Source organism: Thiomonas sp. FB-Cd, from assembly GCF_000733775.1.
Lineage (GTDB): Bacteria > Pseudomonadota > Gammaproteobacteria > Burkholderiales > Burkholderiaceae_C > Thiomonas_A.
Map to the genome: position 1 here is coordinate 739,539 of NZ_JPOE01000002.1, position 56,275 is coordinate 795,813.

Annotated in this window: 54 protein-coding genes and 1 pseudogene (2 of these 55 only partly in view); 23 read left to right on the top strand and 32 right to left on the bottom strand. The window is 62.5% G+C overall.

Translation table 11 applies throughout. The features are described from left to right. The 7 genes from CD04_RS0103625 to CD04_RS0103655 form a co-directional block, all read right to left on the bottom strand. Positions 1-610, bottom strand: the 5' portion of a protein-coding gene (locus tag CD04_RS0103625; protein ID WP_031404429.1) for a phosphotransferase. Its footprint begins 449 nt before the window's first position; only the first 610 of its 1,059 coding nucleotides appear in the window; it begins with the start codon at positions 608-610; its stop codon lies beyond the left edge, outside the window. Positions 611-624: 14 nt separating this feature from the next. Further along, positions 625-1,626 (bottom strand): NADP-dependent oxidoreductase, encoded by a 1,002-nt coding sequence (locus CD04_RS0103630; RefSeq protein WP_031404430.1) that lies wholly within the window; start codon positions 1,624-1,626, stop codon positions 625-627. Then, on the bottom strand, positions 1,619-2,611 hold the full coding sequence (locus CD04_RS0103635; protein ID WP_081857786.1) for a patatin-like phospholipase family protein: 993 nt from the start codon (positions 2,609-2,611) through the stop codon (positions 1,619-1,621). Before CD04_RS0103635 ends, CD04_RS0103630 begins: the two co-directional genes overlap by 8 nt. Before the next feature lie 24 nt (positions 2,612-2,635). Beyond that, a complete protein-coding gene (locus CD04_RS0103640; protein ID WP_031404432.1) occupies positions 2,636-3,415 on the bottom strand; it encodes an SDR family oxidoreductase in 780 nt (259 codons plus the stop codon). 12 nt (positions 3,416-3,427) lie between these two features. Then, a complete protein-coding gene (locus tag CD04_RS0103645; RefSeq protein ID WP_031404433.1) occupies positions 3,428-5,260 on the bottom strand; it encodes an acyl-CoA dehydrogenase in 1,833 nt (610 codons plus the stop codon). Positions 5,261-5,392: 132 nt separating this feature from the next. Next, positions 5,393-6,574, bottom strand: a complete 1,182-nt coding sequence (locus tag CD04_RS0103650; RefSeq protein WP_031404434.1) for an acetyl-CoA C-acyltransferase — start codon at positions 6,572-6,574, stop codon at positions 5,393-5,395. 46 nt (positions 6,575-6,620) lie between these two features. Further along, positions 6,621-8,714 (bottom strand): 3-hydroxyacyl-CoA dehydrogenase NAD-binding domain-containing protein, encoded by a 2,094-nt coding sequence (locus tag CD04_RS0103655; RefSeq protein WP_031404435.1) that lies wholly within the window; start codon positions 8,712-8,714, stop codon positions 6,621-6,623. Between the two features lie 137 nt (positions 8,715-8,851). Between CD04_RS0103655 and CD04_RS0103660 the strand changes: the two genes are divergently transcribed. Continuing rightward, the gene (locus CD04_RS0103660; protein ID WP_038167952.1) at positions 8,852-9,577 is read left to right on the top strand and encodes a 2-phosphosulfolactate phosphatase; all 726 of its coding nucleotides are present in this window, start codon (positions 8,852-8,854) and stop codon (positions 9,575-9,577) included. Between the two features lie 15 nt (positions 9,578-9,592). After that, a complete protein-coding gene (locus CD04_RS0103665; RefSeq protein ID WP_051848909.1) occupies positions 9,593-10,480 on the top strand; it encodes an alpha/beta fold hydrolase in 888 nt (295 codons plus the stop codon). A 9-nt stretch (positions 10,481-10,489) separates the two neighbouring features. Here the strand turns inward: CD04_RS0103665 and CD04_RS0103670 are convergent, their stop codons facing one another. Further along, positions 10,490-11,308 carry an IclR family transcriptional regulator gene (locus CD04_RS0103670; RefSeq protein ID WP_051849210.1) on the bottom strand — a complete coding sequence of 273 codons (819 nt, stop codon included), beginning with the start codon at positions 11,306-11,308 and terminating at the stop codon, positions 10,490-10,492. A 177-nt stretch (positions 11,309-11,485) separates the two neighbouring features. Between CD04_RS0103670 and CD04_RS0103675 the strand changes: the two genes are divergently transcribed. The 14 genes and pseudogenes from CD04_RS0103675 (at position 11,486) to CD04_RS0103735 (ending at position 21,224) form a co-directional block, all read left to right on the top strand. Then, positions 11,486-11,665, top strand: coding sequence for a hypothetical protein (locus tag CD04_RS0103675; RefSeq protein ID WP_031404439.1), 180 nt, complete (start codon positions 11,486-11,488; stop codon positions 11,663-11,665). Continuing rightward, positions 11,662-12,864: an acyl-CoA dehydrogenase family protein gene (locus tag CD04_RS0103680; protein WP_031404440.1), complete on the top strand. Its 1,203-nt coding sequence runs from the start codon at positions 11,662-11,664 to the stop codon at positions 12,862-12,864. The genes CD04_RS0103675 and CD04_RS0103680 overlap by 4 nt, the downstream gene beginning before the upstream one ends. 72 nt (positions 12,865-12,936) lie before the next feature. Further along, a complete protein-coding gene (locus tag CD04_RS0103685; RefSeq protein ID WP_031404441.1) occupies positions 12,937-14,058 on the top strand; it encodes an acyl-CoA dehydrogenase family protein in 1,122 nt (373 codons plus the stop codon). 19 nt (positions 14,059-14,077) lie between these two features. Next, positions 14,078-15,196, top strand: coding sequence for a zinc-binding dehydrogenase (locus tag CD04_RS0103690; RefSeq protein WP_031404442.1), 1,119 nt, complete (start codon positions 14,078-14,080; stop codon positions 15,194-15,196). A 34-nt stretch (positions 15,197-15,230) separates the two neighbouring features. Next, positions 15,231-16,094, top strand: coding sequence for an SDR family NAD(P)-dependent oxidoreductase (locus CD04_RS0103695; protein ID WP_031404443.1), 864 nt, complete (start codon positions 15,231-15,233; stop codon positions 16,092-16,094). Further along, on the top strand, positions 16,091-17,074 hold the full coding sequence (locus CD04_RS0103700) for an NADPH:quinone oxidoreductase family protein (protein WP_031404444.1): 984 nt from the start codon (positions 16,091-16,093) through the stop codon (positions 17,072-17,074). The genes CD04_RS0103695 and CD04_RS0103700 overlap by 4 nt, the downstream gene beginning before the upstream one ends. A gap of 134 nt (positions 17,075-17,208) precedes the next feature. After that, positions 17,209-17,556, top strand: coding sequence for a transposase (locus tag CD04_RS24380; RefSeq protein ID WP_031404445.1), 348 nt, complete (start codon positions 17,209-17,211; stop codon positions 17,554-17,556). A 78-nt stretch (positions 17,557-17,634) separates the two neighbouring features. Continuing rightward, a pseudogene (locus tag CD04_RS24385) lies at positions 17,635-18,168 on the top strand (RNA-guided endonuclease InsQ/TnpB family protein); the annotation flags it as partial. Positions 18,169-18,308: 140 nt separating this feature from the next. After that, positions 18,309-18,503, top strand: a complete 195-nt coding sequence (locus tag CD04_RS24390; RefSeq protein WP_231480458.1) for a transposase — start codon at positions 18,309-18,311, stop codon at positions 18,501-18,503. A 164-nt stretch (positions 18,504-18,667) separates the two neighbouring features. Then, entirely contained in the window at positions 18,668-18,886 is a 219-nt protein-coding gene (locus CD04_RS0103715) for a hypothetical protein (RefSeq protein WP_156030074.1), read from the top strand. A gap of 22 nt (positions 18,887-18,908) precedes the next feature. Then, on the top strand, positions 18,909-19,484 hold the full coding sequence (tadA, locus tag CD04_RS0103720; protein WP_031404448.1) for a tRNA adenosine(34) deaminase TadA: 576 nt from the start codon (positions 18,909-18,911) through the stop codon (positions 19,482-19,484). 83 nt (positions 19,485-19,567) lie between these two features. Further along, positions 19,568-20,515 carry an LD-carboxypeptidase gene (locus CD04_RS0103725; RefSeq protein WP_031404449.1) on the top strand — a complete coding sequence of 316 codons (948 nt, stop codon included), beginning with the start codon at positions 19,568-19,570 and terminating at the stop codon, positions 20,513-20,515. A gap of 134 nt (positions 20,516-20,649) precedes the next feature. Further along, entirely contained in the window at positions 20,650-20,829 is a 180-nt protein-coding gene (locus CD04_RS21375; protein ID WP_156030076.1) for a hypothetical protein, read from the top strand. Then, entirely contained in the window at positions 20,826-21,224 is a 399-nt protein-coding gene (locus tag CD04_RS0103735; protein ID WP_031404451.1) for a hemerythrin domain-containing protein, read from the top strand. Before CD04_RS21375 ends, CD04_RS0103735 begins: the two co-directional genes overlap by 4 nt. Before the next feature lie 111 nt (positions 21,225-21,335). Here the strand turns inward: CD04_RS0103735 and CD04_RS0103740 are convergent, their stop codons facing one another. From CD04_RS0103740 to CD04_RS0103805, 14 genes are all read right to left on the bottom strand, one after another. Then, a complete protein-coding gene (locus CD04_RS0103740; protein WP_031404452.1) occupies positions 21,336-21,911 on the bottom strand; it encodes a nitroreductase family protein in 576 nt (191 codons plus the stop codon). A 181-nt stretch (positions 21,912-22,092) separates the two neighbouring features. Next, positions 22,093-22,746, bottom strand: coding sequence for a peptidylprolyl isomerase (locus tag CD04_RS21380; RefSeq protein WP_231480459.1), 654 nt, complete (start codon positions 22,744-22,746; stop codon positions 22,093-22,095). A gap of 24 nt (positions 22,747-22,770) precedes the next feature. After that, complete coding sequence (gene narI, locus CD04_RS0103750; protein ID WP_031404454.1) at positions 22,771-23,460, bottom strand: respiratory nitrate reductase subunit gamma; 690 nt, start codon at positions 23,458-23,460, stop codon at positions 22,771-22,773. Continuing rightward, positions 23,450-24,226 (bottom strand): nitrate reductase molybdenum cofactor assembly chaperone, encoded by a 777-nt coding sequence (gene narJ, locus CD04_RS0103755; RefSeq protein ID WP_031404455.1) that lies wholly within the window; start codon positions 24,224-24,226, stop codon positions 23,450-23,452. Before narJ ends, narI begins: the two co-directional genes overlap by 11 nt. Positions 24,227-24,228: 2 nt before the next feature. Then, positions 24,229-25,752 (bottom strand): nitrate reductase subunit beta, encoded by a 1,524-nt coding sequence (gene narH / locus CD04_RS0103760; RefSeq protein WP_031404456.1) that lies wholly within the window; start codon positions 25,750-25,752, stop codon positions 24,229-24,231. A gap of 24 nt (positions 25,753-25,776) precedes the next feature. Then, positions 25,777-29,589 carry a nitrate reductase subunit alpha gene (locus CD04_RS0103765; RefSeq protein WP_031404457.1) on the bottom strand — a complete coding sequence of 1,271 codons (3,813 nt, stop codon included), beginning with the start codon at positions 29,587-29,589 and terminating at the stop codon, positions 25,777-25,779. A 43-nt stretch (positions 29,590-29,632) separates the two neighbouring features. Further along, a complete protein-coding gene (locus CD04_RS0103770) occupies positions 29,633-31,042 on the bottom strand; it encodes a NarK family nitrate/nitrite MFS transporter (RefSeq protein WP_031404458.1) in 1,410 nt (469 codons plus the stop codon). 569 nt (positions 31,043-31,611) lie between these two features. Next, on the bottom strand, positions 31,612-32,958 hold the full coding sequence (locus tag CD04_RS0103775; RefSeq protein WP_051848912.1) for a nitrate/nitrite transporter: 1,347 nt from the start codon (positions 32,956-32,958) through the stop codon (positions 31,612-31,614). A gap of 227 nt (positions 32,959-33,185) precedes the next feature. Then, on the bottom strand, positions 33,186-33,854 hold the full coding sequence (locus tag CD04_RS0103780) for a response regulator (protein WP_031404460.1): 669 nt from the start codon (positions 33,852-33,854) through the stop codon (positions 33,186-33,188). Continuing rightward, positions 33,829-35,766, bottom strand: a complete 1,938-nt coding sequence (locus CD04_RS0103785) for a type IV pili methyl-accepting chemotaxis transducer N-terminal domain-containing protein (RefSeq protein WP_031404461.1) — start codon at positions 35,764-35,766, stop codon at positions 33,829-33,831. The genes CD04_RS0103780 and CD04_RS0103785 overlap by 26 nt, the downstream gene beginning before the upstream one ends. A 266-nt stretch (positions 35,767-36,032) precedes the next feature. Continuing rightward, the gene (locus tag CD04_RS22440; RefSeq protein ID WP_051848913.1) at positions 36,033-36,737 is read right to left on the bottom strand and encodes a TetR/AcrR family transcriptional regulator; all 705 of its coding nucleotides are present in this window, start codon (positions 36,735-36,737) and stop codon (positions 36,033-36,035) included. A gap of 23 nt (positions 36,738-36,760) precedes the next feature. Further along, positions 36,761-37,132: a hypothetical protein gene (locus tag CD04_RS0103795; RefSeq protein ID WP_156030078.1), complete on the bottom strand. Its 372-nt coding sequence runs from the start codon at positions 37,130-37,132 to the stop codon at positions 36,761-36,763. A 252-nt stretch (positions 37,133-37,384) separates the two neighbouring features. Beyond that, complete coding sequence (locus CD04_RS0103800) at positions 37,385-38,056, bottom strand: SOS response-associated peptidase (protein ID WP_031404464.1); 672 nt, start codon at positions 38,054-38,056, stop codon at positions 37,385-37,387. A 402-nt stretch (positions 38,057-38,458) separates the two neighbouring features. Beyond that, positions 38,459-39,490, bottom strand: a complete 1,032-nt coding sequence (locus tag CD04_RS0103805; protein ID WP_031404465.1) for an IS110 family transposase — start codon at positions 39,488-39,490, stop codon at positions 38,459-38,461. A gap of 324 nt (positions 39,491-39,814) precedes the next feature. On the opposite strand from CD04_RS0103805, the gene CD04_RS0103810 reads away from it, so the two are divergent. Further along, positions 39,815-40,954, top strand: a complete 1,140-nt coding sequence (locus CD04_RS0103810; RefSeq protein WP_031404466.1) for an RNA-guided endonuclease TnpB family protein — start codon at positions 39,815-39,817, stop codon at positions 40,952-40,954. 100 nt (positions 40,955-41,054) lie between these two features. Beyond that, entirely contained in the window at positions 41,055-42,092 is a 1,038-nt protein-coding gene (locus CD04_RS0103815; RefSeq protein WP_031404467.1) for an IS630 family transposase, read from the top strand. Between the two features lie 130 nt (positions 42,093-42,222). On the opposite strand, the gene CD04_RS0103820 is transcribed toward CD04_RS0103815, so the two are convergent. Continuing rightward, the gene (locus CD04_RS0103820; protein WP_051848915.1) at positions 42,223-43,656 is read right to left on the bottom strand and encodes an IS200/IS605 family accessory protein TnpB-related protein; all 1,434 of its coding nucleotides are present in this window, start codon (positions 43,654-43,656) and stop codon (positions 42,223-42,225) included. A gap of 47 nt (positions 43,657-43,703) precedes the next feature. On the opposite strand from CD04_RS0103820, the gene tnpA reads away from it, so the two are divergent. Further along, on the top strand, positions 43,704-44,144 hold the full coding sequence (tnpA, locus tag CD04_RS0103825; protein WP_031404469.1) for an IS200/IS605 family transposase: 441 nt from the start codon (positions 43,704-43,706) through the stop codon (positions 44,142-44,144). Positions 44,145-44,268: 124 nt separating this feature from the next. Here the strand turns inward: tnpA and CD04_RS0103830 are convergent, their stop codons facing one another. Genes CD04_RS0103830 through CD04_RS0103840 form a run of 3 tightly spaced genes read right to left on the bottom strand, consistent with a single transcriptional unit; the run spans position 44,269 to position 46,291 of the window. After that, positions 44,269-44,973: a glutathione S-transferase family protein gene (locus tag CD04_RS0103830; protein WP_031404470.1), complete on the bottom strand. Its 705-nt coding sequence runs from the start codon at positions 44,971-44,973 to the stop codon at positions 44,269-44,271. Further along, a complete protein-coding gene (locus tag CD04_RS0103835) occupies positions 44,970-45,677 on the bottom strand; it encodes a glutathione binding-like protein (protein ID WP_031404471.1) in 708 nt (235 codons plus the stop codon). The genes CD04_RS0103830 and CD04_RS0103835 overlap by 4 nt, the downstream gene beginning before the upstream one ends. Continuing rightward, on the bottom strand, positions 45,674-46,291 hold the full coding sequence (locus CD04_RS0103840) for a TetR/AcrR family transcriptional regulator (protein ID WP_031404472.1): 618 nt from the start codon (positions 46,289-46,291) through the stop codon (positions 45,674-45,676). The genes CD04_RS0103835 and CD04_RS0103840 overlap by 4 nt, the downstream gene beginning before the upstream one ends. A gap of 103 nt (positions 46,292-46,394) precedes the next feature. Between CD04_RS0103840 and CD04_RS0103845 the strand changes: the two genes are divergently transcribed. Then, entirely contained in the window at positions 46,395-47,063 is a 669-nt protein-coding gene (locus tag CD04_RS0103845) for a DsbA family protein (protein WP_031404473.1), read from the top strand. 13 nt (positions 47,064-47,076) lie between these two features. Here CD04_RS0103845 and guaA read toward each other — a convergent pair whose 3' ends face one another. Next, complete coding sequence (gene guaA / locus CD04_RS0103850; protein WP_031404474.1) at positions 47,077-48,669, bottom strand: glutamine-hydrolyzing GMP synthase; 1,593 nt, start codon at positions 48,667-48,669, stop codon at positions 47,077-47,079. A 63-nt stretch (positions 48,670-48,732) separates the two neighbouring features. Next, positions 48,733-50,208, bottom strand: a complete 1,476-nt coding sequence (guaB, locus tag CD04_RS0103855; protein ID WP_031404475.1) for an IMP dehydrogenase — start codon at positions 50,206-50,208, stop codon at positions 48,733-48,735. Between the two features lie 167 nt (positions 50,209-50,375). On the opposite strand from guaB, the gene CD04_RS0103865 reads away from it, so the two are divergent. Next, positions 50,376-50,915 carry a DUF4124 domain-containing protein gene (locus CD04_RS0103865; protein ID WP_231480461.1) on the top strand — a complete coding sequence of 180 codons (540 nt, stop codon included), beginning with the start codon at positions 50,376-50,378 and terminating at the stop codon, positions 50,913-50,915. On the opposite strand, the gene CD04_RS0103870 is transcribed toward CD04_RS0103865, so the two are convergent. Then, positions 50,912-51,904 carry an asparaginase gene (locus CD04_RS0103870; RefSeq protein WP_231480462.1) on the bottom strand — a complete coding sequence of 331 codons (993 nt, stop codon included), beginning with the start codon at positions 51,902-51,904 and terminating at the stop codon, positions 50,912-50,914. The genes CD04_RS0103865 and CD04_RS0103870 overlap by 4 nt on opposite strands. A gap of 60 nt (positions 51,905-51,964) precedes the next feature. Between CD04_RS0103870 and lexA the strand changes: the two genes are divergently transcribed. Then, on the top strand, positions 51,965-52,630 hold the full coding sequence (lexA, locus tag CD04_RS0103875; RefSeq protein ID WP_031404478.1) for a transcriptional repressor LexA: 666 nt from the start codon (positions 51,965-51,967) through the stop codon (positions 52,628-52,630). 15 nt (positions 52,631-52,645) lie between these two features. On the opposite strand, the gene rraA is transcribed toward lexA, so the two are convergent. Continuing rightward, positions 52,646-53,179 (bottom strand): ribonuclease E activity regulator RraA, encoded by a 534-nt coding sequence (gene rraA / locus CD04_RS0103880; protein WP_031404479.1) that lies wholly within the window; start codon positions 53,177-53,179, stop codon positions 52,646-52,648. A gap of 545 nt (positions 53,180-53,724) precedes the next feature. Here rraA and CD04_RS0103885 point away from each other — a divergent pair. Next, complete coding sequence (locus tag CD04_RS0103885) at positions 53,725-54,600, top strand: cytochrome c oxidase assembly protein (protein ID WP_031404480.1); 876 nt, start codon at positions 53,725-53,727, stop codon at positions 54,598-54,600. A gap of 30 nt (positions 54,601-54,630) precedes the next feature. Here the strand turns inward: CD04_RS0103885 and CD04_RS0103890 are convergent, their stop codons facing one another. Both CD04_RS0103890 and clpB read right to left on the bottom strand, forming a co-directional pair. After that, entirely contained in the window at positions 54,631-55,221 is a 591-nt protein-coding gene (locus tag CD04_RS0103890; RefSeq protein WP_038167474.1) for an SCO family protein, read from the bottom strand. A gap of 189 nt (positions 55,222-55,410) precedes the next feature. Continuing rightward, positions 55,411-56,275 carry the 3' end of an ATP-dependent chaperone ClpB gene (gene clpB, locus CD04_RS0103895; protein WP_031404482.1) on the bottom strand. It continues 1,733 nt past the right edge of the window, so the window shows 865 of its 2,598 coding nt (coding positions 1,734-2,598); the start codon falls outside the window, past its right edge — the gene reads right to left on this strand; its stop codon occupies positions 55,411-55,413.

Below are 56,275 nucleotides of genomic sequence, written 5' to 3' on the forward strand. Positions count from 1 at the left end.
CACCGGGCGGGATGTGCGCGGGCAACCATGCGATCAACCGATCCATGGCGTCGATGGGCTCGGTTTCACTGGCGCGGTATTGTTGGGACCAGCGTGCAACCTGTCGGGCGATGTATTGGCCTGGCTTGCCGTAGTCGGCCAGGCCAAGCGCGGCGTAGTCCACACTGTGCAAGGCAGCAATCACCCGGTTCATTTCGTCAAAAATGGCAGCGCGCTCTGCGGGTTGCATCCCTGGCAGCAAGGGGTCCCAGAAAATGCGCCCATCGACGAAGTCCATGACGTAAAACGCCGTGCCAATCACGGACTCGTCAAGGCAAAGCACATGCATGCCGGGCACGGGTACGCCGCTGTCGGCCAGGGCCCGCATGATGCGGTATTCGCGGTCGACGGCATGGGCAGAAGGCAGAAGCTTGCCCGGCGGCTTGCGTCGCAGCACGTACCGTCTGCCGTTCGCCGCCGTAAGCATATAGGTGGGATTGGACTGACCACCCTTGAACTGTTCGACGCGCAGCGGTCCCTGTGCATCGGGAAGATGTGCACGCAGGTAGTCGCTCAGCGCTGCAGCGTCGAAAGCCAGAGCAGGTGCCACTTCGCGCGTGTCAGCTTGCATGGCGCATCCCTTGTTCAGATCAGTTTCACCAACTGTTTGCCGAAGTTTTGACCCTTGAGCATACCGATGAACGCCGCTGGTGCCTGCTCCAGTCCCTGCGCGACGGACTCGCGCCAGTGAAGCTTGCCGCTGGCCACCAAGCCGGCGAGTTCACGCAACGCGGCAGGCCACTGCTCCATGTGTTCGGAGACGATGAATCCCTGCATCTTCAGGCGGCTGACCAAAACGGCGCGGATGTTCTTCACGCAGTAGGGATCGGTGGTGTTGTAGTCGGCAATCAGACCGCACAGCGCGATGCGGGCGAAGGCATTCGTGCGGGCCAGGAGCGCATCAAAGATCTCTCCGCCCACGTTTTCGAACAGGCAATCCAACCCGCCGGGCAATGCCGCTTTCAGATCGTCTTTGAGGTTGCCTGCCTTGTAGTCCACACAGGCGTCAAAGCCGAGTTCCTCGACCACATAGCGGCACTTCTCTGCGCCTCCGGCGACGCCCACAGCGCGGCAGCCTTTGGCTTTGGCCAGTTGACCGACGACACTTCCCACGGCGCCGGAAGCGGCTGTGACCACCACTGTTTCACCGGCCTTGGGCTCGCAAATCGCATTCAGACCGTACCAGGCTGTCACGCCGGGCATGCCCACTGGGCCAAGATAGGCGGATAGTGGCACATGGGTCGTGTCGACCTTTTGCAGGGCGCGTGCGGGGCTGGCGCCGTACAGCTGCCAGCCCAACATGCCGACAACCTTGTCCCCTGGCTGGAATTGGGGATCGCGCGAGGCCACAACCTCACCTGCGGTGCCCCCCACCATCACACCACCCAGGGCGACAGGTTCGGCATAAGACTTGGCGTCCGACATGCGCCCGCGCATATAGGGATCGAGCGAGAGCCAATGATTGCGGACCAGAACCTCGCCCTCACCAGGCTCGGGGACCGGGCCGCTCTCGAGCCGAAAGTGGCTCTCGTCAACCCAGCCCGTGGGCCTGCCAGCAAGGACGATTTGCAGATTGTGATCAGCCATGTGTGTTCTCCATGAAAGTGGCCATGCCATGCGCGTGCAGACGAGCCAGAAGTTGCCGCGCATCATGGCGACCGAGCTCGTAAGCAGCGCGGATGCCGTGCGGGTTGGTGTAGTCCCAGCCTCGGACCGGCACCCGGTGCGATGGCTGAACATAGATACGCTGCGGTGATTGCGGCAAAGGCCGCGCGTACCGGCGGGTGAGCAGTACCAGGGTAATCCCCTGTCGGGGCCCAACGGGAAGCGCGTCAACCGGCACGTTGTCGACCATGCCTCCATCAAGCACCGGTCGTCCATGCAGGCGCAGCGCCGGCGTGAACGGGGGCGTGCAGCTCGAAGCAAGGAGCAGGTCTGCCAAGTCCTCAGGGGTCGGGCAGTCCTGCGCCACCAGAACTTCAGGTACAAAGCCCAGGAGCCGGCCTGCGCGCGGATGCAGCAGCTTGCGAACCTTCTTGTCGAACTGGTAGGCGAAAATTCCGGTCAGCACGCCGCTGCGAGGACCGAGCCAGCGTGGCAGGCGGGAGACCTGCACGTAGATGCGCGGCTGGCTGCGTAATGCATCAAGCGTCTGAGCGTCAAAGATGGAAAGCAATGCTTCGCGATACATTTGGGCATGCGGGAACGCACGCTGGCCCCGCAACAGGCGACCGAGGTAAAAATTGCGCGGGTTACGCGCCGTCATGCGGCCATAATGGTCGAGCGTCTGCGCGGTCTTGCCGGCCAGCAGCATGCAGGCCGTGGCTGCACCCGCTGACACCCCGGCAACCTGCGTGGGCATCAGCCCCTCCGGTTGAAGTACATCCCACATGCCGGCTTGCCACCAGCAACGGTTCCCACCTCCTGCCAGCACAACACTGGTGATCGATGACAGCAGCTCGCGCACGGACGGCACGCTGCCCGGCGCGTTTCGCGGTACGTCGCGAGGCGGCTCGGCGCGCCCTTGCGTGTGCAAAGCGTCGCGTGCATTCAGGAGGGTGTCGCCTTGCATCACCCGGGCTCGTTGACTGGGGCCTCAGACAATGCTTGCACCACCATCCACGGCCAGGCACTGGCCGGTGACGTGGCGCGATGCATCGCTAGCAAAAAAGGCGACCGCGCCCATCAAGTCGTCTTCACCGCCGATGCGAGCCAGCGGGGTTTTCTGGATGACATGGTCGCGCATCGTTTCCAGCAGCCCGGCTGTCATCTTGGATGGGAAAAAACCGGGGAGGATGGCATTGACGCGGATCCCATGCTGTCCCCACTCGGCCGCAAGTGCGCGCGTGAAGTTGATCACCGCTCCCTTGGACGTGTTGTAGGCGATGGTGCGCATCGGCAGCGGGTTGCCCCTCAATCCCGCAATCGATGCGATGTTCACGATGCTGCCCCGGCTTTGGGGAATCATGCTCCGCTTGGCAACCTCGCGCGTCAAGAAGAACACCGCGTCGACGTTCAGATGCATGACCTTGTCCCAAGCTTCGTCGGGATAATCCTCCGCCGCGGCGCCCCAGGTGGCACCCGCATTGTTGACCAGGATGTCGATGGCGCCCACTGTGTCTTGCACTTTCTGCACAAGTGGTGCGATGGCCGCGCGCTGCAGCAAGTCGGCAGGGAAAACATCCGCGTCGAGCCCCAGCGCGCGAAGATGCTCACGGGCCTGGTGCAGTTCATCGGGTTTGCGCGCGACCAAGGCCAGCTTGGCGCCCATTTCACCCAACGCCCGGGCCATCTGCAGTCCGAGGCCGCGCGACCCTCCGGTCACAAGCGCGCAGCGCCCGGTGAGGTCAAAGAGTCGTTGCGCGGTCGCGGTCATGGGTGCTCCTTGTCAGAACCACGCGTCCTGCATCTCGCGGCAGGTCGGGTCGCGTCGGGCTGCGACCTGCAGCCACGCCTGGATTTTCGGCAGCTCGTAGGCATAGAAGTAGCGACATGCCTGGAGCTTCCCGTCGCGCAGATCCGACTTGCCCGTATTGTCGGCCAGGTGCGCAAGTGCCGATTGGGCCACATCGAGCCAGATCCACGCCAGCACCACGTGGCCGAATGCTTGCAGGTACGGCGTGGCATTGGCCAGCGTGGCCGCCGGATCCCCGCCCTCCCAGGCTCGATGGGTGGCCTCCACAAGCTGTTGCAGCGCTGCATTGAGCGCGCCGGCATGCATGTGCAGGCACGGCACCGGTTCGGCACGTGCAATCGTGGCGTGCATGCGTGCAGCCAGGAGCGCAAGCCCTGCGCCGTCCTCCATCACCACCTTGCGACCGAGCAGGTCCAGTGCCTGAATACCATGGGTCCCCTCGTGGATCATATTCAGGCGATTGTCGCGCCAGTACTGCTCCACGGGAAAGTCGCGTGTGTACCCGTAGCCGCCGTGCACCTGGATCGCCAGGCTATTGGCCTCCAGACACCATTCGGAGGGCCAGCTCTTGGCAATGGGGGTGAGCACTTCCAGGAGCAGTCCAGCGTCGCGCGCCGCTGCCGCTTCGCCCGTGCGGTGCTCGTCGACGAGCCGGGCGCAGTACAGTTCCAGGGCCAGGGCGCCCTCGGCATAGGCCTTCTGCGCCAACAGCATGCGCTTGACATCGGCATGGGCGATGATCGCCACGGGCGGCTGCCCCGGATCCTTGCCGGCGGGCCCCAACGGGCGCCCCTGAGGGCGCTGACGCGCATAGGCGAGCGCCGCTTCGTAGCCCGCCATGCCCAACATGCTCGCTGCCATCCCCACGCCGATGCGCGCCTCGTTCATCATGTGGAACATGCAGCGCAACCCATCGCCGGCGGCTCCGACCCGCCAGCCGATAGCCCCGGCGGCACCCTGCACGGGATGATGGCCATCGCCGAAATTCAACAGGGTGTTGGGGGTGCCGCGCCATCCGCATTTGTGATTCAAACCAGCCAAGTTCACATCATTGCGCTCACCCGTGAGCCGCCCTTCGGCGTCGACCAATTTCTTGGGTACGATGAACAGCGAAATCCCCCGCGCGCCCGGAACGTGCTTGCCATCCGCGCCGGGTATCTTGGCCAGAACCAAATGCACGATGTTCTCGGTCAAATCGTGCTCACCGGCTGAGATCCACATCTTGTTGCCGAAAAGCCGATAGCGCGGACCGAGCGGGTCCGTTTCGAAGCCTTCACCGTCGGGTAACGCGCGCGTCGCGATGTCCGAGAGGCTCGACCCCGCTTGCGGCTCGGACAGGCACATCGTCCCGGACCACTGTCCGCAAAACTCCCGGTGTGCGAACACGCGCTGCTGCGCAGGAGTGCCGTGCACCATGAGCAAATTGGCGTTACCCACGGTCAGCAGGCCCGCCCCAATGCTGACTGAAGCCCGGGCAAAGAAAGCATTGGCAGCGGCCTCCACCGTGTAGGGCAATTGCATGCCACCAAGCGCATCATCCTGCGCGGCTGCGAGCATGCCCGATTCCGCATAGGCCTTCCAGGCGTCATGCGTGGCTTTGGGCAGCACCACGCGATCGCCTTCCTGACGGGGCTCCTCCATGTCGACCAGTCGGTTGAAGGGGGCGTACTTGTCGCGAGCGATGCGTTCGCACGTATCGAGCACCTGGGCGAAGGTCTCGAGGCTGTGCTCCCCGTAGCGTGGACGCTCAGTCAATGCAGCCACGTCCAGCCAGTCGTACAGGAGGAAATCAACGGTCGGACGCATCAGGGTTGCATCGAATTGAATTGCGAGCCCCAGAGCATCGAATATGAGGGGTTCGCAAGGGCGTCGGGGCCCGGTTGCAAGAGCTGAGCGGGACCTCCGGCATCGCAATTCCCATGCATGGTCATTGCGCCCTTAGAGCACTTCAAAGAGCCCTGCCGCGCCTTGGCCGCCCCCGATGCACATGGTGACAACGACATATTTGACACCGCGGCGCTTTCCCTCGATCAGCGCATGGCCCACAAGGCGCGCACCCGATACGCCGTAGGGATGGCCGACGGCGATCGCACCGCCGTTGACATTGAGGCGCTCGTCCGGGATGCCGAGCTTGTCACGGCAGTAGATGACTTGCACGGCGAACGCTTCATTGAGTTCCCACAGTCCGATGTCGTCAACTTTGAGCCCGGCGCGCTGCAGCAGGCGTGGTACCGCGAACACGGGGCCGATGCCCATTTCGTCTGGCTCGCAGCCGGCCACGGCAAAGCCGCGGAACGCGCCAAGGGGCTCGACGCCGCGCTGTTCAGCGAGCCGCGCGTTCATGACAACGCACGCCGAGGCGCCGTCGGAAAACTGGCTGGCGTTGCCGGCAGCAATGACGCCGCCAGGCATGGCGGGGCGAATCTTCGACACGCCTTCATAGCTCGTGTCTGCGCGAATGCCCTCGTCCGTGGCCAGCGTGACCTCGCGGGTGACCATCTGGCCAGTGACCTTGTCAGCAGCAGCGGTACGAACGGTGATGGGCACGATCTCATCAGCGAACCTGCCCGCCGCCAGCGCTTGCGCGGCTCGTTGCTGGCTGCGCGCGCCATACTCGTCCTGCTGTTGGCGTGAAATCGCGTAGCGCTTGGCTACGGCCTCTGCGGTCTGCACCATGTTCCAGTAGATGGTCGGCTTGTGCTCCACCAGCCAGGCATCACGCAACATGTGTTTGTTGGCGCGGTCATTCTGCACGCAGGAAATGGACTCGACGCCACCTGCGACCATCACTGGCACCTGATCCACGATGACCCTGTGTGAGGCCATCGCGATTGCCTGCAGGCCTGAGGAGCAGAAACGATTCACGGTGACGCCACCGGCCGTGACCGGAAGCCCCGCACGCAGCGCGATCTGTCTCGCAATATTGTTGCCAGTCGGGCCCTCCGGGTACGCGCAGCCCATGATGCAATCTTCCACCTCATCGGGCGCAATGCCGGCGCGTTGTACCGCGGCTTGCACGACGTGCCCGCCCAGTGTGGCGCCATGGGTCAGATTGAGGGCGCCTCGCCACGATTTGGCGAGCCCCGTACGCGCGGTGGAGACGATGACGGCTTCGCTCATGGGGAGTTCCAGTTGAATAAGGGGGACGCATGTACGGGATGCGCGCTCACGCGTCGTTGAAGGACTTGCCTTGCGAGGCTCGTTCAGCCAATAGCGGCGCGGGTTGCCAGAAGTCGGCGTCTGCGCCCGGTTGGGCGGCGAACTCGCGCATGCGTCGTGCCACCATGTACAAGCCGACCGTGTCGGCGTAAAACATCGGACCGCCGCGCCAGGCGGGGAACCCGTAGCCTGCCAGGTAGACCATGTCAATATCGCTCGCACGCTGGGCGTAGCCTTCATGCAAGATGCGTGCACCCTCGTTGACCAGGGCATAGACGCAGCGTTCCACGATCTCGGCGTCGCTGATGGTGCGCGGGCTGATCCCGATCTCCTGGCGATACGCTGTGATCAGCGCGTCGACCTCGGGATCGGGAAGCGCATCGCGCCGGCCTGGTTCATAGCGATACCAGCCGGCACCAGTCTTCTGTCCATAGCGCCCGCGCTCACAAAGGCGGTCAGCCAGGCGCGAGTATTTGACATGCGGTCTTTCCACGTAGCGGCGCTTGCGGATGGCCCATCCGATGTCGTTTCCAGCAAGATCCCCCATGCGGAACGGACCCATGGCCATGCCCCAGGCTTCAAGCGCGCGGTCCACCTGTTGGGGGCTTGCGCCCTCCTCGACCAGGAAGTTCGCCATGCGCCCGTAATGTTCCAGCATGCGGTTGCCGATGAAACCATCGCACACACCCGATACCACGGCGGTCTTGCGTATGGTCTTGGCCAATTGCATGACTGTGGCCAAGACATCCCGGGCGGTCGACTTGCCGCGCACGACCTCCAGCAGTTTCATCACATTGGCAGGGCTGAAAAAATGCAAGCCGACTACGTCCTGCGGGCGTTGCGTGAAGGCGGCGATGGCGTCGAGGTCAAGCGTCGACGTGTTGGACGCGAGGATGGCACCGGGCTTGGCCACGGCATCAAGGCGTTGAAAGACCTCACGCTTGACGTCCATGTTCTCAAAGACGGCCTCGATGACCAGGTCGCAGGTGGCCAGGCTGGAAAAATCCAGCGTGGGATGCAGCAGGCCCATGCGCGTCTCAACAGCTTCGCTTGTAAGCTTGCCCTTGCGGGCCGAGTTCTCGTAGTTCTTGCGGATGGTGGCCACGCCGCGGTCGAGTGCCTCCTGCGCCATCTCGACAAGGGTCACGGGAATGCCGGCATTCAAAAAATTCATGCTGATGCCCCCACCCATCGTCCCAGCGCCGATCACACCCACTTGGGCGATGGTGCGGGTGGGCGTGTCGGCCGGGACGTCGGCGATCTTCGAAGCAGCACGCTCGGCGAAGAAGGCATGGCGCAAGGATTGGCATTCCGGCGTGGCCATCAACATGACGAACAGGCGCCGCTCCTGCAGCATGCCCACATCGAAAGCCTTGAGCGACCCGGCCACGGCTTCGACGCACTGCAAACGGGCTGGCTCGCGGGGAAACTGGGCCTGCACCGTGGTGCGCGCGGACTGGATATACGCCTCGGCGTCCGGATGATCGACTGGCCGATCGCGCGTGCGCGGCAGAGGATGAGCCGAGGCAGCGAGCTTGCGCGCAACGTCGACACCGGCCTGTACGACGTTGTCCTCAACCACGGCGTCAAATAGCGAAGTTTGCGCCAATCGTCTGGCCGCCACGGGTTCGCCGGACACAATCATGTTCATCGCCGTTTCCAGCCCGACCGCGCGCGGCAGACGTTGCGTGCCACCGGCTCCGGGCACCAAACCAATCTTGACCTCGGGCAATGCCACCCGAGCCTCGGCCAGCGCCACACGGCCGTGGCAGCCGAGCGCAAATTCCAGTCCCCCGCCCATGCAGGTGCCGCCGATCGCCGCTACCACGGGCTTGGTGCATGCCTCGGCAACCCCGATCACGTCCAGCAAATGCGGCGAGGCCATCGATTCTGCCTTGCCGAATTCGCGGATGTCAGCACCGCCAGAAAACACGGTCCCAGCGCCTGTGACCACAATGCCTGCCACCGTCGGATCTGCCGCTGCGGTATCGATCGCTTCCACAAGCTGGCGCCTTTGCTGCCAGCCAAAGCCATTGACTGGCGGATTGTCGAGGGTAAGAACGACGATGTCGCCGTGGCGGGATGCGTCGACGCTGGCCATGCTGTCTCCAGGGATGTGAACGGGCTTTGCAAGCTCTGCGGATGCGGAATTCCGCTATGCAGAATTGTGTTTTGATTATGATGGATGCTAGCCTGCTCCCGATTGCTTGTAAAGGCGCTGACGAACACGGATCCACGATGCAGAAAATCCACGTGTTGCTCACCAAGGAAGAACTCGACGACCAGCGTTTGGACGGTCGGGTCGTCATTGTGCTGGACGTGCTCTTTGCCACCACATCGGCGCTGGCCGCGCTGCAAGCAGGTGCCAGCTCGGTGATCCCTGCGCTGGACGCGGACCATGCGCGCCGCTTGGCTTCGGAGCTTGCTGTCGGAAGCGCCATCCTGAGTGGTGAACTGGATGCCGAGACCCTGCCAGGCTTTGCCCATCCGACTCCCCTGGCGCTGCTGCGCCATGAGCTGCAAGGTCGCGATCTCGTTTACAGCACCACCAATGGCACGGTTGCGCTGCGCAAAGCATTGCCAGCGGCTCATGTTTATGCCGCCAGCTTGCGCAATGCCCGGGCCACCATCGCGCATGTGTTGCGCGAGCACGCGCGCAGCACCGTTCTGATCGTGTGTGCCGGGTCGAGCGAACAATTCAATCTGGAGGATTTCTACGGCGCGGGGCTTCTCGTATCGTGCCTGCAACAGGCCCCCGGGCAGCGAAGCTATTCCGATGCCGCGCTTGCGGCGGCCTTCTTGCAGCAGGGCAGCGACGCCTTGCGCTGCTTGGCTGATTCGCGCGTGGGCCGCCTGATGGCCTCGCGGGGGCTTGACGCGGAAGTGCACTATGCCGCGCAAATCCACGTGGATTCGGTGGTCGCCCGTGTGGTGGATGGGCGGCTCACGCGCGTCGCCGCCTAGACGCTGCGCCTGGCGATGGATCACCATGACGTGACCTTGCCGAGTGGCGTGCGTTTGCATGCCGCAAGCGTTGGCGCAGCAGGAAAGCGACTGCTGCTGTTTGTCCACGGTTTTCCCGAATGCTGGGCCGCGTGGCAGGCGCTGCTGCACGCATTCGGGGGCGATTATTTCGCTGTGGCGCCCGACCTCCGGGGCTATAACCTGTCGGGCAAACCGCAGGGCGTTGCCGCCTACCGCGTGCAGCCGTTGATGGACGATCTGCGCGGTCTTCTGGCACATTTCGGCTATCGGCAATGCATCCTGGTTGCCCACGATTGGGGAGGCGCTGTGGCGTGGAGCCTCGCCGTGCACCATCCGGAACTGGTTTCTCGACTGGTCATCATCAATTCGCCCCACCCTGTTGCGTTTGCCCGCGCCCTGAGCCACGATCGGGCACAGCAGTCAGCAAGTCAGTACATGCTGCGTTTGCGTGAGCCGGACGCCGCCGCGTTGCTGTTGCGTGATGATTGCGCGCGCCTGTTGGCGCTTTTTCGGAACCCGGTGAGCGGGCTCAGCGCGCTGAGCCAGGCGCAGATCGACCTGTATAAGCAAGCTTGGCAGATCCCCGGTGCGATGGATGCCATGCTGAACTACTACCGGGCTTCGCCGCTCATGCCGCCGACCGCGCAACGACGTGGCGCAGCTGGCTTGGAGCTCGAAGCCGGCGCGTTCATTGTGGGCATGCCCACGCTGGTGATCTGGGGCGAGCAGGACCACGCACTGTTGCCTGTGCTGCTTGATGGCCTGGAAACGGTTGTGCCTGACCTGCGGATCCAGCGGGTGCCTGACGGCTCGCACTGGGTTGTGCATGAACGCCCCGAAGTCGTCGAGGCGGCGATTCGCGGATTCTTGGCCGAGGGGTGAAAACCTGGCTCAACGCGTGACCAGGCTTTCCAGCTGCCGTGCCAGCGCGATAAGGCGGGGCCGCACGTCCTGCAGCAAGAAATCCGGGCTGAGCTGGAATGCGGGGCCTCCGCAGTTGATCGCCATCAGAGGCATGCCGCCTCCGGGGTCGATACCGATTGCAATGGCGTTGACATCGGGCTGCCAGTCGCCGAACGAACACGCGACGCCCAGGGCTCGGTAGTCCTCCAGTGCCTTGTTGATGGCGTGCTTGAGCGCAGGCCAGGCCGGCTTATCGAGTGCGGCGAGGTCCTCGAAAATGGCCGCGCGCTCGCGCTCGCTGGCCACGGCAAGGTAGGCGCGCCCCGTGGCCGTAGTGGCAATGGGGATGCGCGACCCCACGTCCAGGCTCAATGTCAAGGCGGAGGCACTGCGGCAATTTTCGACATAGATCAGCGATAAGCGGTCGCGTATGCACAATGAGACCATCGCCTTGGATACATCGGCCAGCTCCTGCATCAGCGGCCTGGCAATCTGGCGAATGTCCATACGGGCCAGCACGGTGCTACCAAGCGACAAGGTGGCCGTACCCAGCCGGTATTTGCCGCTGTCCTCGTCCAGTGTGAGATAGCCCAGCCGCGTCAACGTATAGGTCAGGCGCGAAACCGTGGATTTTGGCAGCTTGCAGCGCTGCGCAATGTCCAGATTGCCCAGAGCCTTGTCGCGGGCGCGAAAGCTCGACAGCACCTCGAGGCCTCGCGCCAGGGCGGTGACGAACTGACGGTCGTCTTTCGATGGGCCAGTCCCCTTGCCGGTGGAAATCGTTTGGGGTGGCCTGGCGGAGTGCATGTTCATGGACGAGAGGACCAGTTGGAGATGGGCGGACCGAGTGCGGCATGAGCCGCCTGGCGTGCTTGACAGTGGGCCCTGCAAGCTTAACAATCGTCAACATAAATCACGGAACGTAATTCCGCAATGCGGTTTTGCAGAAATTCGATTCTTTCAGGCTTGAGCCCTTCATTTCACATGTCTGCGGAACGTTTCCGCTGGGATGAATCCCTGCGCCTTGTTGCGCCGCTTTCCCCTGTCGAGAGCGGCATCCAGGAAGCGGCGGCGTTTTGCGCGCGCGAATCCGCGCGCAAAGTGCTCATCGTCTTTCGTCACGAGATCACCGATCCCGGCTTGTTACGGGACACAGAGCCATGAACATTGACGTCATCCCTCAACACGCCGCATTTCGCAACGAGGTGCGAGCCTTTGTGTGCCAGGCCCTGCCGGCGGACATTCGCGACAAGGTGCTCCACGGCCAGCGTCTGGGCAAGGAGGACTTCGTGCGCTGGCAGCGCATTCTGCACGCCAAGGGCTGGGGTGCACCCAACTGGCCGGCATCCTACGGAGGCACAGGCTGGGATGCAGTGCAGCAGGCCATTTTCGATGAAGAATGCGCCCAGGCCGGCGCGCCTCGGCAACTGCCTTTCGGGCTGAAAATGCTGGGGCCCGTATTGATGCGGTTTGGCACGGAACAGCAACGCGAGGCCCTGTTGCCTGGCATCCTCAGCGGCGACGTGTGGTGGTGCCAAGGCTACTCCGAACCAGGTTCAGGATCCGATTTGGCCTCGCTGAAGACCCGTGCCCTGCGCGAGGGGCCGGAATACGTCGTCACGGGCCAGAAAACCTGGACCACGCTTGGCCAATATGCCGATTGGATTTTCTGCCTCGTGCGGACCGACCCTTTGGTCAAGCCCCAGCAGGGCATTTCCTTTGTGCTTATCGACATGCGCTCGCCCGGTGTGACGGTGCGCCCCATCATCACCCTGGATGGCGAGCATGAGGTCAACGAAGTGTGGTTCGATGCCGTGCGCGTGCCGGTGTCCAATCGGGTGGGCGAGGAAAACCAAGGCTGGACCATCGCCAAATTCCTGCTTGGCCATGAGCGCAGCAACATCGCCGGGGTCGGGATTGCCAAGCGTGAGCTGGTGCGACTGAAAGAGCTGAGCGCCAAGCGCGACGCGCAGGGCAAGAGCCGGCTCGACGACCCGCTATTCGCAGCGCGCGTGGCCCAGGCCGAGATCGACCTGATGGCTTTGGAAATAACCCAGCTGCGCATGTTGCAACACGCAGGGCCACCGGGCCCGGAGAGTTCCATGCTCAAGGTGCTGGGCAGCGAATTGCAGCAGCGGCTGGCCGAACTCCTGATGCATGTCTCCGGCCACCAGGCCCTGCCCTTCACTCCCGGTGCGCTCCAGGCCGAGGACTGCGCAGCGGGCTGCTGGCCGGACTACGCCAATCTTGGCACGCAATATGCGAACTGGCGCAAGCTCTCGATCTACGGTGGTAGCAACGAGGTTCAAAAAAATATCCTGGCGCGTGCCTTGGGACTTGGTGAAGGATCCTCCCGAGGCTGAGGTGCCGGCCTGCGCGCAATCGCGTTTGGGATCGTGTTGCCATGTTTTTATTTCCGACAGAGGACAGCGACTATGCAGTGGCAAGCCACCGATGAGCAGCGCCAACTGGCCGACGCCTTGCAGCGATTCATCCAGCGCGACTATCCGTTCGAGCAGCGCCGGGCCCTGAGTGCGGGCAGTGGGTTCAGCGCCCATGCCTGGGGCTTGCTGGCGCAACTCGGCATCACCGCTCTGCTCGTGCCCGAGACCCATGGGGGTTTGGGCGCGAGCGCGCAAGACGGCCTGCACGCTGTGCAGGTCCTTGCGCCTGCACTGCCGCTGGAGCCGGTTGTTGCCAGCAGCCTGCTTGCCACGCACTTGCTGGGCATGGCGGCCGGCCCCGTGGCGCATCAATGGTTGCCGCGCATGGCTGAGGGCAAGGCCATTGCCACGCCAGCGCACTTCGAGGTGGAGACGGGCTTTGCCACGGAGCAGCCGCACACAAGGGCTGATCGCACCGGTCTCGGCTATGCGCTTTCCGGAGCCAAGACGCTGGTGCTGCAGGCGCCATTTGCTGATGTGTTGCTCGTGTCGGCGCGCACGCCTGACGACACTGTGGCGTGGTTTGCCGTGGAGCGCGATCGCGCTGGTGTGAGCGTGCAGGACTACCCCTTGCTGGACGGGCAGCGTGCCGCTGACGTGCAGTTTGACGCCGTGCAGTTGCCTCCCGAGGCTCGCCTGGGTCATGCAGGCCAGGGCGCGGCGATGCGCGATGGCTTGCGTGACCTCTGGCTGGCAGCGCTGTGCGCAGAAGCTGTGGGACTGCTGCAGGCCACGCTGGATGCAACCGTTGCTTACCTCAACACCCGCCAGCAATTTGGCCAGCCCATCGGGCGGTTCCAGGCTCTGCAGCACCGCGCCGTGGACATGTGGATGGAAGTCGAGCAGGCGCGCTCCATGGCCCTGCTGGCCGCCGGGCTTGCGAGCCATCAGGATGTCGGGGTTCGTGCGCAGGTGCTCACCGCGAGCAAGGCCCGGGTGGGCCAGGCATGCCGCTTCGTCTCGCAACAGGCCGTGCAGTTGCATGGTGGCATGGGCATGACCGATGAAATGCAAGTCAGTCACTGGTTCAAGCGCCTGACGACAATCGAGCTCTGGCTGGGCGACAGTGACGCCCAACTGCAGCGCTTTGCCCGCGGCGCGCGCGCCGCCTGAAACTGTTCGGAGAATCATCATGCCTGCACGCAGCGCCCGCGCCGTGGTCTGTCGCGGACTGGATCGCCCATTCGAGGTCGAGACAATCCGCGTCGACCCGCCGCGCCAAAACGAAGTCACAATCCGCGTTGCCGCGTGCGGCGTGTGCCACAGCGACTTGTCGGCCACCAACGGCACCATTGGGATGGCGCCTCCCCTGGTGCTTGGGCACGAGGGTGCGGGCGTTGTCGTCGAGGTGGGTGACGGCGTGCGCGAACTGGCCGTTGGCGACCATGTCGTGAGTTCCTTTGTAAGCATGTGCGGGCACTGCCGCTACTGCCAGACAGGGCGCCCGCAGCTATGCGACCAGGCCGCGCGCGCACTGAGCACGCTGCCTGACGGCACGGTGCGCACGTTTGATGCCTCCGGGCAGCCGCTAAGCGTGTTTTCCGGCTGCGGCGTCATGGCCGAGTACGCCACTTTGCACGTGGACAACGTGGTGAAGATCGACCCTGCGATGCCCCTGGAGCCCGCCTGCCTGATTGCCTGTGGGGTGATGACGGGCGTGGGTGCAGCCGTCAATACCGCGCGTGTGCAACCAGGCTCGACCGTTGCCATATTCGGCTGCGGTGGCGTGGGGCTGAGTGCGATCCAGGGCTGCGCCATCGCAGGAGCGACAACGATTGTGGCCGTGGATACTGTGGCGCACAAGCTTGATTTTGCCCGCCTGTTCGGCGCCACCCACACGATTGACGCGAGCCGCGAGCCACAGGTGGTCAAGGCTGTCAAACGTGCGACGGATGGCGGGGTTGATTACGCGTTTGAATGTGTCGGCTCGGGCCAACTCGTCGCCCAGGCTTACGGCTGTGTGCGCAAGGGCGGCACGGCCGTGGTGGTCGGAGTCGCCGCACAAAGCGACACCACCTCCGTGCGCACGGCGAGCCTGACCTTTGAGGAAAAAACGTTGACCGGCAGCTATTACGGCTCGGCACGGCCCCGGCAGGATTTTCCGCGCCTCATTGCACTGTATCGGCGCGGTGTCCTCAAGATCGACGAACTCATCACACGGCGCTATGGCATTGAGGAGGCCGCTCTTGCATTTGCCGACATGCAGGCCGGGCGCAACGCACGTGGCGTGATTGTCTTCGAGGCATCCTGAGCAGCGCGCCTTCGGTCCCCCTTCGGAACTTCCCATGCAAAATTTCGACAATAGAACTGCCGTGATCACGGGCGCCGCAAGTGGCATTGGTCTGGCTCTTGCGAAGCAGGCGGCCAGCCGAGGCATGAACCTGGTCCTGGCCGACCTTGACGCGGACAAGCTGCAGCACGCTGCCGTTTCCCTGAACTTGCCGGATGCGCGTGTTCTGTTGCAGATCACAGATGTCAGCCGCGAGGCTGAAGTCGCCGCACTCGCCGCAGCCAGCTTTGCCCGCTTTGGTGCGGTGCACCTGCTGTGCAACAACGCGGGGGTGGGCTACAGCCGCCTCGTCACTGAGCACAGCACAGCGGATTGGGATTGGGTGCTCGGCGTGAATCTGATGAGCGTGGTGCATGCAATCCGACATTTCGTGCCGCGCATGCAGCAGCAGGCCCAGGACAGCCATGTCGTCAATACGGCCTCGGCCGCGGGTTTGATATCCAGTCCCGGCATGGCAGCCTACAACGTTAGCAAGCACGGGGTCGTGACCCTGTCCGAGACCCTGTATGCGGAGCTTGCCGAGCAGCAGTCGCGCGTGAAGGTTTCGGTTCTTTGTCCCGCCTGGGTGCCCACAGGGATCCACCAAAGCGCTCGCCACCGACCTCCGCGCTACGGTGTCGAAGCCGAAATCTCGCCGCAATCGGCCGCTTATGCGGCGCGCATGGCGCAGGCCGTGCAATCCGGGCGACTGACGGCGGACGACATTGCGCGCATGACCTTTGCTGCCGTCGAGCAGGGGACGTTCTATATCGTTCCGCATCGCAAGATCTTGCAGGCTGTGGAGTTGCGCTGTCAGGATATCGTGCAGGGACGCAATCCCACGCCTTTGGCGCCGCCCGCCTCGGAGGGATCCCGATGAAAGCACTGATGTGCAAGGCCTATGGGCCCATTGCGGATTTGCGTGTCGAGAGCGTCCCCGATCCGGTTGCCGGTGCGGGACAGGTCGTGGTGAACGTGAAGGCCTGTGCGCTGAATTTCCCCGATGGGCTCATCGTCCAGGGCCTCTATCAGGTAAAGCCGCCCCTGCCCTTTTCACCCGGGGCCGAGTTCGCGGGCACCATCACGCAAGTTGGCGAAGGCGTGGCGGGGTATGCAGCAGGCGACGCCGTGATCGCGTTCGCGGGGCACGGCGGGTTGGCTGAGCGCTGTGCGGTCGATGCCCGGCGCATCATGCCCTTGCCCAAGGGCATGGATTTCGAGCAGGGCGCTGCCTTCATGCTGACGTATGGCACGGCCATCCACGCACTGAAGGACGTGGCGCAATTGCAAAGCGGAGAGAGCGTTGCGGTGCTGGGAGCTGCAGGTGGCGTTGGCCTGGCCGCAGTCGACGTGGCCAAGGCGATGGGTGCAAGGGTCATCGCGGCCGCCTCGGACGACACCAAGCTCGGCCTTGCCCGTGAGCACGGCGCCGATGTGCTTGTCAATTACGCCAGCGAGGACTTGCGCAAACGGCTACTGGAATTCACCGACGGCCGTGGTGCAGACGTGGTGCTCGACCCGGTGGGCGGCGCCTACTCGGAGGCGGCGTTACGCGCCACCGCGTGGCGTGGTCGCTTCCTTGTTGTGGGTTTCGCCAGCGGCGACATTCCTCGCATTCCCCTCAACCTGGCATTGCTCAGCGAGCGCCAGATCCTGGGGGTGTACTGGGGTGAGGCGATTCAGCGCAGCCCAGCCCAACATGCCGCCAATGTGGGGCAACTTCTGGACTGGTTCGGGGCCGCCCGCGTGCGCCCGGCCATTACCGAACGTGTTGCCTTGGATCAGGCCGCGCAGGCGATCACAAAACTCAGTCGGCGCGAGGCGATGGGCAAAATCGTGGTGGTCATGAGCGCCGCCTGAACATATGCCCGCGCATTCCCCTTCCTCGCCCGGCCCGACGCACAGCGTCGCTCAGGCGAAGCCGACCGGGCAGGAGGGGGTCAAGCGGGCGGTTTTCGCTTGTTGTTCCTCGCGAGGCTGGATAAAATACCAGCATGCAACGGCGCAAAGTCACGCTCAAGCTGTATCCCAATGCCGCGCAAGCTGCGCGGCTTGAGGCGTGGACGCGGCTGCACTGCGAGTTGTACAACGCGGCACTGGAAGAGCGCATCGACGCGTGGCGCAAGGCCAGGAAGTCCATCTCTTACGACGAGCGGCAGAACGTCCTGCCACAGATCAAGGCCGATCGGCCTGAGCTCAACGAACTCGGCAGCCATGCCTTGCAGCAGACGCTGCGGCGTCTGGATCTCGCCTTCCAGTCGTTCTTTCGCCGGGTCAAAGCTGGTCAAACGCCCGGATTCCCGCGGTTCAAGGCCGCCAAGCGGTTCGCGGGCTTTGCCTAACCCGACCCGGCTGGCTGGAAGCGCATGCAGCACGGCGGCCGTGGTGCCACGCTGCGCTTGGGAAGCGGCGAGGCTGCGATGTCCATTCGGGCGCGCGGCCGTCACCGCTTCGGCGATCAGGCAAAACCCAACGACATCACCCTCACGCGCAAAGGTGGTGGGTGGTTCGTGTCGGTGACGCTGCGCGTGCCCGATGCGGCCTGTGCGCGTGAGCGCACCGCTGATTTTCGACGCGGCGTGGATTTCGGGATCAACGACTGGGCGACGTTCGACGAGGGTCCGCCCATCGCGAACCCGCGCTGGCTGCGCGAGGAACTGCCGCGCCTTGCCGCGCTGCAGCGGCAGCGCGCCAGGAAGAAGAAGGGATCGTTGCGCTTCAAACGGCTCGGGCGTCGCATTGCACAACTGCACGATCGCATCGGCAACCTGCGCCGGGACTTCGTGAACAAGGAAACAACCAAGCTGGTGCGGCAATGCGCCGTCCTGGCGACTGAGCAACTGGCTCCGAAGACCATGAGCCGCAGCGCGAAGGGCACGGTGGATGCACCGGGCCGTCGCGTGCGGCAAAAGGCCGGACTCAACCGGGAGATCCTCTCGGCAGGGTTCGGCATGGTGCATCCGATGCTGGCGTACAAAGCGGAAGAAGCTGGTACGCGCCTGCACCTGAGCAACACGCCAACACGCGCCAGCTCAAACCGTCGCAACGCTGCGCGGCGTGCTGGGAACTTGTTCCCAAGACGTTGGCGCAGCGTGTGCATGTGTGCCCGCAGTGCGGGCACACGGCCCCGCGCGACCGCAACAGCGCAATGGTGGTTCTCATCGACGCGCACAACACGCAGGACACGCCTGGGACGGGCGTGGCGGCGAGACCCAAACCTCTGCCACGGCAACGTGGCAAGTCCAGGTCTGTGACCCGCGAAACCCCCGCTACAACGCCATGCGTTTAGCGGCGGGAGAGTTCATTGGGCGATCCGGCTCAGGCGCTGGACGCCGGGCCTTGGGGTCCGAACGGCTCTCAAACGCTTGATGCGCGCACCGCGATGAGCATGATCTGTCTCGGCAAGCTCCGGGAACGGTATGCTTTGTTCCTTTGCTGCTCAACACGATGACCATGAAACTGCTCTTCAGCGTGCTGGCCCTTCTCGTCGCCTTCGTGTTGCTGATGTTGCTTTCCCGCAATCAACTGCAGGGTTTGCGAAAGCCCTCGGAAGCAGGATCGAGCGCGGCTTCTGACGCAACAGGCTTGATCTCCCCGCAGCAATACAAGCAACAGCTTGACCAGGCCATGCGCGCCTCGCGCCCCGGTTCAGCTGGCAGCAATGCGCCTTGAGCGACCCGTGCATCCGGACCGCATGCCCGCCCAACCCGACGCAGCCGATCTGGCCTTCATGCGCTTGGCGCTTGACCAGGCACACAATGCCTGGCTTCTTGGCGAGGTGCCCGTTGGCGCCGTCATCGTGCGTGAAGGCAAGGTCATCGCCACTGGCTTCAACCGCCCGATCGGCGATAGCGACCCCACGGCCCATGCTGAAATCATCGCGCTTCGACAGGCTGCCAGCCTGCTGGACAACTACCGGCTTCCCGGCTGCACCCTGTACGTGACCTTGGAGCCTTGTGCGATGTGCGCGATGGCCATGATGCACGCCCGCCTGGATCGCGTCGTGTTCGGCGCGCGGGACCCCAAGACGGGTGCTGCCGGCAGCGTGCTTGATCTGTTCTCGGAAACACGCCTGAACCACCACTGCGCCGTGCTCGGCAACGTCGATGCCCAAGCCTGCAGTCGACTGCTGCAGGATTTCTTTCGGGAGCGTAGGCGCCAGACGCGACCTGAAGAGCCGGTGCGCGCCGACCCTGATGCTGGGGCCAATCCTGCCACGGGCATTGAGGTAAAGCATCTGGACGAACCCGAGGAGCCCGGCTCCAATTGAGCGCGTGCGTCGTCGCAAGACGCCCGCGGCATCCTGCAGTCATTCAATTTACCGCTTCGCCTGACCTTCACGTCCAACGACCCATGACAGACCGTCCGCCCCCGATCAAAGCCGGCTCTCGTGGCCTGCTGCGCCTGATCTCGCCCTCGGGTGCCGTACCCGAGCCGGATCGCGTCCATCGCGCGCAAGAGCGCCTCCAGGAGCTTGGCTTTCGCGTCCAGCTCGACTCCAACGCGCTGAGCCGCGTGCAACGCTTTTCCGGCACCGACACCCAGCGCGTGCAAGCCCTGCACCGGGCAGCGCGCGGCACGGCGCGTGTTGTGATGGCGACCCGAGGGGGCTATGGTCTGTCGCGCATTCTTCACAAGCTCGACTATGCGTTGCTGCGCGACGGCATCAACCAGCGGCGACAGTTCTGGGTGGGCCATAGCGATTTCAGCGCCCTGCAGCTTGCCGTGCTGGCGCAGACAGGAGCTGTGACCTACAGCGGACCCATGGCGGCTTATGACTTTGGCGCCGAAAAGCTCGACGACATCACGGTGGATAGCTTTCTCGACGCGTTGGACGGCAGCCAGGAGGCCATCGGCTTTGCCTGCGACGACGCACCACGCGGGCTTGATCGCGCAGGCGTGCTGTGGGGTGGCAACCTCAGTCTGGTCACCGGCCTCATCGGTACGCCCTACCTGCCCAAGGCGCGCGGCGTGTTGTTTTTGGAGGACGTGGCTGAGCAGCCGTATCGCGTCGAACGCATGTTCGCCCAGCTCCTCCTAGCGGGCGTGTTGCAACGCCAGAAGGCAGTCGTCCTCGGAGCGTTCACGGACTATCGGCTGAGCGCCCATGACGCCGGCTTTGACCTCGCAAGCGCAGTGGCTTGGCTGCGCTCGCAGCTCAAGGAGTCTGGCGTGCCGGTGGTCACCGGGTTGCCCTTTGGGCACGTCCGAACGAAGCTTACCTTGCCGCACGGGGCGCGCTGCCGTCTGGTGCGCGATGGCAGCGAGGCCTATCTGGTGTTCCCGCATGGGCATGACTAAGCGACATATGAACTCTCCCGCCGCTACAACGCCATGCGTTTAGCGGCGGGAGAGTTCATCAGAGATGGCAGCGATTGCGGGCGAACCTTGATCCAATCGCGGCCGGCGCTTCATCGAGCCTGGAGGCCTTGAGCGTGGAAGCCTTCGTCCAGCTTTACGAGAGGCATATCGCATGCGAGGAAAGCGAATTGCTGCCGCTCGCAAAACGCATATTGAGTGAGCTGGAACTCGATCACGTCGGGCGCTCGATGCGAGAGCGGCGCGGGATCCACGCCATCGATGGACTTGATCAACAGGCAAGTCGAGTCGGATGAAGACGACCCCGGACCTCGAAGGCCAGCACAGGGAGATGTTGGATGTGCTGCAGCAGGAGCGACTGGCATTACTCACCGGTGACATTGGGGCTGCGCGCAATTTGCTCGATCGCTTGCATCTGCTGCAGCAGGATCACATCGCGCATGAGGAGGCGGAGCTGATTCCGCGCCTTCCCCCGCTCGCGCGTTGGCCCGCCAAGGTGTATCTCGCCGAACACAGCAAACTCGGGGCAATGCTTGCCGAGCTGCGCACAGCCTTGGCGCCACTCCCCGCTCAGGTATCCGATGCGAGCACGCGGTTAATGCTCATTGATGCGCACATGCCTTTCAAGCACGTGCTCGAGCATCATTTCGAGCGGGAAGAAAAAGGACTGTTCCTCGAGCTCCACGGCTGATGGGAACGCTTTTCCCCTTCTGCTGTGGCGCGCGTTGCCGATCGGCGTATTGCAGCGCTGTTGCACGCGCGGCCTGCCCCTGCGTGGTGTCCAAAGGGCGAGGCGCCCGACTTAAACCTGTGTGACGAAAGCCGTTGGATCGGGGCGTTGCCGGATGGGCTTTGGCTTTTGCACCGTGCCCACCGCTATAAAGCACACAGCCCGTTCGGACTCCCCAAGCTTGAAGAACTGCCGTAGGCAGGGTGTTTGCAGCGCTTGCCCGCTGACAAGGCCACTGCCGAGCCCTTCGGCGTGGGCGCTCAGCAGCATGTTCTGGATCGCGCAACCAAGCGAGATGAGCCGTTCCTGCACGGAAACGTCAGGCTGCTCGTCATCCCCCTCGCGTACAACGGCCAGAGCGAGAAAAGGTGCGCGCTCGGCCTTATTCCGCGCCTCAGCAAGCTCGAGATCACTGGCCTTGGGGTCCCGATCGCGCAAGGCCGTCGCGAAGGCGTCGCCCAGGGCAGCGCGGCTTGCCTTGGAAACGACCACGAAACGCCAAGGCAAGATGCAGCGATGATCAGGCGCGGCTGCCGCCGCCCGAAACATCGCCTGGACTTGCGCATCGTTCGGCCCGGGCTCATGCAGCCGCTTGGGCGCAAACTGCTGCCGCGTTTGGATCAATGTTGCAGCGAATTCGGCGTACACGCTGGCCTCAATGGCAGGATGGACAGGACTCGGCCCAGAGGATAAGGGTTTTGGCTGCTCGGGCATCGACTGCGACCTTCTGCTTCGGAGAAAAACCGGACCATGCAGCTGCGATGGGCTTACCACGTGCAAGCGCGCATCCACCTGGCCAAACCACACGCACCCCATGAGCGCGCGATGACTAGCCCAGAATGGCCGGTGCGTCGTGACCGGGATGGTCCGCCATTCCTTGATCGGATTGCTGCTGCAGATCGTCCGCATAAATCTGGAGCGCCGCCACCAGCGCCTTCGCACGCAGCCTTTGCCGGATGTCCTCGCGCAGCGCCTTGAATGGAAGAAGTGGGCCATGAGCGATGCGCGCGACGCGCACGATGTGCAAGCCAAAGCGCGTGCGCACAAGATGCGGCAACAGCCCGGGTTGGCCATGGTCCATGATTGCACGCCAGAATTCGGGTACGCATTGCTCACGGGTGAGTTGACCCAAATTGCCGCCAAGCTGCGCCGAGGGGCAGTTGGACAGGGCGCGTGCCAGATCGGCAAACGTACCAGGCTGGAGAATTAATGCATTGAGCGTGTCCTCAGCCTTTTTGCGCAAAGCCTCAATGGGACAAGCCGGCGTCAGCGCAAACAGGATGTGATCGGCCTCGACCAGATCGTTCTGGCGCAGCGCATCGGCGTGTTGCGCGTAATAGCGCCGGCATTCACTGTCGCTTGGTTCGGGAATTTGCACGTCGTGCTCGAGCACGGCTTCGAAAAGATCATCGTCGCAAGCGCTCGACAGGCCGAGCTGCATGGCGCGCGCACGCAGCAGACTTTCCAGATCGGATGGTTTCATGTTTGGACTCTTCGTGGGCATGTCTTATCCGCGCCGCGTGCGTACCAATTGCCAAGGGCGAAGCAAATACGCAATGGAGGCAATTCCACTCCAGATGTGGACCAGGCGCGTGAAGGGAAAAAGCAGGAAAAGTGTCAGCCCAAAAAAGATATGCAGCTTAAAAATGAAAGAAGCCTGCGCAATGAATCCCGCGGCTGCCACGCCCTGAAACGTCACAACATGTTTCGCCCAGGACATAAGTGCCAGCATCTCCACACCATCCAAGTGGCGGGACGACTCGATGATCGTGGACAGTCCCAGCAAAAGCGTGGCCAAAAGCCAGAACAGCGTGACCCAATCCATGGGTTTCGTGGTTGCCATCAGGCGAGGCTCCCGCAGGCGGCGCAGAATCAGAAGCGTCAGTCCAGCGAGGATCAGCAGGCCAAGGCTTCCACCGGTCACCATGGCGATGATCTGTTTGTCGTGCGGCTGCAGTCCCAGAGCTTCAAACACGGCCAGCGGCGTCAGCAGTCCGAAAAAGTGCCCGAAGAACAACCCAATAATCCCCACATGAAAAAGGTTTGATCCCCACCGCAAAGTGCCGGTCCTGAGCATTTGGCTCGATTCGCTACGCCAGAGGTACTGGTCGCGATCGAAGCGCACCAGGCTGACCACCAGAAAGACGGTGCCTGCAATATAGGGATAGACACCGAAAAAGAAGTCATTAAGGTTCATGGTGCCGGACTCCGCTGGAATGGGGTTTTGTGGAACGTGCGACGAACTGCATGGGTTGCGCAGACACACCTGGCTGTTTCGGGCTGCACGCACCAAGAAAGCTCACAGGCTCCTCGGCCCATGCTGCGTCAAGCCCCTCGGGCGTCCAGTCCGCCGGCAAGCCGCCGGCTGCTGCGTCATGCGGTTGTGGGTGCGCCCCCCTCTCCTGCTGCACCCCCTCCTGCTCGAGCACGGTGCGCCAGTTGGCGGCCCCGGCCAGCGTGCAAAGCGCCGCCACGGCGGCCAGCCATGGTGATTCCCGGCGCCCGAGCGCGAACGCCAAGTTGGCCAACAAGGGCAACACCTCCTGAAGCGCCTCCCGCGCAGCACTTGGTGGCAGGACGGAGGCATACTCAAGATAGATCGGAAGGTAGTCTGGCAATTCCCGACCCTGCAAGCGCAGACCAACCGCTTGGTACTGTGCGAGCAAATCGACCATGGCCTGACCACGGTCACGCGAATCACCGTGGACCTGCTCGAACAGGTTGAGCGAGGTGCTGCGGCCCCGGTCGAAGGTATCCACGAACTGCGCTTGAAGATCCAGCAGCTCGGTACCCGCCATCTCGCTCAGCAGCGCTCGTAGGGACTCGTGCTCCGTCCCGTCGGTTGCAGCGACACTGAGCGGGCCGAGCACATCCATGAGTTCTGCCAAGTGGGCCTGCACATCGGCGCAGGGGTAGTCGAGCAAAAGTCCCAAAGCCCTGAGTTGTCGCGAAACATCTTCCATGATCACGCTCCTGGCTTGATGGGGATTGTGCGGCGCTTTTTTGCGCTGAACAGGGAAGTCTTCGATTCGCCATCCGAGCAACCGTTGCCGAAGGTGAAGCCGCATGACCCTTTCAGATCGAACGCGTTCTCGGCATACTCGCGATGCGTGGTGGGAATCACGAAACGATCCTCGTAATTCGCAATGGCGAGGATGCGATACATCGCCTCCACGCTCGCCGCCGGCATGCCGACTTGTTCAATGGCTGCCACATTCGCCTGTCCATCAACATGCTTGCCTCGCATGTACGAGCGCATGGCCAACATGCGCTCAAGCGCACGCTGCACTGGAGCGGTGTCGCCTGCGGTCAGCAGGTTGGCGAGATACTGCAGTGGAATGCGCAGTTGCGAGACGTCGGGAAGTTCACCCTTGATCCCAACCAACCCGCTCTGCACGGCCGTCTGGATCGGCGAAAGCGGTGGCACGTACCAGACCATGGGCAGCGTTCGATATTCCGGATGAAGCGGAAGAGCGATCTTCCATTGCATTGCCATTTTGTAGACGGGCGAATGACGTGCGGCTTCCAACCAGGCTTCTGGTACGCCATCTTGACGTGCCTGGGCAACGATTTGCGGATCGTGGGGATCGAGGAACACCCCGAGTTGTGCCTCGTACAGATCCTTCTCGTTGGCGACACTGGCAGCCCGTTCGATCCCGTCGGCGTCGTATAACAAGACCCCCAGGTAGCGAATGCGCCCGACGCACGTCTCCGAGCATACGGTGGGCTGTCCGGCTTCAATGCGCGGATAGCAAAAAATGCATTTCTCTGACTTGCCCGATTCCCAGTTGTAGTAGATCTTCTTGTAGGGACAACCCGAAATGCACATGCGCCAGCCCCGACACTTGTCCTGGTCAATGAGCACGATGCCATCTTCCTCCCGCTTGTAGATCGCGCCCGACGGGCACGATGCCACACAGGCCGGGTTCAGGCAGTGCTCGCACAGCCGCGGCAGGTACATCATGAAGGTCTTCTCGAACTCCGCGTAGATCTCCTTTTGCATGCCTTCGAAATTTGCGTCGTGACTGCGCTTGGCAAACTCGCCGCCCAGCAATTCTTCCCAGTTCGGCCCCCATTCAATCTTGTCCATGCGCTGACCACTGATCAGGCTGCGTGGGCGTGCGGTGGGCGCAGCCTTGAGTTCGGGCGCCTTGTGCAGATGCTCGTAGTCGAACGTGAACGGCTCGTAATAGGCGTCGATCTCCGGCAGGTTGGGGTTGGCGAAAATCTTCATCAGGATGGACAGGCGCGAGCCCTGGCGCGGCTGCAGCTTGCCCTGCGCTGTGCGCGCCCAGCCGCCCTTCCATTTGTCCTGGTTTTCCCATTCCTTGGGGTACCCGATGCCGGGCTTGGTTTCGACGTTGTTGAACCAGGCGTATTCGACGCCGGGGCGCGATGTCCAAACCTGCTTGCACGTCACCGAGCAGGTGTGGCAGCCTATGCACTTGTCAAGGTTGAGCACCATGCCGATCTGTGCGCGTACTTTCATTGTGTTTCTCCAGGGTGCTGGCGTTCAGGCGGTGGGGTTTGGGACGTGCGGGCGCTCGTGGCTGTAGGCAGGGCCCGTGGGTTCGTCGAGCCAGTCCACTTTGGCCATCTTGCGCACGATGCAAAACGCATCGCGGTTGGCGCCGATCGTCCCGTAGTAATTCAACCCATAAGACAATTGCGCATAGCCGCCGATCATGTGCGTGGGCTTGAGCACGATGCGTGTGACGGCGTTGTGCACACCGCCCCTTGCCTGGGTGATTTGTGATGCCGGGGTGTTGACCGTGCGTTCCTGAGCGTGGTACATCATCGCCATTCCCGGCTTCACCCGTTGGCTGACGACAGCGCGCGCGACGATGGCGCCATTGGCGTTGAAAACTTCGATCCAGTCGTTGTCCGAAATTCCTGCCACTTTTGCGTCCTCCTCAGAAATCCAGACGCAAGGCCCGCCGCGGCTCAGGGTGAGCATGATCAAGCCGTCGGAATAGGTGCTGTGGATGCCCCACTTTTGATGGGGCGTAATCCAGTTCAGCACGATTTCCCGATTGCCGTTGTGAAACTTGCCAAGCACCGGGCCGACCGCCTTGAGGTTGACAGGCGGTCGATACAGGGCGAATCCCTCGCCGAAGGCCCGCATCCACGCGTGATCCTGGTAGAACTGTTGGCGCCCGGTCAGCGTACGCCAAGGGATGTTCTCGTGGACGTTGGTGTAGCTGGCGTTGTAGCAAATCTTCTCGTCAATGATGCCCGACCAGGTCGGCGAGTTGATGACGCGGCGTGGTTGCGCCTGAAGGTCGCGATAGCGGATCTTTTCCTGCTCCCGTCCAGCTGGCATGTGGCTGAGATCAAGGCCCGTCTTTTTCGACAGGGCAGCCCACGCCTTGGTTGCCACCTGCCCGTTTGTCTCTGGGGAAAGCATCATGACCATTTCGGCCGCATCGATGTCGCTGAGAATCTGCGGACGACCCTCAGTCGGGCCTGGGTCGCGTACTGACCCGTTGAGGTTGCCCAGCGCTTGCACTTCCTCACGGGCGTCCCAGGAAATGCCATGTCCATGCCCGGCGTCGGGCTTGTCCATGAGCGGCCCGAGCGCAGTGAAGAAACTGTAGACATGCGGGTAATCGCGCTGCACTTCGGTGATGTTCGGCGCGCTCTTGCCAGGAATGAGTTCGACCTCGTCGCGTTTCCATTCGCGTACGTCCAGACCCTGCCCAAGCTCGGCGGCGCTGTCGTGCATGAGCGGTGTCAGGACGACATCGTGCTCGACGCCAAGGTGGCCGACGCAAACCTCGGAGAATTTCTTCGCGATCCCTTTGAAGATCTCCCAGTCCGAGCGCGCTTCCCAGGTGGGGTCCACAGCTGCCGACAGCGGATGAATGAAGGTGTGCATGTCGGTCGTGTTGAGATCGTTTTTCTCGTACCACGTCGCAGCGGGAAGCAGCACATCGGAAAAAAGACCGGTGCTGCTCATGCGAAAGTCCAGTGTAACGAGGAGATCGAGCTTGCCTTCAGGTGCCTGATCGTGCCAAGTCACCTGTTCCGGGCGCGGGTCATCCGGGCCCAGATCATTGCCGAGCACGCCATGTTTGGTCCCGATGAGGTGCCGAAGGAAGTACTCCGAGCCCTTGCCCGAGGCGCCCAGCAGATTGGACCGCCAGACAAACATGTTGCGAGGCCAGTTGATTGGGTTGTCAGGGTCCTCGCAACTCATCTGAAGGGTGCCGTCCTTCAACCCCTTGACGACATAATCCCGGGAGGAGAGACCGATGGAGGCGGCATGACGGGCAATATGCAGCGGGTTGGTCTGGAGCTGTGGCGCCGAAGGCAGCCACCCCATGCGCTCGGCGCGCACGTTGTAGTCAATCATGCTGCCACCAAATGCCTTGGCATCGGCCAGCGGCGAGAGAATCTCGTCGACGCCCAGTTTTTCATAGCGCCACTGGTCGGTGTGCGCATAGAAAAAGCTGGTTGCATTCATCTGCCGAGGCGGTTTGACCCAGTCCAGCGCAAACGTCAGCACCGACCATCCGGCTTGCGGGCGCAACGCTTCTTGCCCCACGTAATGCGCCCAACCACCGCCGGGCACGCCGATGCATCCGCTCATCATCAGCATATTGATGATGGCGCGGTAATTCATGTCGGCGTGGTACCAATGGTTGATGCCGGCCCCGAGGATGACCATGGATGTGCCATGTGTCTTGTGCGCGTTGCTTGCGAACTCCCTGGCGATACGCTCGACGACTGATGCAGGGACCCCGGTAATTTTTTCCTGCCAGGCTGGGGTGTAGGGGACGTCGTCCGCGAAACTCTTTGCGCAGGAATTCCGTTCGTCGCCAAGACCGCGGTCAATGCCGTAATGCGCGGCCAGAAGGTCATACACGGTGGCGACCTTGACGGCAACCTCGTCGCCCTGCGCATCGCGCAAGTTCAGGAATCGATACGGAACCTTGCGCACCAGCACGTCGTCTTGCACGTTGCCGGGGTGGTGTTCAGCATGCACACCGCCGAAATATGGGAACCCGACGTCGGCTGCCCCGTCCTTGTGCTCGATGAGGCTCAGCGCCAGCTCCTTGGGTTCACCGCTACGGGCGTCCCGCGGCTCCAAGTTCCACTGACTCGCTGCCTGGCCCTGAGGCTGCCAGCGAAACCCGATCGAGCCGTGGGGCAGTGCTACGTCGCCGTTGCTGTCGAACGCCACCGTTTTCCACTCGGGATTGGTCTCCTGCCCGAGCAGGTCAGGGAAATCGCTTGCCCGCAGCGTGCGCCCTGCGGTCAGGACCTTTCGACCGTCGGGCAGCATGCGTTCGTCCAGGCGCACAAGCAGGGGCATGTCGGTCAGGCGCCTGCAATAGTCGAGAAAGTATTCCGATGGGTTGGCGCCGAAATGGAATTCGCGCAGGATGACATGTCCCATGGCCATGGCCATCGCAGCGTCGGTTCCCTGCTTGGGGTGCACCCACTCGTCACTGAGCTTGGCGACCTCGGAGTAGTCAGGCGATACGGCGACGGTCTTGGCGCCACGGTACCGCGCCTCGGTATAGAAGTGCGCATCCGGTGTGCGCGTTTGCGGCACGTTCGAGCCCCAGGCCATGATGTAATTGGCGTTGAACCACTCGGCCGATTCGGGGACATCCGTTTGTTCGCCCCAGGTCTGCGGCGAGGCTGGCGGCAGGTCGCAATACCAGTCGTAAAAACTGCCCATCACGCCGCCAAGCAGGCTGATATAGCGTGCGCCGGAAGCGAACGACACCATGGACATCGCCGGGATCGGCGAAAAGCCGAAGATGCGGTCCGGCCCGTAGGTCTTGACCGTGTAGGCGTTTGCTGCGGCGATGATCTCGTTGACATCGTCCCAGCGCGCGCGAATAAAGCCGCCCATGCCGCGCAGCTGCTGGTACTCCTTGCGCTTGACAGGGTCTTGCACGATGCTCGCCCAAGCCTCGACCGGATCCAGGGTCTTGCGCGCTTCGCGCCACATTTTCATCAACCGGCCGCGCACCATCGGGTATTTCACGCGGTTGGCCGAATACTGATACCAGCTGGCTGATGCCCCCCTCTGGCAGCCGCGCGGCTCGTGGTTTGGCATGTCTGGATGGGTGCGCGGGTAATCCGTCTGCTGGGTTTCCCAGGTGATGATGCCGCCCTTGACGTAAATCTTCCACGAGCACGATCCCGTGCAATTGACGCCGTGGGTCGAACGCACGATCTTGTCGTGCTGCCAACGCCCGCGGTAAGTGTCTTCCCACGTACGGTCTTCCGTGGTGACTTCGCCGTGCCCATTGGCAAATGCGTCGCGTTGTCGACTGAAGTGGGTAAGCCGATCAAGAAAGTGACTCATGGAGAATCCTCTTCTGGGTGATGTTGGGCGGGAGCGTTTGGATCTAGCAGGGGCGCCGGGCACCTTTGCGCGCGTAGAACCACCAAGTCACGACGATGCACGACAGGTAAAACGCGATGAATCCAACGAGCGCTGCATGCGGGCTGCCCGTCATGGCAATGGACGTGCCATAGCTCTTTGGAATGAAAAAGCCGCCGTAGGCACCAATTGCGGCGGTGAAACCCAAGACCGCAGCGGCCTGTTTGTTGCCTTCTTTGACTGCGCCCGCTTCGGCGCCCGGGCCCTGGCTTCGTGCATTGTCCAAAGCCTCGTCCATGAAGATCACCGGGATCATGCGGAACGTGGAGCCGTTGCCAATGCCCGTGGTGACGAAGAGCAGCATGAAGCTGATAAAGAAGCCGACCAGATTGCCCTTGGATGCGCCAAATGGGAGAAATTGAAGAACGCCAACCACGCCGAGCGTCATTGCGATGAAGTTCCAGAAAGTGACGCGTGCGCCGCCGATCTTGTCAGCCAGCCAACCGCCTACGGGACGGATGAGCGCGCCGACAAATGGGCCCATCCAGGCGAACGCCAACGGGTCAACGCCGGGAAACTGACTCTTGATCAGCAGTGGGAACCCGGCGGAGAATCCGATAAACGAGCCAAAGGTGCCGAGGTAGAGCCAGCACATGATCCAGTTGTGCTTGGACTTGAAAATCACGGCCTGTTCGGAAAATGAGGCCCGAGCATCCGTGATGTCATGCATCAACAGCAGCGCCAGCAATGACGTGAGCACGATGGGCAAGACCCATACGAAGCCGGCGTTTTGCAGCCAAATGTGTTTGGCCACCCCATTGGCTTGGGCCACGCTTTGGGGCTCACCGCCGAACCAGCCAAAAATGCCCACAGAGACGACCAGGGGAACCATGAACTGCACGGCGGAAACGCCAAGGTTGCCAAGGCCTGCATTGAGCCCGAGCGCTGAGCCCTTGCGCTCCTTCGGAAAGAAAAAGCTGATGTTCGCCATTGACGAGCTGAAATTTCCACCGCCGAATCCGCACAGCGCAGCCAGAAACAGCATGACCCAGTATGGGGTGCCGACGTGCTGCACGGCGTAGCCGATGCCGATAGCGGGGACCACCAGGGACAGCGTTGACAGCACCGTCCATCGCCTTCCGCCCACGATCGGCACGATGAACGCATAAAAAATGCGGAGGGTAGCGCCCGACAACGACGGCATTGCAGCCAGCCAGAAGAGTTCATTCGTGCTGTACGTGAAGCCCACATTGGGCAGCTTTGTGACGACTGCGCTCCACACCATCCAGACTGCAAATGCGAGAAACAAGGCTGGAATCGAGAGCCAAAGATTCTGATTGGCAATTGCGCGACCCTCACGCTCCCAGAAGGCCTTGTCCTCTGGAGTCCAGATCTTGAGTATTCGGCCCACGCCAGTCGAATCGTTGGAACGCATCGTATTTTCCAAAAGGGGAATGTCAGCAACTGAAGTCTTGCCAGATCCCGTACGGTGGGGCCACACGGCCGTTTGAGTCAGGATTTGGATTGCGTCGTCAGGGTGGAGATTAGGCGTGGGCGCGTGTCGTGAACATTCGCCAGATGAGTGAGCGAGGGAATGGGGCCTCGTTCGAAAGAACTACCGATCGGCAGCCCCGCAGTAGCCTGCGACCTGCGATGGAGTCCTTGTGTGCACGCACACGCGCGTTCAAAGCGTCAGGATCCCTCGGCCCCGACCCGATGGGCGGCGGCCGCCCGAGCTTCGCTCTGCAATTGCGTCCCGTTCAGGGCGGCAAACGGAGTCTGGCATTCCATGTTTGCCAGCACAGCCATGGCATCGATCGAATTGGGCGGCAGCCCCCCAAGTCACCCGCCCCTCGCTCACCGCGGGCAGCGCGCCCGCTTGCTGTCACCCGCAGAGGCGCCGCAGGCGGTACCAGCTCACCAACCGAGGTGGCGAACCCCGAGTTGCTGAGGGCTGCGATGCGGCGGGCGAGCCAGAGTCGCCGCATGGCCGCTTCCTGCAATTTACGGCAATGTCAGCGACTCATGGCGTGGCGCGTGAGGGACGCGTAACGTGATACCGGTGCGCGTGGCGTAGAGCAGGCTGGTCAATGCGATGCTCAGCAGCGCAAGTCCGATGTACACGCTATAGCCGCGGATATAACCAATGGTTCCCATTGCCTGCGCCATGTGGCCCAGTATTGGTGGAACCACAAACCCGCCCAAGGCGCCGAGGCCTCCGACCCACCCGGCCGTGCCACCGACGGCGTGCGGGACATAGTGGGGCACGAGTTTGAACACGGCCGCATTTGCCACGCCCATTCCTGTTGCCACGAGCGCTTCACCAAGTACAGTCAGCCAAAAATCTTGCGAGAGTGTCATGACACCGGCTCCAAGCAGTAGGGCTGTATAGGCCAGGAGTGCCACCTTTTCCCCACCGAATCTGTCGGACCAGGAGCCGCCGGGTACTCGAATCAGTGAGGAATACAGGGAGAAACCCGCCGTCAATCCGAGTGCGACCCAATGCGGGGTCTTGTAGAAAGAACCCCAAAAAGTTGGTAGCCACGCGGTCAGTGCGAGGAATCCACCGAAGGATGTGAAATACAGCGCCACGAGCGGCCACGTACGCCAACTCGCTGCCGAGTCCAGGAGCGTGCGCAAGACGCTCGTTGCCGGGAAGAGCTCCTGTCCCTGACTCTTCGCCACCCCCCGGGCTTGATCTGGGGTTGATCCGCGATGCAGCTGCTGAAAATACGGCGCGTTGAATCCGAGGACGGCGTACAAAGCGATGCCGCTCAGCACGATGACAAGGGATACGAGGTACCCCGCCCAAAGGCCTCCGACTGCGATGATCAGCGGGAGGATGATGGCAACCAAGCCAGGTGAGGTATTGCCGAATCCCGCGTAGAAGGCCAAAGCCTTGCCCTGTTGCGCCTGAGGGAACCAGTACGACACCTGGCCAATTCCGACAGAGAAGGTGGCGATGCCACACCCGCCGAGCGCGCCGAAGAACAGTAGCCACGGGTAATCCGCCTGGGTCAAGTGGTCCGGATAGAGGGTCAGCAACATCCAGTACAACCCGGCGATGCCGATGACCGAGGCAACCAACAGGATCAGGAAAGGCAGCTTGCCGCCATTGCGATCAACCCAAGCTGCGAACGGGATGCGAAGGAGCGAACCGGTCAGCATCGGCATGGCTACCAACAGGCCGACTTGCCCGGGGTCGAGGTGCATGAGTTTGATAAATGTCAGTGCCGTCGGGCCGAAAAGTGAGACGGCACCAAAGCCGATGAAAAATCCGACGGTCGCGCCGATCAGTGATCGTTGGGGGGTACCCTTGAGCGCATCGAAGGCGGATGAGGTGGTTTGCATGGCGAGCCTCTGGAGATCGCGTCTGCGGCCCCCGTTCGAGAAGGGGGCCGCAGACGCGACGGCAATGAACTATCCCGCAACCAATCTAGGCGCTGTCGTGCGCGCCGACCATTCGTCCATCGACCAGGAGTCGGATCCAAAGGAACGAGCGTGCCGCCGCAGGGATCGTTCGATCGGCGTACGTCGAATGCTCCGGCAAACCAGGCCGGCTGTGGTGCCCAGCTCTGTCAGGCGCCCGGACCGTGGCCGCTGGCATAGACGGCGATTTGCACCCGTGAGCTGAGATCGAGCTTGCGCAGGATGCTTTGCACATGCACTTTGACCGTTGTTTCGGCGATGTCGAATTCCCGGGCAATCTGTTTGTTGCTCGCACCACGGGCAATAGCGGCTGCGATCTGACGCTCGCGCGGACTCAGGGGCCCGGCCATCGCCGAGCCCTCCCCGCCTTCGGATGATGCCGAAAATGCCTCGGCCACTTTCGGTGCCATTTCCGCACCGATCACGAGTTCGCCCTTCTGCGCCCGGTATACCGCTGCGATGAGCTCGCTGGCCTCGCAGGTCTTGAGGAGATATCCGCTGGCCCCAGCACGCAGTGCCGCGCCGAGGTCAGCCGCGTCCTCACTCACCGTGAGCATCAAAACGCGAGCCCCGGGCGCGGCCTGCCGCAAGCCTGCCACCGCATCCACGCCGCGCACCCCGGGCAGATGGTTGTCGAGCAGCACAACGTCGGGCGCCAGCTGCGTGGCAAGGCGCTGCGCCTGCCCAGCGTCAGCGGCCTCGCCCACCACGCGCAGCCGCGGATCCTCGGCAAACAGCGCGGCCAAGCCACGCCGGAACAGGGCATGGTCATCGACCAGAAGCAGGCGAATCTCAGGCAGGATTGGAGGATTGGGCATCGGTATCGGTATCGTGATCATGGATTGCGGTGCGCGCCAAGGTCGGCGGCAGACTCAAGACGACGCGGGTTCCCTGGCCGCGGGCAGACTCGATATGCAGCGTGGCCCCAATATTTGCGGCACGCTCCTTCATGATTTGCTGCCCGATGTGCGCCGCGGAATCTCCCGCGGACTCCGATATGTCGAAACCGGTTCCGTCATCAGAAATCTCAAAGCGCCAGTCCGGAAGGCTGTTGACGGTCACATTGACGGATTGCGCCCGGGCGTGTTTTCGCACGTTCGACAGGGCCTCTTGCACGACGTGGAGAACCTGCACCTGAATATCGGGATCCAGCGGTTTGCCCTGGCCATTGAAATGAAGGTTCGCTTTGACACCGCTTTGAAGTTCGAATTTCTGCAACGTGCTCCGCAACACGGGTTCGATATCCTCAGCGTGCGTTCGGGTGCGGAAATGCAAAAGCAGTTCGCGAACGTCGAGCAGGCTTTCGCGTACACCAAGGTCGAGTTCGTCAACCACCTTGTCGATTCGATGAGCGCTTCCTGCTTTGAGTGCGGTGCGTAGCAGCTGAAGCTGGATTTTCATGAACGCCAGTGCCTGTGCAATGGAGTCATGCAGCTCACGCGCAAGCAAGGCGCGCTCGCGCGACACCATGGTTTCGCGTTCCAACGCTGCGCTGCGCAGACTCTCCATGGCAGCAGCGAGATGTCCCGCAAGGGCATCAAGCAGCGCATGTTGTGCAGGGTCGGCTAGGTGCGGCCTTCGATAAAGCAGGTCGATCTCGCCGAGCAGGCGGTGCTGGATTGAAACAGGGATGCTGACCAGCGTACTGAAGCCTGCGCGCACGCAGGCTGTTTCTCCGTGGGGGTCGCCTTCGGCTTCTCCCGGCCGGCGAAACTGCACAACTTGGGGGCCGGCGTCGGCCTCGGCCTGGCCACAGTAGCAGGAGCCACGGATCAAGCAGCGTTCATCTTCCATGAGTTTCGGCGCGACCCCCTCCGCTGCAAGCAGGACGTAGCGCTGAGCCGACTCGTCGGTCCAGCGCAGAACAGCGGCGTCCGCACCGGAGATGCGCTGCACGGCCTGAGTGAACGAGTCAGCCAACGCGTCCAGACTTGGCGCGCGCGAAGCCATGGCACTGACCTCATAAAGCGCGGCAAGCCTTTGCTGCTCCGCTTGCAGATCTGCGGTTTTTTGGCGCACGCGTTCTTCCAGGCCTTCATAAACAGCCTGGAGTTGTTGGGCCATGCGGTTGAAGCCGCGAGCAAGATCGCCGAGTTCGTCGGTGGTCTCGACCGTAACGCGGGCACTGTAGTCACCGCGCTCGAGCGCAGCCGCACCGCGGCTGAGTCGCCCCACTGGGTCAAGTACCAGAAGATAAGCCGCAAAGAACATAAACATCGTCCCGATGACCACCAGTCCGAGCATCGCCAGCTGGGCTGTGTGCAGCAGCGCACTCCAGAAATCGAGCCGGCGCTCAATCGACATGACGAAGGCGTCGACATTGGAGACGAATCGGTCCAGGTCCGTGCGTGTGACGGGCCCGCTTGCTGCCGGATTGAGCCAACGCGGACGCAAACCTTGCCAATCCGCCAGCACGATGGCGTAGTGCGCGCGAATTTGGGGATCCCAAGGGACAAAAAGCGGCCGTGTCTCGTCACCCCTGCGCAGCAATTCCAGGCTGTCTTGCATCTGTCCAAGCTCTTGCGCCACGGTTGTGTGCGCGGGAGCAACCTCGGTCAATGCAAGCCGATAACTCATCATGCGAAGGCGTCCAGCCTCATTCACCGCGGCGGCACCACCCTCCAGATTCCAGGAGACCCACAACGTGGCGCCGACCGAAAGCAATGACAACACCAAAAACACGCCTGCAAACACGGCGAGCTTTGCAGTGAGCGTCCAGCGCGTTTGCATAAAGGTATGGATATTCAAATTCGGGGGTACACGCGTGCTGTACCAATCCCTCGGTGACTGGCATTGGCCAGCGACATCGGCAGTGTAAGGCTCATCGTGCGCCATATTGGCGCGGCTCCATACGCACAGCCGAGGCAACTCCAAAACGAAGGAGCAATGGCATCGAACCGAGCAAGGAGGCTGCTGGCTCCACGCCGCGCAGCGCGCTGTTGCCGTCCGCGCTTCGTGCCCGCGCTTGTCCGCCGGGATTTCGCTTGTGCAGTGCCTTAGTCCGACGCTGTTTCCGGGGATGTCTCGAGATGCTTGAGCCCTCCAATAAAGAGCGCAACGGAGCGTCGGACCCAGGTTTCCAGGTCGTCTTGTGACATGGGTGTGCCCAAGCCGATTGCGCGCATTTGCGGCAACGACACGACCATCTGCAAAAACTGCTCGGCGGCAAAAGTGGCGCTCGCAACGCCCAGTTCCCTGAGCTCCGCATCGTTCATCAGCAGTTTCACAATCAAATGCATCGCTTCCTCGCGTCCTCCCGCCTGCGCCACCGCTGCGGCCAAGTCGGGGAAGCGCGCGGACTCGGCAACGATCAGCCGATAAAGGGCCAAAATGTTGGGGTTCAGTGCACCGCGCAGTATGAGTCTCGCCAGATTCTCCAGAATCTGCTCGAGTCCACTTCCGTCGATCAGCGGCACATGGGTTGGTGGGCGTGCCGAGTCGATGAGCCGCGCGACGACAGCGCTCATGAGCGCCTTTTTGTCGTCAAACCGGTGATAGAAAGTTCTCTTGGAAACCCCCGCCGCACTGGCGACGGCTTCGATGCTGGTGGCGCCATAGCCGCTGGTCAGGAGCAAACCCGTTGCCGCATCCAGGATGCGTTCGCGAAATTGTTCGGACGCCTCGCGCGAAGGACGTCCACCACGCGCCCCGACCGGGCGCGATCCGGATGCGCTGGCAGATTGCAGGCTGGCTGGACTCATCGCTGCGCAGCGCGGATGCGCCCTCAGCGGCGCTCGTCATCGTCGCGTGGCCCCGCGTAATAGGCGGGCTGGGGTACATAGTAGGCAGGCGCCGGGGCATAGCTGTAGGCAGGCGGCGCGGTGTAAACGACGGCGGGCGCGTTGTAATACACGGGGGGCGGTGCATAGTACGCCGGCGGCGTGACGACTCGCGGGCCGTTTGCGGCAACAACGAAAGGTGCGCTGACGATGGCTGCAGCGAGTCCCACGACCGCGGCGATCACGCCAATACGGCCAAATTCGTGCCCATCGCCACGCCCATAACCGTGGCCTTCAGCCCACGCGGGGCTCGATGTTGCCAACCCCACAGCGATAGCCATCACCAACGACATGGAGAATTTTCGCGATCTGTTCATGCTTTCAGCCTCCAGGAATCGAGCTCGCAACGACGAAGCCCATAAAGTACAGGATAGCGCCTAAATTAACGCAACGCAACCGGTGCGTTGCGTTAATCCATCAATGACTCCATGGTGATCGAGCCAACATCGATGCGTGTGGAGCGGGTCGCCCGTGGGGCGAATCAATGTCGCGCGGGAAAGCATCGCTTGGCATCCGCACTTGCGACCTCAACCTCGTAACCGGAATTGCCCCCTCGCGGGTTCTGCGCGCTATGGGTACTCGATCGGCTCCAGCATCTCGGCCCGATCATTCCGGACGTTTCCCACAGCCTTCGTGACAGGATAGGCACCGAGGTCAACGTCCGACAGCGGCCGAAGCAGTGCGCGAAGCTCGGACGGGTGTGTTGCCGGATCGAGCCATCGCGCCACTTCGTCGTGGGTCAGAATCACGGGCATGCGGTCATGCAGGTTGCGCATCCACGCATTGGCCTCGGTGGTGAGGATGGTGAAGGTTTCCAACGGCTGACCATCCGGAGGCGCCCAGTGCTCCCAGAGCCCGGCCATGCCGAGAAGATCGCCATCCTTGCGGTGGATGAAATACGGCTGCTTACCGAGAGCCTGTTGCGTCCACTCGAAAAAACCATCGGCCGGAATGATGCAGCGCCGGGCCTTGAAGGCCGCACGGAAGGCGGGCTTTTCGGCGGCAGTCTCGCAGCGGGCATTGAACAGTCGACTGCCAATGCCTGGGTCCTCGGCCCATGAAGGGATCAGGCCCCAGCGCAGGAGATCCACACGGCGGTGGGCATGTTCGCAGCGAACAACCGGAGCGAACTGCATGGGTCCGATGTTGTAGTGCGCACTCCAAACGAGCCCCGATACGTCCGCGTGAAATTCATCACGAATGCGCACGGGTGGACTTTTTAGCGCGAAGCGGCCGCACATAGGGTTGATCAGGAAGACTTGTTGCGGCCAAGCATACGCGACCCTGGCTGCCAATTGCGGAGTGCCGACTGGGGCGGGCCGCACTTCATTCATCCGTTGCTTATATGGATGCCTCCCGGCGATCAAGAGCAATCGGCGTTGTGCTGTGAAGAGTCGGCTGCCGCCTTATATCCGGCCTCGATCGCGGGTTGTCTGGTTGCCCAGACGCGCCGCCGGCCCCGATGTCATTCGCGGACAAGCGCCTCATCTCCTAGAGCGGACTGTTGAAGTCCGACAACGGATTCAGGTTTGGCTTGCCCCGGTCCGACCGGTTCACATCACGCTGCGTCTTGCTGCCTCATCGCCTACAAAGGCGGTCCATTCCTTTCATCAAGTAAGAGTTGATCCATGGTCACCGTTCGTTCAGGCCGCTTGCGGCCGCACGCTGCGGTGGCCCCTCTGGTAATCCTGTTGTCTGGCCGTGACGGCCCAGATCGTCCGCGCCATCTTGGCCGCCTGGGCCACGATGACCACGTTGGCCGGGCGCCGCTGCCGGATCTGCTCCAACCATGGCCCCGGTTCCTTGGCGTGCGTGAGCACGGATCGCGCGCCGTGGATCAACAGCGTTCGCACGTAGGCGTCGCCGCGTTTGGAGATGCCCTGCAGGCGGATCTTGCCGCCCGTGCCTCGCTGTGCGGGCACCAGGCCCAGCCAGGCGCAGAACTGGCGCGCCGAGCCGAAAGCGCGGGCGTCGCCCATGGTGGCGATCGCCGCTGTGGCGGTGAGCACCCCGACGCCGGGGATCTCGGCAATGCGCCGCATGTCCGGATCCTGGCGGAGTTGCCATGCCAGACGTTTGTCAATGGCGGCAATGTCCTCGCCCAGCGCCTTGATGCGCCGCACCTGCTCGCGCAGACTGTCGGCCACCATCTGCGGCAGCGCCGTCGAGAGTGCCTCCAGCGCCGCCTCGACCTCGCCCAGCATGGCCCGGCTGCCCTTGGCGAAGACGGTGCCGAACTCGTACAGCAATCCGCGCAGCGCGTTGGTCTGCATGACGCGCATCTTCATCAGCAGCTCGCGCTGGCGATGCAGCGTCAGCGTGGCCTGCTGCGCCAGCGACTTGACTCCGACGAACTTGGTGCCCGGCTGCTGCACCGCCAGCCAGATCGCTCGCGCGTCCGTCGCATCGGTCTTGTTGCCCGACACGAACGGCCGCACCGCCCGGGCGTGCAGCAGCCTCACCTCATGGCCCAGCGCGCGCAGCTCGCGCGCCCAGTGGTGCGCCCCGCCGCAGGCCTCGATGCCGACCAGGCACCGCGCCCGGTTGGCGAAGTGCTCCAGCACCTTGGCCCGCTTGATCTGCACATTGGCAATCTCGCCCGTGAACATGTCGACCGTGTGCATCTGAAACACCAGCTTGGCGATGTCCAGCCCCACCACCTGCAGGCCGTCCATCGTGCCGATGATTTGCCCTGCGCTCATGCCTGTCTTACGATTCATGTCGGGTCTCCGAGGGTGTTTGTGAAGACCGTGGTCTATCACGTCCTGGGCACATCGATGCCGTATCCACTCGGGGACCCACCCCGCCACCCTGGCGGCCAGGTCGACTCCGAACGGCCTCGCGTTCATCTCCATACTCCTGTCTCAGTCCCCGCAGGGAGGGAGGCATCCATCACATCTCCGAGAAACCCCGCCGTTTAGGGCGGGGAGGAAAGGAGCGCCGATCGAAGATCGGTGCTGTGTTGACAATTTACACGGAAAACGCATAGCATGTGAAGCATGCAGGTCAAGCGCGCCTATCGCTTTCGCTTCGACCCGACGCCCGAGCAAGTTGACGCACTGGCTCGAACCTTCGGGTGCGCACGCTTCGCTTACAACCACATGCTGCGACTGCGCAGCGACGCCTGGATGCTGCGGCGAGAGCGCGTGGGCTACCACGAAACCTCCGCGGCGCTGACTGCGCTGAAAAAGACGCCCGAGCATGCGTGGCTGAACGAAGTCAGCAGCGTGCCCGTGCAGCAGGCGCTGCGGCACCTGAACACCGCGTTCTCGAACTTCTTCGCCAAGCGAGCCCGGTACCCGTCCTTCAAGCGCAAGGACGGGCCGCAGGCGGCCGAGTACACCACCAGCGCATTCCGATGGGACGCGGGCCGGCGCGAGTTGCGTCTGGCGAAGATGGACACGCCGCTGGACATCCGCTGGTCGCGCACCTTGCCACAGGCGGCCAAGCTCACGACCGTGACCATCTCCAGGGATGCGGCCGGTCGGTACTTCGCCTCGATGCTGTGCGACGACGCCGTGGCGAGCAAGCCAGCCGTCGAGTCGCGGGTCGGCATCGACCTGGGGCTCACCCATTTCGCGGTCCTCTCGAATGGCGAGAAGATCGCATCCCCGAAAACCTTTCGCAAGAACGAATCTGGACTTGCGAAATGGCAGCGCCGCATGGCGCGAGCCAAGCTCGGATCGAAGAACCGGGCGAAGTTGAAGTTGAAAGTTGCTGCGCTGCATGCGCACATCACGGACGCGCGCAGGGACTTCCTGCACAAGCTCTCGACCCGACTGATCAGCGAAAACCAAGTGATCGCCGTCGAGACGCTGTCCGTGTCGAACATGCAGCGCAACCGCAGCCTGGCGAAATCCATCAGCGACGCCAGCTGGGCGGAGTTTGTCAGGCAGCTCGAGTACAAAGCGCAGTGGTACGGGCGCACATTGATCGGCATCGATCGCTGGTATCCATCCAGCAAGCGATGCTCCGTGTGCGGCCACACCAAGACGACGATGCCGCTGTGCGTGCGCACCTGGGCTTGCCCAGAGTGTGGCACGACCCACGACCGCGACATCAACGCCGCGCGCAACGTCTTGGCCGCAGGACTTGCGGTGTCAGCCCATGGAGAGGCTGTAAGTCCCTTGTTGCTGTAAAGCGGCATGGGCTGGACTCTGTGAAGTGGGAATCTTCTCCCTTTATAGATTCGGCCCACAAATAGATTGAACTTATTGAGTTTTTCCGCATCTCAGATTCATGGAAAAAGACGATGCAAGAAAACTCAGCCCAGCCGAGCAGCACGAGCGGCGCCGGCAAGTCATCCGCGCCCACAAACGAGGGCGAACGCGCACGCAGATTGCCCAGGAGATCGGGTTGAGCTACACGGCAGTGAGCAAGACGATCGCGCGCTTTGAATCGCAGGGATTGGCGGGTCTGGCGCCGCGCACACGCGGTCGGCGCAGTGGCGAGGATCGCGCCCTGTCGATGGAGCAGGAACAAGCCATACAGCGCCTCATCTGCGACCACCGCCCGGAGCAGTTGAAGATGGACTTCGCACTATGGAGCCGAGCCGCCGTCATGCAGTTGATCGAGCGCGAATACGGCATCAAGCTGCATGTGCGCTCAGTGGGCAAATACCTGGCGCGCTGGGGCTTCACGCCGCAAAAGCCGATCAAGCGGGCCTATGAACAGTCACCTGCAGCGGTCAAGGAATGGCTGGACACGCAGTACCCGCAGATTGCGCAGCGCGCCAAGGCCGAGGGCGCAGAGATTCACTGGGGCGACGAGACGGCGCTGGTCAACACCGATGTGCGGGGCCGCAGCTTTGCGCCCAAGGGGCAGACGCCGGTGGCCATGGCGGTGGGCGGCACACGTCAAAAGCTCTCCATGATTGCCTCCGTGACCAACCAGGGCAAGGCGCGCTGGATGATCATCGACGGCGCGTTCAACCATGAGCGGTTGATCGAGTTCTTCGAGTCCCTGGTCAAAGACACGGGCAAGAAGATCTTCCTGATTCTGGACAACCTGGGGGTGCATCATTGCAAGCCGGTGAAGGCGTGGCTGGCGCAGCACGCCGAGCAGATGGAGGTGTTCTATCTGCCCAGCTACAGCCCTGAGCTCAATCCGGAGGAGCGCCTGAACGCGGACCTCAAGCATGTGATCCGAACCAAGGTTCCAGTGAGAACCAAGGCGAAGTTGCAGGCCGCCGCCGTTGAGCACATGACCGCCCTGACCAACAAGCCCGAGCGTGTCAAAACCTTCTTTCAAGATCCGTTTGTCAAATACGCCGCATGACACTGTTTGAGGGCCGAATCAATAGGGAGGGGAGCAGTCAAGCGTGGAAACACATTGAGAGTGGCGAAAGCGCCCCCTGAGTGGTGAATGCTCCCGCGACTAAGCGCCTAGAGGCGCTGTAGTCGGGGCATCAAAGGCCAGGCCAGCGCCCGAGTCCTTGATGCCCGTCCGATGAAACTTGGCGGTTAGAGGCCCCACGCAACAGACGGGCATGCGCCCAGATGTCGGCGAGAACCAGAGGCATTCTCTCCACGGCCCCGGAGCTTTTGCCGGTTGCCGCGCCTTGCATTTCTTTGGGCTTGAGCCCCAGGAGCATCGCCAGCCCACGGGCCGCGATGTTCAATGCGCCGTTGAGATCGGCGTTGTACTGCTTGCCCGAGGCGAAGGTCGCCAGTTGGGCATTTCGCTTCGAACGAATGACCTTGCCTGAGCCGTCATACGCCCATCGACTGGTGCCACGGGCGTAGACCTCCAGCACGCGCAGACCCATCTCCTGCGCCTTGAGCGCAAGGGCCTGGATCAGCGCGCGATGCTGGAAGCGATGGAAGCGCTTGCGCTGCTGCTTCGACGGCCCCTTGGGCTTCCAGCCCTTGAGATCTTCGACGGCGAAGGCTTTGGCGCCATGCTGGGCGGCGAATGCCGCCAAGCGCGACGCCAGGGTGCGCGCCGCGTCGAGGCTCAGTCCCTCGATACGGCGGTGAATCGCCGAGCAATGCTTCTGGCCGCGCACGTGGGGGCCGGATTGGCGCTGCTTGGCGGCGATGACGGATGCAAGAGCGTCGCGCTGGTCGTTGTGCCTGCCGCACGTCAGAAACGTGCGGGCGATCACCGTGCCAGTGGAGTCGACGATTGCGGCCGTCGCCGCGGTGTTGATGCCGACGTCCACGCTGCAGATGCGGTGCTTGCCGTGGACGAAGTCTTTGTTGGTCACGTAGTTTCTCGGGCGCAGCGCGACCGGGCAGGACAGCGCGACCTTGGCGCCGCGCACGATGAGCGAGGGGCTTTGGTCGAGCTTGGCCGCCTTCGGCAGCACGCGCACGAACCGGCCCTTGACGCGCAGCGGTTCGCTGAACCGCCACTGACCGTCTGCGCCCAGCAGCTTGACCTGCACGGTGCGCATGTCCTTGCCGTAGAGGATCATGTTGCCGCCGTACAGCGACGGGTAGACGTTGTTCAGCCCGAGCCGCGGGGGCCGGGCGCCTTCTTCGCGGTCGCGCCCGCCGATCTGCCCGTCGAGGAAGTTGTTCCAGTTCGACAGGAATGATGACACCGCGCCGTGGGCTTGTTCAATGGCTGCGCGGCGCAGGTAACTCGGCATCTTGCCGAACATGCGACCCAGCACCGGGTATTGGACCTCCGGGCGCTGCGCGGTCTTGTGGAACAAGTCTTCGATGCTGGCGCACTTGACCTTGCCGTGCGAGATGTCTGCCCAATGCACCAGCATGACGCCGCACAGTCCACGCACGACACGACGAAACGCGGCGACCGTGCGCTCGACATCCTCGCGCACTGCTGGTGAAACGCCAAGCGCATGTCCTTCGGAGCGAAAAATGACTGGAGCCATGCGCTTGATGGTACGATCATCAACTTAACTATTCAAGTGACATGACCATGTCTGACGGATTCAAGACAAGCAATCATGCGGCTTACAGCCTGTACTATCACATCATCCTCACAATTAAATACAGGAACAGGTGCCTGACCGTGGAGATGCTCGACCGACTGCGCGAAATCTTCACCAACGTCAGTGCGTCCTGGCGCTGCCGGCTGATCGAATTCGGCGGCGAGGCGGATCATGTACATCTACTGATCGAGGGGCAGCCCTCGATGGATCTTGCGCGATTCGTCGGGAATTTGAAAACCGTGAGTTCGCGCTACATCCGCAAGGAATTTGCGCAGCACCTGCGCAAATTCTTCTGGAAAGTTCGTTTTTGGAACAACGCCTACGCGGTGATCAGCGCGGGCGGACACGCGAGCATCGAACAGTTGCTCGCGTACATCCAGGATCAAGAACAGCCGCCATCGGCGGCTCACCGCTTGACCCGCGACTAAGCGCTTGCGCGCTGTAGTCGGGGGATGCGCGGTGAGTTGCTCAAACTGGGGTCGCGTGGACGCTCGCGGGTGCCCTGCCGACTGCAAGCTTTTGCGCGAGCGGGACAGAATCCAGCGCCGCAGCCTAGGCGCGTCCCACTCGTTTTGCCGAGCGTGCGAGGCCGTCATAGGCATCGAGCATCCGATCAACCCAGGCGGATACGGGATCGTCCGGCGCCGTCAACTTGACTGGGCTGATGACCCGCGCCCATTGGAAGGCGCCGAAGATGGCGTGATCGGCGTACGCAGGCGCGGCGCCGGCGACGAAGGACTGCTTGGCGAGCACGCTGCGCATGACCCCAAGGGTACGGTCCAGCGCCGCCAGCGCCTCATCGCGCTCAGCCGCGAGCGCCTCGAAAGTGCGTCCAAACGCGGCTTCCCGTGTTGTGCGGAAGTAGTCCCGATCCTTTTCGTGCAGGACTGCAGGAATGTCAGGCACCACCACGCGCGCGACTGCAGGATGCAGGATCTCGCTTGACCATTGGTTGATAAAGCGCGCCGTCGCTCGGCCTTGCGCACAACCGAATAACGAGGGACCGTCCGGATAATTGTCCTCGAGATATTCGGCGATATCCCAGCTCTCATGCAGCCACTTGTCGCCATCGACGAGCACGGGGACCTTGCCCTGCCCCGACTGGGCAATGGCGTCTTTCTCCGTGAAGCGCCAAGCGATGGTTTCCACGCCCAAGCCCTTGTGGGCGAGCGCCAGCCGGGTGCGCCAGCAATTCGGGCTGAATCGGAGACCATCATCAGCACCGGCGAGATCGAACAATCGTAGGGCGGCGCTCATGGGTTCGTTCCGGTTGAATTTGTGGCGGACTGGCCGAAAAGCAGCGCGCGCGACTGCTCGCTGACAACGGGCACGGTGTTGATCTTTTCCGCCAGGGCATAAGCCCGCTCAACGGCGGGGCGTGCCCGGATCGTCTCGAACCAGCGCCTTAAATGGGGGAAATCGTCGAGGTTCTGCCGCTGGCGCTGATGCGGAACGATCCAAGGATAGCTCGCCATATCGGCGATCGAGTAATCGCCTGCGATGAACTCGCGATCGGCGAGCCGCTTGTTCATGACGCCATAAAGGCGATTGGTCTCGTTGACATAACGGTTGATGGCATAGGCCAGCTTCTCAGGCGCGTATTGGGCGAAGTGGTGATTCTGGCCCGCCATCGGACCGAGGCCACCCATTTGCCAGAACAGCCACTGCATGACCTCGGCGCGGCCACGAATGTCGGCCGGCAGGAACTTGCCAGTCTTCTCGGCGAGATATTGCAGGATGGCGCCAGACTCGAAGAGGCTGATTGGCGCACCGCAGTCTGCAGGGGCCGTATCGACGATGGCCGGGATCCGGTTGTTTGGGGCAATCGCCAGGAACTCAGTCTTGAACTGGTCGCCCGCGCTGATGTTCACCGGAATGATGCGATACGGCAGGCCGGCCTCTTCCAGGAAGATCGTGACCTTGTGTCCGTTTGGCGTCGTCCAATAATGGAGGTCAATCATGGGCGGGATCCTTGGTTTTTGATTTTCTGCAATTTGGGAAGGCTGGCCATCGCATGCTCCACCAGTGCCTGCAGCCGTTTTGGATCGGGGTTGAGGCGTGCCAACACGCGAATCGCGAATACGACGCCAAGCAAGGCGGTGGCCTCGGCGGCTATGTCTGTTTCCCGTTCAAGCATTCCGGCCGCAACGGCGCGCTCCAGCCGTTCCGCGAAAAAGGCCTCGACCTCGCCAAGCCGCGCGCGCACCAGGTCGCGTGCGGCGTTCGACATCTTCGCCCCATCGAGCGCTGTGTTGATCAGCAGGCAGCCGCGATGCTGCGGGTCGGCCAGCGACACGGCGATCAATTCGCTGAGAAAGTCACGTATCGCGCCGAGAGGATCGTCGGCGGCGGAAAGACGGACGAAACGCTCAGCCAAGCCGTCGTGCGCGTAGCGGCGCAACGCTTCGACGAACAAGCCGTCCTTGTCCGTGAATCGGTGATAAAGCGCAGCGGTGCTGAGCCCGGTCGCCTGCGTCAAATCGCGCAGAGATGTCCCGGCGTAGCCGCTGTGCTGGAACACACCGATGGCGCGTTCGAGAACGGTTTCGTCTGACAGCTTGCGTGTTCGAGGCATCGATCTTGCTCGGCATGGATGGATGCTGCATAATAATAGAACGATCCATCTAAAACAAGCTCAGCAGGTGGGCTGCTGATCATCAGTTCAAAGGAGATTGCACGTGAAGGGGCCCCATCTTGTTTATTTCGCGGATCCGATGTGCTCCTGGTGTTGGGGGTTTTCACCGGTGATTGAGGCGATCTCGGAGCGGTTTGGGCCCAGACTGCCAATCCGTCTCGTCTTGGGCGGGCTACGCCCCTGGACGAAAGAGCCAATGACTCCGCAGGAGCGACGTGACGTCCGCAACCATTGGGAGCACGTCCACGAAGCGTCGGGTCAGCCGTTCGAATTTGCATTCTTCGACCGAGGACGGTTCGTTTACGACACAGAGCCCCCGAGCCGGGCAGTCGTCGTGCTGCGACGCCGTGGCATGCAAACCGGGCTTGCCGCGCTGCGGCGCATCCAGCGCGCCTTTTATGCGGAAAATCATGACGTGACCGATACGGACACGCTCGCGGCGCTTGCCGCCGAGCTCGGGATCGATGACGCCGTTTTTCGCGAGGAGTTCGCCAGTGAGGCCGCGGTGAACGATACGCGCGCCGACTTCACGATCGCGCAGACAGCTGGCATCCGTGGCTTTCCGACCCTGATCGCGGGCAGCGGTGAGGATGAGCAGTATGCGCTCGTCACCAACGGGTTTCAGCCCAGTGCGCGCATTGTGCCCATCCTCGAACACTGGCTTGGGCAGACAGCCCCATCGTCCGCTGAAACGGGGCAGGCCTGCGCTTAACACGCTTAAAAGCCTATTCCCACTCGATCGTCGCGGGTGGTTTTGATGAAATGTCGTAGGTCACACGGTTGATCCCGCGCACCTCATTGATGATGCGGCTCGACACTTTCTTGAGCAGCGCGTAGGGGAGTTCGGCCCAGTCCGCGGTCATGAAGTCGCTCGTCTGCACCGCGCGCAATGCGACAACGTAATCGTAGGTGCGGCCATCGCCCATGACGCCCACGCTCTTGACCGGAAGGAACACGGCAAACGCCTGGGACGTAAGCTCATACCAACTCTTGCCGGTTGCAAGATCCTTCGTGTTGCGCAACTCCTCGATGAAGATCGCATCGGCGCGCCGCAGCAAGTCGGCATAGTCACGCTTGACCTCGCCCAGAATGCGCACGCCCAAGCCGGGGCCCGGGAAAGGGTGGCGGTCAACCATCTCCGTGGGCAAGCCCAGCGCCACACCGAGTTCACGTACCTCATCCTTGAACAGCTCACGCAAAGGTTCAAGAAGCTTGAGGCCGAGTGTTTCGGGTAGGCCGCCCACATTGTGGTGACTCTTGATGGTGGTGGCTTTCTTGGTCTTGGCACCACCCGATTCGATCACGTCGGGATAAATGGTGCCTTGTGCGAGCCACTTTGCATTGACGAGCGTTTTCGCCTCCCGCTGAAAAACTTCGACAAACTCGCGACCAATGATCTTGCGCTTGGCCTCCGGATCGCTGACCCCGGCCAGCGCGCCAAGGAACTCTGCGCTTGCGTCCACGTGCACCACACGCGCGTGCAGACGCCCGGCGAACATGTCCATCACCATTTGCGCCTCATTCAACCGGAGTAATCCGTGGTCAACGAAGACACAGGTGAGTTGATCGCCGATCGCGCGGTGGATCAGCGCCGCCGCCACGCTGGAGTCCACCCCCCCGGACAGGCCCAGGATGACTTCCTCCTTTCCAACCTGTTCGCGAATGCGGGTCACCGCTTCGGCGATGTAGTCGCCCATGATCCAGTCGCCCGCGCAGCCGCAGATCTGGCGTACGAAACGCTCGATGATCGCCCTGCCCTGCGTGGTGTGTGTCACTTCGGGATGGAATTGCACTGCGTAATAGCCGCGCGCCTCATCGGCCATGCCAGCGATTGCACAGCTTGGCGTGCTGGCCATGAGCTTGAAGCCCGCCGGCATTTCCGTGACCTTGTCGCCGTGGCTCATCCAGGCCTTGAGCATGCCGTGGCCTTCGGGGGTGCGGAAATCTTCGATGCCATCGAACAAGCGTGTGTGGCCGCGTGCGCGCACCTCGGCGTAGCCAAACTCACGGTGTTCACTCCATTCCACCTTGCCCCCCAGTTGCGCTGCCATGGTTTGCATGCCGTAGCAGATGCCAAGCACCGGCACGCCCACATCCCACACCGCCTGCGGGGCGCGCAACTGGTGGTCCTCATAGGTACTGGCGTGGCTTCCAGAAAGAATGATGCCCTTGAGTCCGTTTTGCGCCAGCTCGCGGATGAAAGCGTCGCTCACGTCATTGGGGTGGATTTCGCTGTAGACGTGCGCTTCGCGCACACGCCTGGCGATGAGCTGGGTGACCTGGGAACCGAAGTCCAGGATCAGGATCTTGTCGTGCATGAAGGGAATTTCGATGGCAGTCACAAAGCGGCCAGGCGTTGCGCAATCGCCTGGCCCTGAGCATCAATCAACGTGATAATTGGGCGCTTCCTTGGTGATCTGCACGTCGTGCACGTGGCTTTCGCGCATGCCAGCCGACGTGATCTCCATGAAATGCGCCCGGCTGCGCATGTTTTCGATGCTGGCGCAACCACAATACCCAAGGGAAGATCGCACGCCGCCCACGAGCTGATACAAAATGGCCGCCAAGCTGCCCTTGTAGGGTACGCGCCCCTCGATGCCCTCGGGCACGAACTTCTCGGCGCCGGCTGCTGCCGAAGCCTGGGTGCCATCCTGAAAGTAGCGATCAGCCGATCCGGCATTCATCGCCCCGATGGAGCCCATGCCGCGGTACGTCTTATATGAACGGCCTTGATACAAGATGACCTCGCCCGGTGCCTCTTCGGTTCCGGCAAACATGCTGCCCATCATCACGGTATGCGCACCGGCCGCGATGGCTTTGGCGATGTCGCCCGAGTAGCGCACTCCGCCGTCGGCCACCAGCGGGATGCCCGTGCCCTCAAGGGCCTGGGCCACGTTGGCAATGGCGGTGATCTGCGGCACGCCCACTCCAGCAACAATGCGGGTCGTGCAAATCGATCCGGGGCCGATGCCCACCTTCACGCCGTCGGCCCCTGCGTCGGCCAATGCGCGCGCTGCCTCGGCCGTGGCAATGTTGCCGCCGATCACGTCGACGTCGGGGTAATGCTCCTTGACCCAGCGCACACGGTCGATCACGCCTTGGCTATGGCCGTGCGCAGTATCCACGACGATGACGTCGACCCCTGCGCGAACCAGCGCCTCAACCCGCTCCTCGGTACCTTCACCCACGCCGACTGCTGCACCCACGCGCAGCTTGCCTTGCGGGTCACGCGCAGCATTCGGGCGTTCCGTCGCCTTCTGGATGTCTTTCACCGTCATCAGCCCGCGCAGTTCGAATGCGTCGTTGATGACCAAGACCCGCTCCAGGCGGTGCTGGTGCATCAGCGCCTTGCCTTCTTCGAGCGTCGCCCCCTCGCGCACCGTGATGAGGCGCTCGCGCGGAGTCATGATCTCACGCACGGGCAGATCAAGCCGGGTTTCAAAGCGCATGTCGCGATTGGTCACGATACCCACGACCTTGCCATGCTCAATGACGGGGAATCCCGAGATCCCATGCTGGCGCGAAAGGGCGAGCACGTCGCTGACTTTCACCCCGGGCGAAATGGTGATCGGATCCTTCAGCACCCCGGACTCGAAGCGCTTGACCCGCGCCACCTCCGTGGCCTGCGCCTTCGGCGTGAGATTCTTGTGGATGATGCCCATGCCGCCTTCCTGGGCCATGGCGATGGCCAACCGGGATTCGGTGACCGTATCCATCGCCGCCGAAATGAGCGGAATATTCAGGCTGACGCGCCGCGTAACGCGGGTGGAAAGACTGGTGTCTTTGGGTAGAACTTGAGAATACGCTGGAACCAGTAACACATCGTCAAAGGTCAACGCTTTTCCGAGAAGGCGCATAAATCCTCCAGGCGCAAAATGCGATGATAAAAGACATGGCGACTTTGTACCGGGACTATGAGTTGCGGCAAGCCGACACCGATGCCGCGCAAGGCCTTTTTTTCGCCCTCCTATCCGCATGCAATCCCGCCTTCATGCCTTAAGCTTCGAAAAAACCGGAGCCTTGGATGCCAGTTGCTATTCCCCGCCCTACCGCGCACGCGATGCGTCATGCATTGGCCGGTCTGGGGGTGTTGACTCTTTTGTCGTGCGGGCTTCTTGCACCCGCCTGTGCCCAGTGGAAATGGATCTCCCCCTCGGGGGTCGTGCAGTACAGCGACCAGCCTCCACCATCCACGATTGCGGCGCGCAATATTCTGGCCAGGCCCACAGCCGCTGCGCAGGCGGCGCCAGGTCCCACGGCCAGCAGTGCATCCCAGGCCGCAGGGCAGCTCAAGGGGCAAGACAGCCAGGCGGCGCGTGAGCTGCAAAGCAAGCTCGAGGAGGACAAGCGTGCCAAGGAGGCCGCCCAGCGTCTGCAGCAACAGGTCAGCGAGCAGGCGCGGCTCGCCAACTGTCTTCAGGCGCGGCGGCAGCTGCAAGCGCTGGACAGTGGTCTGCGCGTGCGGCAGGTGGATGCCCAGGGCAATCGCGATTTCCTGGACGATGCGCAAATCGCCGCTCAACGCCAACAGGCGGCGGCGATGATTGCTGCCAATTGCCGCTAATTGGCACGGTCCGCAGCCAGCTCCAGCATCAGCCGAATGCGGATTTTCACGGCGTTCAAACCGTCGTAGAGGCCACCCTGAAGCCCGCCGACGCGCGAGCCGTACGCCACCCGCACACCGGTGGCCTCGGCCTCATTCAAGACCTGCTGAAGATCCTCGTGCACGGTTCCGCCGCCGGTGCCCTGCACGACCAGACCCGCCAGCGGCGGCACCAACTCGCCCCGCGAGGATGCGGCGAGCAATGCCCGGACCATGGCGCCGTCTGCCCCGGCATGACTGCTCACCAGTTCCACGCGCGGCCAGGGTTGTGCCGGGGGGATCGGGAGCAGGCACGCGACATTTGGAGCTGGAACGTTTCGTGTGAACAGGACGCCTTGGGAGCCGGCGAAGCCCAGCGGACCCCGTTCGCCGGAGCTGAAGGCGTCCAGGGCTGTGGGATGCGCCTTGGTGATGTCGCAGGCCCCATGCACGCGGCCATGCACAACGCACAGCACGCCGCGGCCAGCGGCATCGGCGCTGGCCGCAACTTGCACCGCGTCATAGAGGTTACGCGGCCCGTCGGCTGACAAGGCGGTCGCCGGTCGCATCGCGGCCGTCAGCACGACCGGCTTGCCTGCAGGCAAGACGCATTGCAGGAAATATGCGGTCTCCTCCACGGTGTCGCTGCCGTGGGTAATCACACAGCCAGCCACGTCGGGTTGTTCACGCCACGCAGCAATGCGCGAGGCAAGCGCGCCCCAGACTTGCACTCGCATGTCCTTGCTGTCGAGGCTCGCGAGTTGCTCGGCCTGCAGGGCCGCAAGCCGTTCGATGCCAGGCGCTGCGGCGACAAGTTGCCCGATGTCGAGCGCTGCCGCGCGGTAGGCCCCCTGGGCGGGATGGTCGGTCGACACGCCGGCAATCGTGCCGCCTGTGCCCAGCACGAGGACCTTGGGGAGCCGAGCGGTGTCAGAGGGTTGCAAATTTTTCATATCTGGATAAAAATACATACTGTTATTGATGACAGTAGGCTTGGCCTACAGCCCTTGTCCTTGAGGAGTGCCCCATCCATGCGGACGTCGAACAGCAAGCTTACCGCGCGCCAGAGCGAAATCTTGACTCTGATTGCCAAGGCAATCGAGCGTACAGGTTACCCACCGACCCGGGCCGAGATCGCCGCCGAACTCGGCTTTCGCTCGGCCAATGCAGCCGAAGATCACCTGCATGCACTCGCGCGCAAGGGCATGATCGAACTGACCCCGGGCGCATCGCGCGGCATCCGTCTCACGAGCGCGGCCCGTCCGACGGTCAGGCCGCCTGGGATTCTTGCGCGCGCATTGCCGGGGATGGAGCAATTGATGCTCCCGCTGGTCGGGCGCGTAGCTGCCGGGCATCCGATCCTGGCGCAGGAGCATATCGAGCAAAGCATCGCGGTCGAGGCGCACCTGTTTAAGGCGCGACCCGATTACCTTCTCAAGGTCAAAGGCATGAGTATGCAGGGTGCGGGCATTTTCGACGGTGATCTGTTGGCGGTCAGGCAAACGCAGGACGTGCGCAATGGACAAATCGTTGTGGCCCGAATTGGTGATGAGGTCACGGTCAAGCGTCTGCAGCGCAAGGCCGGCCATGTCGAGCTGTTACCGGAAAACCCCGACTTCTCGCCGATCGTGGTGCGCCCCGACCAAGCGTTTGCGATCGAGGGGCTGGCCGTCGGGCTTATCCGCAATACGCTGTAGGCGTAAAGGCGCCGATCAGACGCCAGAGGGTTCGGTGGGTGTGCTGGGCAGATGCAACGGCGTGTCGCTGACAAGCATGCCGTCGGCATCGGCATAGAGCCAATTTCCAGGGCTGACCCAGACGCCTTGGATACGTACAGGGACGTCGCGCTGCCCCCCGCCGAGCTTGCGCGGCGGCATGGGTATGGCTGCCAAGGCGCGCGCGCCAATGGGCGCCGTGGCAATTTCAGGCACGTCGCGCACACAACCATCGATGACGACGCCTGCCCAGCCATTGCGCGCGGCAAGCATCGCCAGATTGCCACCAAAAAGAGCATGGCGCAGCGAGCTGCCGCCATCCACCACAAGAATGCGCGCCATACCGGCCGTTTCCAACGCCGCTCGTACCTGCGTGTTGTCTTCGCAGCACTGCACGGTGCTGACCTGACCACGGAAATGCGCCAATCGTCCGAAGTTCTTGAACACCGGGGGCAGCACGCGAACCGTCCCGGCGGCTATCGCCTCGATTTCCCGATCACAGAAATCACAGCACGAAATCATCGATGACATGGAGTTCCCCTTGTTGTGGCCCCGAACGGTCCTGAAGGGGGATACGCCGTCGAAGGCGCGTGCGAATCCATTCTCGCCTCGTGCACACACAGTCATCCCCACCGCCCTGTAGACCAATGAACTTCGTGAATGACAACTATTGAAGCCGAAAGATGCAAATGGAATCATGTTTTAAGTCAAATGAAGTGGCACATTTCTGCAGGGCACAACAGGGGATTGTGACCAACAAGCGTGGCCGGTGGGACCCGGTGGCAACATCAGGCCCGCATTCGAGAATCTTCCGGGTTGGCGTCGCAGCAGTGGCGTGCATCAATGGCGCGGCTTTTCCGGTCTGGGGGAGTTTGACCCTTGTTTTTGGTGGAACCCGCAGCGCCTGATGCATGGTGCAAAACAGCGCGAGAGGCGCCCAGCGCGCAACGGCCGTCATGCGACTGTGGTCCGTTGCCGTGCGAACCTCATCGGCGTCATGCCTGAGTGCGCAGCATCACCGCTGGCGGAACGGTTTATGCTGGCGGCCTTTCGCCGATCTTTGCCTGTCGTCGCCCATGAGCGCTTTGCTGCACTGGTTTCAGCCCTGGTATCCGTCCTTTCCGATGGCCGTGTTTTTGCTGGGTGGCGCGCTGCTATATCTCCGCGGCAGCCTGCGGCGGCGCACGTCTTGGTGGAAGCAGATGTGGTTCTGGCTGGGTTGGTCGCTCATCTACCTGGGGCTGCAAACGCAATGGGACTATTACGCAGAGCACCAGTTCTTCATCCACATGCTGCAGCAGATGGCGCTGCATGACTTGGGGCCCTTGCTCGTGATGTTTGCCTGGCCGGTGCCAACTTGGCGCGCGGGCATTGGGGCAGGCGTGCGCAGCCGCTGGCTCGTACCGCTGATGCGGTGGGCGCCCATGCGGGGGATGACAAATTTCATGCTCAACGCGTGGGTTGCAGCAGCGATGTTTTCGGGGCTCGTCGTGTTCTGGCTCGTGCCCGTCATTCACGTCGGTGTCATGCTCAATACGCCCCTGTACCAGTTCATGAACTGGAGCATGGTGTTCGACGGTTTGCTGTTTTGGTGGCTAATGCTTGATCCGCGTCCGGCCCCGCCAGCACATCTGCGTCCTGGGTTGCGGATTGTTCTGCCGATCCTGGCCATGATCCCGCAGATGGTCCTTGGTGCGGTGTTGGCGCTGAACAGCACCGACTGGTACCCCATCTACAGCCTGTGTGGCCGCGCGTTATCGGGCATCAGCCCATTGACTGACCAGCATCTCGGCGGTCTCATTCTGTGGATACCCGCCTCTGGACTCAACGTGGTGGCCGCGATGGTGGCGTTGCGCAATTGGATGCGCCTGTCCGATCGGGAACGCCTGCCCCCAAGTCGGCGTCAGGTGCAGGCCCAGCGCCACGCCGCGCACTCCCGCGCTGTGGGGTAACAGCGGGCGACACGCACGGCGCGGAGCCGGTCAATCGGCGAGCAATTGGCGCACGTCATGCACGATGGACTTGACCGGCGACTGATCGGATCCGATCAATGTGCCGCGTCCATCCTTGCTGAAAATATAAATCGCGGCGCTATGGTCGACCACATAGTTGCCGTACTGATCTTTCTTGCCATAGTTAAAGGCAACGTGATAGCGCTTGGCCACATCTTGAATCTGGTCCATCGTGCCGGTCAGTCCGACGGCTTGCGGGCTGAATGCTTGCGTGTAGGCGTGCAGTATGGGCAACGTGTCGCGCGCCGGGTCGACTGAAACAAAGAGGATCTGCACGTCCTTGCCTTGGGGTCCGAGTTCCGTCACCGCTTGTGCAAGGTGCGACATGGTCAGCGGGCACACATCGGGGCAATGCGTGTAGCCGAAATACAGGATGGCCACTTTGCCTCGATAGGTCTTCGCCGTCACCTTCTGGCCCGTATCCGAGGTGAGGTGAAACTGCAGGTTGGGTAGCACACTGCCGACATCGTCTAGATCCCAGTGCTGCTTTTTGCTGCAACCGGCCAAGGCATAAGCTGCCGACAGGCTGCCGGCAACGAGAAGGGCTCGTCGGGAAATCATGGGTCTCATGGAATGGGTGGATTTGAGGCAGAGTTGGAGCGCTGCATGCTAGCGGTTGCATGACCCACAGGTCCGGTCATGTGACGCCCGCCGAAAGGCCGGCGCGGGCGCACCCCCACTTCAAATGACACGCACAGATGCGGAAAGTTCGCCGCATCTGCCCGTTGCCGCCGCACGACCAAGGCAGAGTCAGTGTACGGTGCGCTCAAAAACAATCTCGCCGTTGCGAGAATCCACCGGCACCACGGATTTCGGCCCGAAGCTGCCTTCGAGGATTCGCTTCGACAGCGGATTCTCGATCTGGCTCTGGATGGCCCGCTTGAGCGGGCGTGCACCGAAAACGGGGTCATAGCCGGCTTTGGCGATTTCCGCGATGGCCGCAGGCGTGACCTCAAGCTTGATATCCATCTGTGCCAGACGCTTCTCGAGTGACCTCAGTTGGATGCGCGCAATGCCTTCGATCTGCTCCTGGTTCAGCGCGTGGAACACCACAACTTCGTCGATGCGGTTGAGGAATTCAGGGCGGAAATGCTGCTTCACCTCCACCCAAACGGCGTCGCGAATACTCTCCTGTGGTTGCCCCGCCATGGCCATGATGTGTTGCGAACCCAGGTTGGACGTCATGACGATCACGGTGTTCTTGAAATCCACCGTACGCCCCTGACCGTCCGTCAGACGCCCGTCATCCAGAACCTGAAGGAGCACGTTGAACACATCGGGATGGGCCTTTTCGACCTCGTCGAGCAGGATCACGCTATAAGGCTTGCGCCGCACGGCCTCCGTCAGATAGCCGCCCTCCTCATAGCCGACATATCCGGGTGGCGCACCGATCAGGCGCGCCACCGAATGCTTCTCCATGAATTCGCTCATGTCGATGCGGATCAGGTGATCCTGGCTGTCGAACAGGAATTCGGCCAATGCCTTGCACAGCTCGGTCTTGCCCACCCCAGTGGGTCCAAGGAAAAGAAAAGAGCCGTAGGGGCGGTTGGGATCGGACAAGCCTGCGCGTGAGCGACGGATGGCGTCGGACACGGCGCGAATGGCCTGATCCTGA

What these genes read in the sequence shown, in the direction of transcription:
- CD04_RS24380 (WP_031404445.1), top strand. Translation starts at nt 17,209, where the DNA reads ATGCAACGGCGCAAAGTCACGCTCAAGCTGTATCCCAATGCCGCGCAA.
- CD04_RS0103635 (WP_081857786.1), bottom strand. Translation starts at nt 2,611, where the DNA reads ATGCAAGGCGACACCCTCCTGAATGCACGCGACGCTTTGCACACGCAA.
- CD04_RS21380 (WP_231480459.1), bottom strand. Translation starts at nt 22,746, where the DNA reads ATGAAACCATCCGATCTGGAAAGTCTGCTGCGTGCGCGCGCCATGCAG.
- CD04_RS0103840 (WP_031404472.1), bottom strand. Translation starts at nt 46,291, where the DNA reads ATGCCTCGAACACGCAAGCTGTCAGACGAAACCGTTCTCGAACGCGCC.
- narJ (WP_031404455.1), bottom strand. Translation starts at nt 24,226, where the DNA reads ATGGAAGATGTTTCGCGACAACTCAGGGCTTTGGGACTTTTGCTCGAC.
- CD04_RS0103650 (WP_031404434.1), bottom strand. Translation starts at nt 6,574, where the DNA reads ATGAGCGAAGCCGTCATCGTCTCCACCGCGCGTACGGGGCTCGCCAAA.
- CD04_RS0103700 (WP_031404444.1), top strand. Translation starts at nt 16,091, where the DNA reads ATGAAAGCACTGATGTGCAAGGCCTATGGGCCCATTGCGGATTTGCGT.
- narH (WP_031404456.1), bottom strand. Translation starts at nt 25,752, where the DNA reads ATGAAAGTACGCGCACAGATCGGCATGGTGCTCAACCTTGACAAGTGC.
- CD04_RS0103645 (WP_031404433.1), bottom strand. Translation starts at nt 5,260, where the DNA reads ATGCGTCCGACCGTTGATTTCCTCCTGTACGACTGGCTGGACGTGGCT.
- tadA (WP_031404448.1), top strand. Translation starts at nt 18,909, where the DNA reads ATGCCCGCCCAACCCGACGCAGCCGATCTGGCCTTCATGCGCTTGGCG.
- CD04_RS0103785 (WP_031404461.1), bottom strand. Translation starts at nt 35,766, where the DNA reads ATGCAAACGCGCTGGACGCTCACTGCAAAGCTCGCCGTGTTTGCAGGC.
- CD04_RS0103775 (WP_051848912.1), bottom strand. Translation starts at nt 32,958, where the DNA reads ATGCAAACCACCTCATCCGCCTTCGATGCGCTCAAGGGTACCCCCCAA.
- CD04_RS0103830 (WP_031404470.1), bottom strand. Translation starts at nt 44,973, where the DNA reads ATGAGCGCCGCCCTACGATTGTTCGATCTCGCCGGTGCTGATGATGGT.
- CD04_RS0103810 (WP_031404466.1), top strand. Translation starts at nt 39,815, where the DNA reads ATGCAGGTCAAGCGCGCCTATCGCTTTCGCTTCGACCCGACGCCCGAG.
- CD04_RS0103885 (WP_031404480.1), top strand. Translation starts at nt 53,725, where the DNA reads ATGAGCGCTTTGCTGCACTGGTTTCAGCCCTGGTATCCGTCCTTTCCG.
- narI (WP_031404454.1), bottom strand. Translation starts at nt 23,460, where the DNA reads ATGAACCTTAATGACTTCTTTTTCGGTGTCTATCCCTATATTGCAGGC.
- lexA (WP_031404478.1), top strand. Translation starts at nt 51,965, where the DNA reads ATGCGGACGTCGAACAGCAAGCTTACCGCGCGCCAGAGCGAAATCTTG.
- CD04_RS0103690 (WP_031404442.1), top strand. Translation starts at nt 14,078, where the DNA reads ATGCCTGCACGCAGCGCCCGCGCCGTGGTCTGTCGCGGACTGGATCGC.
- CD04_RS0103670 (WP_051849210.1), bottom strand. Translation starts at nt 11,308, where the DNA reads ATGCACTCCGCCAGGCCACCCCAAACGATTTCCACCGGCAAGGGGACT.
- CD04_RS0103815 (WP_031404467.1), top strand. Translation starts at nt 41,055, where the DNA reads ATGGAAAAAGACGATGCAAGAAAACTCAGCCCAGCCGAGCAGCACGAG.
- CD04_RS0103820 (WP_051848915.1), bottom strand. Translation starts at nt 43,656, where the DNA reads ATGGCTCCAGTCATTTTTCGCTCCGAAGGACATGCGCTTGGCGTTTCA.
- CD04_RS0103680 (WP_031404440.1), top strand. Translation starts at nt 11,662, where the DNA reads ATGAACATTGACGTCATCCCTCAACACGCCGCATTTCGCAACGAGGTG.
- CD04_RS0103655 (WP_031404435.1), bottom strand. Translation starts at nt 8,714, where the DNA reads ATGGCCAGCGTCGACGCATCCCGCCACGGCGACATCGTCGTTCTTACC.
- CD04_RS0103780 (WP_031404460.1), bottom strand. Translation starts at nt 33,854, where the DNA reads ATGCCCAATCCTCCAATCCTGCCTGAGATTCGCCTGCTTCTGGTCGAT.
- CD04_RS0103675 (WP_031404439.1), top strand. Translation starts at nt 11,486, where the DNA reads ATGTCTGCGGAACGTTTCCGCTGGGATGAATCCCTGCGCCTTGTTGCG.
- CD04_RS0103805 (WP_031404465.1), bottom strand. Translation starts at nt 39,490, where the DNA reads ATGGACGGCCTGCAGGTGGTGGGGCTGGACATCGCCAAGCTGGTGTTT.
- CD04_RS22440 (WP_051848913.1), bottom strand. Translation starts at nt 36,737, where the DNA reads ATGAGTCCAGCCAGCCTGCAATCTGCCAGCGCATCCGGATCGCGCCCG.
- CD04_RS0103695 (WP_031404443.1), top strand. Translation starts at nt 15,231, where the DNA reads ATGCAAAATTTCGACAATAGAACTGCCGTGATCACGGGCGCCGCAAGT.
- CD04_RS0103715 (WP_156030074.1), top strand. Translation starts at nt 18,668, where the DNA reads ATGAAACTGCTCTTCAGCGTGCTGGCCCTTCTCGTCGCCTTCGTGTTG.
- CD04_RS0103685 (WP_031404441.1), top strand. Translation starts at nt 12,937, where the DNA reads ATGCAGTGGCAAGCCACCGATGAGCAGCGCCAACTGGCCGACGCCTTG.
- CD04_RS0103800 (WP_031404464.1), bottom strand. Translation starts at nt 38,056, where the DNA reads ATGTGCGGCCGCTTCGCGCTAAAAAGTCCACCCGTGCGCATTCGTGAT.
- guaA (WP_031404474.1), bottom strand. Translation starts at nt 48,669, where the DNA reads ATGCACGACAAGATCCTGATCCTGGACTTCGGTTCCCAGGTCACCCAG.
- CD04_RS0103725 (WP_031404449.1), top strand. Translation starts at nt 19,568, where the DNA reads ATGACAGACCGTCCGCCCCCGATCAAAGCCGGCTCTCGTGGCCTGCTG.
- CD04_RS0103640 (WP_031404432.1), bottom strand. Translation starts at nt 3,415, where the DNA reads ATGACCGCGACCGCGCAACGACTCTTTGACCTCACCGGGCGCTGCGCG.
- CD04_RS0103735 (WP_031404451.1), top strand. Translation starts at nt 20,826, where the DNA reads ATGAAGACGACCCCGGACCTCGAAGGCCAGCACAGGGAGATGTTGGAT.
- CD04_RS0103660 (WP_038167952.1), top strand. Translation starts at nt 8,852, where the DNA reads ATGCAGAAAATCCACGTGTTGCTCACCAAGGAAGAACTCGACGACCAG.
- CD04_RS0103770 (WP_031404458.1), bottom strand. Translation starts at nt 31,042, where the DNA reads ATGCGTTCCAACGATTCGACTGGCGTGGGCCGAATACTCAAGATCTGG.
- CD04_RS0103865 (WP_231480461.1), top strand. Translation starts at nt 50,376, where the DNA reads ATGCCAGTTGCTATTCCCCGCCCTACCGCGCACGCGATGCGTCATGCA.
- rraA (WP_031404479.1), bottom strand. Translation starts at nt 53,179, where the DNA reads ATGTCATCGATGATTTCGTGCTGTGATTTCTGTGATCGGGAAATCGAG.
- CD04_RS0103870 (WP_231480462.1), bottom strand. Translation starts at nt 51,904, where the DNA reads ATGTATTTTTATCCAGATATGAAAAATTTGCAACCCTCTGACACCGCT.
- CD04_RS0103630 (WP_031404430.1), bottom strand. Translation starts at nt 1,626, where the DNA reads ATGGCTGATCACAATCTGCAAATCGTCCTTGCTGGCAGGCCCACGGGC.
- CD04_RS0103765 (WP_031404457.1), bottom strand. Translation starts at nt 29,589, where the DNA reads ATGAGTCACTTTCTTGATCGGCTTACCCACTTCAGTCGACAACGCGAC.
- guaB (WP_031404475.1), bottom strand. Translation starts at nt 50,208, where the DNA reads ATGCGCCTTCTCGGAAAAGCGTTGACCTTTGACGATGTGTTACTGGTT.
- CD04_RS0103795 (WP_156030078.1), bottom strand. Translation starts at nt 37,132, where the DNA reads ATGAACAGATCGCGAAAATTCTCCATGTCGTTGGTGATGGCTATCGCT.
- CD04_RS0103835 (WP_031404471.1), bottom strand. Translation starts at nt 45,677, where the DNA reads ATGATTGACCTCCATTATTGGACGACGCCAAACGGACACAAGGTCACG.
- CD04_RS0103890 (WP_038167474.1), bottom strand. Translation starts at nt 55,221, where the DNA reads ATGATTTCCCGACGAGCCCTTCTCGTTGCCGGCAGCCTGTCGGCAGCT.
- CD04_RS0103665 (WP_051848909.1), top strand. Translation starts at nt 9,593, where the DNA reads ATGGATCACCATGACGTGACCTTGCCGAGTGGCGTGCGTTTGCATGCC.
- tnpA (WP_031404469.1), top strand. Translation starts at nt 43,704, where the DNA reads ATGTCTGACGGATTCAAGACAAGCAATCATGCGGCTTACAGCCTGTAC.